This is a genomic window from Pedobacter sp. GR22-6 (assembly GCF_037402555.1).
GTDB lineage: Bacteria > Bacteroidota > Bacteroidia > Sphingobacteriales > Sphingobacteriaceae > Pedobacter.
The window spans coordinates 230,686-288,356 of sequence record NZ_JBBEUC010000003.1; the positions used below are offsets into that span (position 1 = coordinate 230,686).

A 57,671-nucleotide genomic window follows, 5' to 3' on the forward strand; every position below is an offset into this window, starting at 1 on the left:
TAAATATTGCGACAGGCAAGGCTGAACAACGGATCGACCTCGAGAAACAGTATTTCGGAGAAGGGGCTACACTGGTAGATGATAAAGTAGTGATGCTGACCTATAAGCACAACATGGGTTTTATATATGATGCCAAAAGCTTTAAACAGCTGGGCACTTTCCCTTATTCTACCACCCGGGACGGCTGGGGTCTGTGCTATGACGGGAAGCAGCTGATCATGAGTGATGGTACAAACCGGCTTTACTTCATGGATAAGAACACCTATAAAGATGAACATGCCATTGATGTATATGACAACAACGGCCCGGTAGATTCCATCAACGAGATGGAATACATTGACGGGAAAATCTATGCCAATGTGTATACTAAGAACTATATTGTGGTGATCGATCCACTGTCGGGAATTGTAGAGAAAAAGATAGACCTGAGTGGATTGTTGCCTGCCGGGTATTTTACCAATGATGTTGACATTGCAAATAACGTATTGAACGGCATCGCCTGGGATGCAGCGGGAAAACGCCTGTTCATCACCGGCAAGAAATGGCCACACTTGTTTGAAATCAGCCTGGTGCCGAAAAAATAGACATAAAAAAAGCCTCCCGGTCTTTCCGGGAGGCTTTTTTCGTTTATATTATTTTGCCTTTGCAGTAACTGCTGCAGGGTCACTGAGGTAACCGCTGAAAGAAATGGATTGTCTGTTGTTGTTGATGACATTGAGCATGGCATAACCCGTAGTACCGATATTGAGGGTAAGACGCTGTCCGTCTTTCACATCTTTAGGGTTAATGGTGATGATCCAGTTGCCTTTTTTCTTCTGCTCTACTTTATACGTAAAGTCCTTAGACTTGAACCTGATGCCGGCATCGTCCGGATTCATGGTCGCGGTATATGCCCTTCCGTAGTAAGGGAGGTAAGCAACCACACTGTCTTTGGTGACCTTAAGGTCGTACATGGAGCCGCTCAGCTGGATATTGCCTCCGCCCTGTCCGCCCGGCATTTTGCTCAGGATGGCATTGAGATCGGCATTGGCCAGTGGCTGCGCGCTTGTTGCATTAAAAGTGAAGGTCTTTGAATCGACCAGTTTGGTGGTCGTTTCTTTATCTGTTTGTGCAGATGCCTGAACCGCAGTAAAGACTGCTGCCAGCATTAAAAATCTTTTAAGCGTTTTCATATTGTTCCTTTTTATAGTTGATCATTCTAATATACGTAGAAATAAATATTTATACTACTGTTTTAGAACAAATTAACTCAGCAAAGGTTTAATATGAAAACGCTGGATTCTGTCATATTTTCGTTATCTCCAAGCCTTATATTGGTTGATCAGTCCGTTGGTAGAGCCATCGTGGGAAGAAACAGCTGCATCGCCTTCCAGTTCAGGAAGAATGCTTTTCGCCAGTTGCTTGCCCAGTTCCACACCCCATTGATCGAAACTGAAGATGTTCCAGATGATGCCCTGTACAAAGATTTTATGTTCGTAGAAGGCAATCAGGCTGCCCAGGCTGAAAGGTGTTACCTTTTTCAGGAGGATGGAGTTGGTAGGCCTGTTGCCCTCAAACACTTTGAAAGGTGCCAGTAATTCTATTTCTTCGTCGGTCTTGCCATCTTTTTTGAGTTCGGCAACTACCTGTTCTTTGGTCTTGCCGTTCATCAGGGCTTCCGTTTGTGCAAAGAAATTGGACAACAGGATCGGATGGTGTTCGCCGATCGGGTTCAGGCTCTGTGCAGGAGCAATGAAATCACAAGGGATCAATCTTGTGCCCTGGTGGATCAATTGGTAAAAGGCATGCTGGCCATTGGTGCCTGGCTCACCCCAGATGATCGGTCCGGTTTCGTAGCTGATGTCTTTCCCGTTTCTATCTACGTGCTTCCCGTTGCTTTCCATATCTCCCTGTTGGAAGTAAGCTGCAAAGCGGTGCATGTACTGGTCGTAAGGAAGGATGGCCTGTGTTTCTGCATCAAAGAAATTGATGTACCAAATGCCGATCAGTCCGAGGATGACCGGAATATTGATCTCAAATTCTGCGGTTTCGAAATGCTGGTCAGCAGCGTGCGCGCCTGCAAGTAACTGCTTGAAATTGTCGAAGCCTACGCTCAAGGCTATTGGTAGGCCAATGGCGCTCCACAGGGAGTAGCGGCCACCTACCCAGTCCCAGAACTCAAACATATTCTCGGTATCGATACCGAAGGCTGAGACATCTTTGGCATTGGTAGACAAGGCTGCGAAATGCTTCGCAATATCTTCTTTGGAAGCACCGCTATTCAAAAACCAGTCCCTTGCGGAATTGGCATTGGTCATGGTTTCCTGTGTAGTAAAGGTTTTGGAGGCCACAAGGAATAAAGTCGTCTCCGGATCCACTGTTTTCAGTGTCTCTGCAATGTGCGTTCCATCGATATTGGATACGAAGTGCATGTTCAGGTGGTTCTTGTAGGCTTTCAGGGCTTCGGTGACCATGACCGGGCCAAGGTCGGAGCCGCCGATACCAATATTTACCACATCAGTAATCGCTTTACCGGTATATCCCTTCCATTCCCCGGAGATCACAGCATTGCTGAATTTTTCCATCTTGGCCTGTACGGCATGTACGTCAGTCACCACGTTTTTGCCCTCTACCAGGATCTCTCCGTTGGCTGGTTCACGTAAAGCCACGTGCAGTACCTGGCGTCCTTCGGTCTGGTTGATCTTTTCTCCGCTGAACATGGCCTTGATGGCCTCATCCAGCTTGCATTCCCTGGCCAGCTGGATCAGCAGGGCTATGGTGGTATCGTCGATCCTGTTCTTGGAATAATCGACCAGGATGTCTTCAAATAAAAGGGAGAACTTCTCAAAACGGCCTTCATCTTCCAGGAATAATTGTTTCAGGTCTTTCTCATTGATGCTGATGAAATGGTCAGCGAGGTATTTATAAGCAGCGGTTTCTGTAAAATTTACTGTAGGTAACATATATCGAAGTATCTAAGTGTTTCGGTAAATGTAATGGTTTATTTTATTTGATGAAATTCAATTATAATATTTATCAAAAGCTTTTTTTCTCTAAGTTTGTCGTTATGACAAAAGAACAAATTCAGGATTTAAGGGACAGAGTAGCGTCGCTGAGGAGGTATCTTTGACGTCGAAAACCGACTGGAAGATATCCGCATAGAGCAGGAGATGACGTTGCAGCCTAATTTTTGGGACGATCCCAAAAAGGCTGAGCAGCACATCGCCGGCATCAATTCTAAAAAAGTGTGGACAGATGGCTGGCAACAGGCCAATGCACTGCTGGAAGATACACAGGTGCTGTTTGATTTTTGGCTGAGCGGTGATGCCAGTGAAGAAGAAATGCAGGAGCAGTATGACCTTTGCGTAACTGCTGTGGAAGCCCTGGAGCTAAAAAACATGCTCAAAACCAAGGAAGACCAATTGCCCGCAGTGATGCAGATCACCGCAGGTGCAGGTGGTACGGAAAGCTGCGACTGGGCCTATATGCTGATGCGTATGTACCTGATGTGGGCTGAAAAAAATGGATATAAAGTGACCGAGCAGGATTACCAGGAAGGAGAGGTGGCCGGGATCAAATCTGTGACGATAGAGATCTCCGGAGAATTTGCCTATGGCTACCTGAAGGGAGAAAATGGTGTACACCGGTTGGTGAGGATTTCCCCCTTTGATTCCAATGCCCGGAGACATACTTCATTCGCTTCTGTTTATGTATACCCCTTGGTGGATGATACCATAGAGATTGAAGTGAAAGATTCGGAGATTGAATTTGAAACCTTCCGTTCAGGCGGCGCGGGCGGACAGAACGTAAACAAAGTGGAGACGGCGGTACGTTTGTATCATAAACCTTCAGGGATCATCATCAAGAACCAGGAGTCGCGCTCCCAGTTGCAAAATAAGGAGAATGCAATCCGCTTGCTGAAATCACAATTGTATGAAGCTGAAATGCGTAAGCGTATGGAAGCAACTGCAGCAATTGAAGGCAACAAAAAGAAAATTGAATGGGGATCCCAGATCAGGAGTTATGTCCTGGACGACCGAAGGGTAAAAGATCACCGGACCAATTACCAGACCTCTAATCCGCAGGCTGTGCTGGACGGAGACATTAACGATTTTTTAAAAGCTTATTTAATGGAATTCTAAGATGAAAAACCTGACCACTTTGCTCATGATACTGTTAACTGTAAATGGCCTTCGTGGTCAGGAGATCATTAAATTATATCCGGGGACGATTCCCGGATCAAAGCCTGCCCCGGCAAGCTATGTAGAGGATGCCCCTGTGGGTAAAGACGGTGTAACCCGCGTGGCGAAGGTTTCTGTTCCCACAATGGAGGTATTTTACCCGGAAAAAGGTAAAGCAAATGGTACAGCAGTGATCATTTGTCCGGGTGGTGGCTATGGGATTCTGGCGATCAACCACGAAGGTTATGATGTGGCGAAGCGGTTTAATGCGATCGGCGTAACTGCTTTTGTGCTGAAATACCGCTTGCCAAGCGACGAGATCATGATGGATAAATCCTTTGGCCCGCTGATGGATGCAGAGCAGGCGATTTACCTGCTGAGGAGGGATGCCGCCAAATGGAAAATCAATAAAGACAAGATTGGCATCATGGGTTTCTCTGCAGGAGGGCACCTGGCCTCGACGCTTACTGTACATTATGGAGACCAGAAAATAGAAAATAAGGAGCAGCTGAGCCTGCGGCCTGATTTCTCCATGCTGATCTATCCTGTGATTTCCTTCATAGACTCCCCGCATACGGGCTCAGCAAAAAACCTGGCAGGTGCGGAAGCCACGCAGGCACAGAAGGAATATTTTTCAAATGACCGTCACGTAACGCCACAGACTCCACCAACATTTTTGGTACATGCCAATGACGACGGAGCAGTGCCGGTGCAAAACAGTATCCTTTTTAACCAGGCGCTGGTCAGGAACAAAGTCAAAGCAGAAATGCATTTATACCAGGGTGGCGGGCATGGGTTCGGACTTCGCAACAAGACGACTACTGACGACTGGTTTGAACGCCTGAGCAATTGGATGAAGGCCAATCAATTCTTATAGATCTGGATTGGCCAGGATTTCCTGCAGTTCTTTTAGTTCTTCTACTTTTTCTGTAGAACCCAGGTTTTCATAAGCAGAGATCAGGTTGCGGATGACGCGCCTGATGATTTCTACATTGCTGCAGGGAGCGTAGAACCCAGGCAGAGGGTCGAGGTTCAATTGACGCAGAAACTGGTCGACATCATGTTTGCCAAAGATGGCGCCTTTATTGAAGGCATTGATGTAAAACAAGACACCAAACTCCTGCTCATCGCGTTTACTTTCATCAATATATCCCAGGATAAAATGCTGTGGCAGGTTGACGCCATACACGGGGATGTCGAGCTTTTGGGCCAGTGTAGCATAAAGGATAGCCAGGGAAATCTGATTGCCTTTTTTGCTTTCGATCACCTGATTGATGTAAGAGTTTTGCGGATCGTGGTGGTTTTTGGTATTTCCGCTAAAGCCATAAATGTTGTAAAACACATGATTGATCAGCTTGATCTTCTCGATGGAGCTCATTTCATATTGAAGCCCCAGCCAGATCTCCCGCTTGATCTCTTCGATCTGTAAGATGATCTTTTCTTCGTCGAGATCGGGATATTGATAGCGGTTGACTACCAGTGCACCCTGTAGCAGATCGAAGGCGCCGCTCTGGTACCAGAGGTTCAGGTCTTCCTTTACATTGCTGAACTGGATTTTGTGGACAATGTTTTCTATGCGTTGCTGCAATAGGGAATCCAGGGATTGCTCCCAGGCATTTTCCAGGTAATCGATGACTTCGTTGCCATAGCCCAGAAGGCGTTCCTCCACATGATGAAAGACTTCCTGGTCAGGATCGTCCAGTAATTTTACTAAAGCGCTTATTTCTTTAATGTTTTCCATTAAACATACAACTTTGAATGCCTATTTTTGTGGGTATGATCTTTAACTTTATCAGTGATTATCTGAAGCATCGCTTGACCTCAAAAAGCAGACACGGTACACATTCCCCATTCGTTTACAAACTTACCGATGAGGTAATTTACGATTTTGGTGCCAAAAAAGAGTATAAAAGCATCGAGAATCAAAGAAAAAAACTTTTTAATGACGATTCGCTGATTACAGTAACTGATCTGGGAGCCGGGTCGCAGCTGAACAAAAACCGGACAAAAAAAGTAAGTCAGATCGCTAAGAATGCATTGAAAAATCCGAGACTGGCGCAACTGATCTACAGACTGGCCAAAGATAACCACCCGAAACACATTATTGAACTGGGCACTTGCCTGGGTATTACGACTTCCTATCTATCAAGGGCATGTCCGGAAGCCGATATCATCACGGTAGAAGGTTGCCCGGAGACGGCAAAAGTCGCTTATCGTAATTTCCGTGAACTGGATCTGGAAAATGTAGAACTCAGGGTCGGGAATTTTGATGTGCTGTTTCCGGAGATCATCGCCGAAGCAGAGCGATTGGATTTTGTGTATATAGATGGCAATCACCGTAAGCAGGCAACACTGGATTATTTTAACTGGTGCCTGGAGAAAGTTCATGAGGGAAGCCTGCTGATCTTTGACGACATCTACTGGAGCGGTGGGATGAAGGAGGCCTGGGAGGAGATTAAAAATCATCCCCGCGTAACCGTAACGGTTGATCTGTTCTGGATCGGCCTGGTCTATTTTAAAAAGGGGCAGGCGAAAGAACATTTTAAGATCAAGTATTAAAACATCCGATAGGATTGAGGTGACTAAAAGGCCTCAGCAAGACTGATGTAGAAGCCGGTCTGGCGTTTCTCATTCGCACGCTTTTCGCCAATGCCATAATCTACACGTACACTTAGTCCTTTTTCAGGATCGAAGAAATAGCGGCCACCGGCGCCATAAGAAGGCTTAAAGCGTTCCAGGGCAAGTTCGCCATTATCGAATACCTGTCCGCCGCCACCGAATACCGCCAGTCCGAAGCGGTTGTTATACCTGTAACGCAGTTCAGCTTGAGCAGCGAGCAGGTTGCGGTCCCGGAACCGGCCGGTATAGTATCCGCGCATCATTTCGTCGTTGCCCAGTTGCTGTAACAGGTAGAAAGGAGTATTGTGGCCTTGAACGGTATTGTAAATCCCATTGACACCCAGAACAAATTTTGGCGATAGGGACCAGAAATTGCGGATGCTGGCTTTGATGAGGCTGCCTGTGAAGTTGTCGCCCCCCCAGATGTCCGGCGCATACTGATAAGAGATCCTGGCCATCATGCCTTTGGTCGTGTAGTTATTGGAATTCCTGGTGTCGTAAGTCTGGGAGATGCCTGCGTAGAGTAAGGAACCGCCGATACGGTGGATGATGCCTGGGTCTGTACTGAATATGCCACCGTCTATCTTGTCGTTGAAATGATAGGTTTCGAAGCCGACGGAGAAGCCGGTGTACATTTTGGGCCAGAAGCGCTTCTCTACTTCAATTACTGCCTTTACCGAACCCTGTACCAGCCGGTCGGCATCTGCCTCAGCAGTTTCATTGCCAATGCCGTAAAAATCGAAGGGCATTTTTTTGAAGCGCAGTTCCGTTATGTAATGGTGTTTATTCTTTTTAGTCCAGATATCGCTTTTGAGCGAGATGTTGTACTGGCTCTTGGTAGAAACAGATACAATGCCTGAAAAATTTGAGCTCCTGTTGCCCAGATCTTTTCGGTCGAGGTAAGTAGAGTACAATATTCCGGCTCCAAATTCAAGACCTATTTCCTGTGAGTACCTTAAAATAGGCACCGGCATGAAACTCGCTCTGCGGGAAGAATCTGTTTTGTTGGATAGGTAGCGATCGATAAACTTGTTTTGTCCCAGCACATTCGCAGCTATCAAAACCAAAGTAGCGCACAGCGAAATTCTCTTCATAGGCCTAAAATAGTAGAAAGTTTTAATTATTCGTTCAGCTAAGCAAGTTTGAGGCCATTATTTTCCCCTTTGTATGGTCTACAGACTTAAAGGAGTCTTTACAAATGTGGAATGATGTAATTTTATGCTATTTTTGCCGCAACAAAATTTTAGAGCAAGATGAGTACAACAAGAGGACCTATATCTCAGTTTATGGAGCGTAATTACCTCCACTTTAATGCGGCAGCTATGATGGATGCGGCAAAAGGATACGAAACACATTTGGATGAAGGTGGAAAGATGATGATTACACTGGCCGGAGCGATGAGTACAGCTGAGCTGGGTATTTCATTGGCCGAGATGATCCGTCAGGATAAAGTAGCGATCATTTCATGTACCGGAGCCAATTTGGAAGAAGACATCATGAACCTTGTTGCGCACTCGCACTATAAAAGAGTTCCTAATTACCGTGATTTGAGTCCGCAGGACGAATGGGATTTGTTGGAAAACCACTATAACCGTGTTACGGATACCTGTATTCCCGAAGAAGAGGCATTCCGCAGGTTGCAAAAGCACATCCATAAGATCTGGAAAGATGCCGACAATGCAGGAGAACGCTATTTTCCGCATGAGTTCATGTACAAGATGTTACTGAGCGGCGATCTGGAGCAATATTATGAGATCGACCCTAAAAATTCATGGATGCTTGCTGCAGCTGAAAAGAACCTGCCGATCGTAGTACCTGGATGGGAAGATTCTACAATGGGCAATATCTTTGCTTCTTATGTCATGAAATCAGAGCTGAAAGCCACGACAATGAAAAGCGGAATAGAATATATGGGCTGGCTGGCCGACTGGTATATTGCCAACAGCGGAGGTAAAGGAATCGGTTTCTTCCAGATTGGTGGAGGGATTGCCGGAGATTTTCCGATCTGTGTGGTTCCGATGCTTTATCAGGATATGGAGATGGAAAACATTCCGTTCTGGAGTTATTTCTGTCAGATCTCTGATTCAACCACATCTTATGGATCTTACTCAGGGGCAGTTCCAAATGAGAAGATCACCTGGGGTAAACTGGACATTCATACCCCTAAATTCATTGTGGAATCTGACGCAACAATTGTAGCGCCATTGATGTTTGCATGGATATTAAAAATGTAATTTAAATAAACAAATCCCGACCGGGATTTAGTGACAAATGGAGATCAGCAGTTTTTAGAAAAATTGCTGATTTTCTTCGTTTAAAGCATAAAAAACGAACTATTTAGATTGATTATAAATTGTATTTACTGTCACATATTTGTCATTGGTACGTTAATAAATTTTACTTTTGTGGACGTTTTGGTGGAGGACCTAAGTTCAAACATCCATTACGGTTTATAAGTTTTTTAAAAAATAGCATAAAATACTCATTATGAGGGATATCTCATTGATCGTTAGAAGAGTTTGGAAGTCGGCATTCATGTTTACGGCTCTATCTGTTTTAATCGTTTCTGCAACACAGGCACAAGATGTAGCTGAGGGCCGAAAACTATTTAAGGACAATTGCGGTTCTTGTCACACATTAGACCGTAACAGTACAGGTCCTGCACTGACACCTAAGCTGACTGAGCTTGACGAAGCATTTGCCATCAAATGGATCAGGAACTGGAAAGCATTAGTTGCTTCCGGTGATCAGCAAGCTATTGAGGCTGCAAAGTTCTCTCCTGCGGAGATGACTACGTTCCCGCGCTTAACTGATGATCAGATCAAAAACATCATTGCTTATGCTAAAGCAGGTGAGCCTAAGAAAGAAGGTGCTGATCCGAAGAATGCTGGAGAATCAGCTTCAGAGGGTTTCTCTGACTTCTCTATAGCAGGTATCGCTGCGATCATCCTGATCTCTATCGTTGTATTGGTAGTGTTGGGTCGCGCGATCAAAATGCTGGAAGGCCTGATCCTGAAAAAACAAGGCGTTGAATTGCCTGAAGAGGTGCCTTTCAGTACCGGAATCAAACGCTTGTTCAAAAACAAGAAATTCGTTTTCTTCTTTATTCTTTGTATCATCATTACATTGGTAACCTATGGCTGGATGGGAATGTGGAATACAGGTGTGCATACAGGTTATCAACCGGTACAGCCGATCAAGTTTTCTCACGAACTGCATGCGGGCACCAATAAGATAGACTGTCAGTACTGCCATACCGGTGCATTCAAATCTAAAAACTCGACCATTCCTTCTATGAATGTTTGTATGAACTGTCACAAGTCGGTACAGGCTACAGAGAAATATGACGGAGAGATCTCTCCTGAGATCCAGAAGATCTATAACGCTGTTGGTTATGATCCTGCCACCATGAGTTATGATAAATCAAAAGAAAAACCAGTGGAGTGGGTACGTGTACACAACCTTCCTGATTTTGCTTACTTCAACCACTCTCAGCACGTAGTTGTTGGTGAGGCTGCAATCAGAAAAGAAAGAGGTCTGAAACCAGAAGAACCGGTATGTTTTGCATGTCATGGTCCGGTTGATACGATGGAAGAGATTTATCAATATTCTCCACTGACTATGAAATGGTGTATCAACTGTCACAAAAATGCTGAGCTGGATACTAAAGGCAATGCGTTCTACGACAAAGTGATCGAAGCCCATGAGAAGATCAAAAAAGGCGAGAAAATTACGCCGGCTGCATTGGGTGGTTTAGAGTGTGGTAAGTGCCACTATTAATTAGAGTTTAATAACAAGAACGTTCGATAAACAGTAATATAGCTTAAATGGAAAGCAATAAAAAATACTGGAAAGGCTTAGAAGAGTATAAAAACACTCCGGATTTTGTTGAAAACAACAAGAACGAATTTGCTGAGCCCCTTCCAATTGAAGATGTTTTAAATGAAGCAGGATTAAGTACAGTTACGCCACGTCGCGACTTTCTAAAAGCTTTGGGCTTTGGATTGGGCGCTGTGACCTTAGCTGCATGCCAGACAGCTCCTGTTCATAAATCAATTCCTTACCTGATCAAACCAGAGGAAGTAGTGCCGGGTATCCCTAACTACTATGTCTCGAGTTTCAATGGTCAGAGTATCCTGGTTAAAACAAGAGAAGGCCGTCCGATCAAAATTGAACCAAACCCAAATGCAGGTGTGTTCAATTGCGGTACAGACGCACAGGCTCAGGCTTCAGTTTTGGATTTATACGATGTTTCTAAACTGAAATCACCTGTATTGGACAAGGCAGAAGTAAGCTGGTCGAAGATCGACAGCTATGTGAAGGCTGAATTGAATAAGGTACAGGCTTCAGGTAAAAAGATCCGTATCGTTTCTTCTTCGATAAGCAGCCCTTCTACTAAAGCCGTAATTGCTGATTTTACAACAGCCTATCCAAACACGAAACATGTTCAGTATGATGCCATTTCTTATACCGGTATCATCAAAGCGAACGAGAACAGTTTCGGTAAGGCAGTTATTCCTAAATACAATTTTGATAAAGCAGACCTGATCGTAAGTTTTGGTGCTGACTTTTTGGGTACCTGGGTGAGCGGTGAAGAATTTACTGCTCAATATGTATCTAACAGGGATGCAAAATCACTGAAAGCAGGGAAAATGTCACGTCACTTCCAGTTCGAAGCTGGTATGAGTTTGACAGGTACCAATGCAGATACACGTGTACCAGTTAAGTTATCTGAAGAAGGACCGGCATTGATCACCTTATATAATGCCATTACAGGCAGTGCTTTGGCAGGTGGTACATTGCCAAACAATGTTACTGCAGATAAAGCTTTGAAACTGGTAGCTAAAGAACTGATCCAAAATAAAGGAAAAGGCTTAGTCGTTTCAGGCTCAAATGACGTGTCGACCCAGATCCTGGTGAATGCCATCAACTCTGCGATCGGAAGTTATGGTACAACGATTGACCTTGACAACCCGAATAAACGTTATTCAGGTAATGATGCAGAATTTGCTGAGTTCGTTAATGAAATGAACAGATCTGAAGTTGGCGCTGTTTTCTTCCTGAACAGTAATCCTGGTTACGACGCAGTGAACACCAAAGCATTTGCTGATGGACTGGCGAAAGTAGGATTAAAAGTTTCTTTCTCAGACAGAAATGATGAAACTGCTTCTGCTTGTAATGTAATTGCCATCAACCACAACTATTTGGAATCATGGGGTGATGCAAATGCTTACGAAGGATCTTATTCCATTGTCCAGCCAACGATCAATCCGGTATTCAACTCCCGTCAGGCAGAAGAAAGCTTGTTGATCTGGTCTGATGCACCAGTTAAAGAATACTACCAGTATGTGCGCAACAACTGGGAGAAAAATATCCTTCCTGCTTTAGGTAAAAGCTGGAAAGACTTGTTACAGACCGGAGTTTTTACAGCTGCTGCTAAACCAGCAGGTGCTTACACATTTGGTATGTCACTGGCTGCTGTAGTTCCTTCTATCTTGAACAACAGTAAAGCTCTGGCTAAAGACATTGAATTGCAGGTTTACGAAAGTATCCCAATGCGTGATGGCAGACATGCCAACAATGCCTTCCTTCAGGAGTTACCTGATCCGGTATCTAAAGTAACCTGGGATAACTACATTGCCCTTGGACCTAAATATGCTGAGCAATTGGGTTTCAAAGAATTTGATATTGTAACTGTAAAAGACGATAAGGGTTATAGCATCGACTTACCTGTGCTGATTCAGCCGGGTCAGGCTAAAGGTACTGCTTCTATCGCCTTGGGTTACGGACGTACAAAATCCGGTAAATGCGGTGACGGTGTTGGTCAGAATGCTTATCCATTTGTAAGCTTCAATAACGGGACCAGCAAATATGCCACTACGGTGAAATTATCCGGAACGGGCAGAAGAGAAGAGTTGGCGCAGACTCAAACTCACCACTCTTTCGAAGGCCGTAACATCATCCGTGAAGCTACTTTCGCTGAATATAAAAAGAATCCGGCAGCTGGTTCGGGCAACGACCACGCTAAACATAAGACTTACGATCTATGGGATAAATACGAAAAACCAGGTAACAACTGGGTAATGGCAATCGATCTGAATGCTTGTACCGGTTGTGGTTCTTGCGTAGTAGCCTGTAACGTAGAAAACAACATTCCTGTAGTAGGTAAAGAAGAAGTACGTAAGCGCAGAGAGATGCACTGGATTCGTATTGACCGTTATTATAGCTTCAATCAGGAGTCAGACGGTCATGATGAACATGCTGCACACGGTGCACATGGACACGGAAGTGCAATCAATGCAGTAACTAAAGAAAAAGAAATTGCTCACCTGAACGAAAATCAGATGGACAATGTATCTGTAGTTCACCAGCCAATGCTTTGTCAGCACTGCGACCACGCACCTTGTGAGACGGTATGTCCGGTATTGGCAACAGTACACTCTTCGGATGGTCTGAACCATATGGCTTATAACCGTTGCGTAGGTACACGTTACTGTGCGAACAACTGTCCATATAAAGTACGTCGTTTCAACTGGTTCAACTACTGGAACGATTCACGTTTCGATAACTACCTGAACAATGAGTTTACTCAGTTGGTACTGAACCCTGATGTAACCACACGTTCAAGAGGTGTTATGGAGAAATGTTCAATGTGTATCCAAAGGATCCAGGCAGGTAAGCTGCAGGCTAAAATTGAGAAACGCCCATTGAAAGATGGCGACATCAAAATGGCATGTCAGGAAGTTTGTTCTGCAAATGCAATCATCTTTGGTGATGGCAACGATCCTAACTCAGAAGTATCAAAAGCATTGCGTAGTGAGCGTATCTACTATGTTTTGGAAGAGATCAACGTACAACCGGGTATAGGTTATATGACAAAAATTAGAAATACAGATACAACAGTACAAGCGTAAGCTGATATTAAAGAAAATAAATTATGTCAGGACATAACGAATCAATATTAAGAGAACCACTAATCACCGGCACAGATATCACGTATGCAAAGATTACGGATGATATTTTGATGCCAGTAGAGAACAAGCCGAACAGGGCGTGGTGGATTGGATTTATACTTTCACTTTGCGGTGCCTCGCTTTGGGTAGTAGCAGTAGGCTACACCTTCTGGTTTGGTATCGGGGCCTGGGGTCTGAACAAAACTGTAGGCTGGGCCTGGGATATCACCGGTTTCGTATGGTGGGTAGGTATCGGTCACGCAGGAACGCTAATTTCTGCAGTACTATTACTCTTCCGTCAGAACTGGCGGAATTCCATTAACCGCTCCGCAGAGGCGATGACAATCTTCGCCGTTATTTGTGCGGCCACCTACGTAGTATCCCACATGGGAAGGCCTTGGCTGGCTTACTGGGTACTTCCATTGCCGAATCAGTTCGGATCACTTTGGGTGAACTTTAACTCTCCACTTGTTTGGGATATGTTTGCGATCTCCACTTACTTCTCTGTATCACTGTTGTTTTGGTATACAGGTCTTTTACCTGATATCGCAACCATCCGTGACCGTGCAACCGGTTTGAGACGAAGAATCTATTCTATCTTCTCTTTCGGCTGGAATGGTAACGTAAAAACATGGCAGAGATTTGAGGCAGTATCATTGATCCTTGCCGGTATCTCTACGCCATTGGTACTATCTGTACACACGATTGTATCCATGGACTTTGCTACCTCGGTAATTCCGGGATGGCATACCACGATCTTCCCTCCATATTTCGTTGCGGGGGCGATCTTCTCAGGATTTGCGATGGTATTGACACTATTGCTGGTAGCACGTAAGGTGCTGGGGCTGGAAAACTACATCACGATGTTCCACATTGAATCGATGAACAAAATCATCATTCTTACCGGATCTATTGTGGGTGTGGCATACATCACAGAGTTTTTCATTGCCTGGTACTCAGGTTCCGAATATGAGCAGTATGCATTCATTAACCGTTCGACCGGTCCTTACTGGTGGGCATACTGGATGATGATGACTTGTAACGTAATCTCTCCACAGTTGTTGTGGTTCAAGAAAATTCGTTTGAGCATTCCTGCTACCTGGATCCTGTCTATCGTGGTGAACATCGGTATGTGGTTTGAGCGTTTTGTAATTATCGTGACTTCATTGCACCGTGATTACATCCCTTCAAGCTGGACTATGTTTACGCCAACATGGGTTGACGTGAGCGTCTTTGTAGGATCAATTGGCGTATTCTTTACGCTGTTCCTATTGTTCCTAAGGGTATTGCCTTCTATCGCAATTGCAGAGGTGAAAATCATCCTGAAGAGTGCGAGTGAGCAAGCTAAATTGAAGCAGATTAAAGAAGGTCATTTAGACAAAGAACACGTAAAAGAATACGTAGAGTCTTTGGAAAAATTTGATAGTGTTAAACAAGAAGAATACGCAAAAATATAACAATGAGTAATATCAAATATATTTTAGGCAGTTTTGGTGACCCTGATGAATTGATGCACGGCATCGAGACATTGCAGGAAAATAACATTAAAATCTATGATGTTTATACACCAATGCCTATTCACGGCATCGAAGCTAAATTAGGGATTAAGAGATCCAGATTAGATATACTTGCATTCTTTTGCGGTATCACGGGAACTGCATCTGCGTTTGCGCTGATCTATCTGACTTCAGTTGTTGACTGGAGAAATAACATCGGTGGTAAACCAGCATTGGCCTTACCGGATTTCATTCCGATTATGTTTGAGCTGACGATCTTGTTCACAGCATTTAGTTTGGTAGGTGCTTATTATGCCTCTACACATTTGTTCCCGGGAAGAGCGCCTAGAGTGATGGACCTGAGGGCAACTGATGACAGGTTTATTATAGCTATCGACGCACAGCAGCATGTTGAGCACACAAAAATTGATGGTTTATTAAAAGATGCAGGTGCTTTGGAAGTGAAGCACAATGAAAGGAAGTATGTTAGCTATGAATAAGAATAGAGTAGTTGTAGCCTCGTTTTGTATCCTTGCCAGTGCTGTGGTATTCTCAGCATGCAAAGATAAACAGAGTACAGGCCTGGAGTATGCAAGGAACATGTATGATCCCCTTGCCCTTAATCCTGATCAGCCAGTTTCTACTACAAATGAGCTTTTGAAAAGTTTTAACGGACATACAGCTCAGACACCTCCTAAGAATACTGCCCCGGTAGGGTTTATTGAAGAGGATATTTATCCGAATACGAAAGAGGGATATGAAGCAGCAGGTGTGAATCTGGTCAATCCAATGGAAATGACAGAGGCCAATTTGAAAAAAGGTCAGCACTTATACAAAGTAATGTGCGCGATCTGTCACGGAGAAAAAGGAGATGGACAAGGTCACCTGGTAAAAATTGAAAAATTCAGTGGTGTACCTTCATTTCATGATCCGGAGAAAACTTCATCCAGAGGTGGTCTGATGAAAGATTTATCGGCAGGAAAGATTTATCACACCATCAAATACGGCGTAAACATGATGGGATCTTATGCCTCTCAGTTGTCACCGGACGAAAGATGGAAAGTGGTATTGTACGTACAGGAATTACAAAAAGCAAAATAGTAAAGAAGAAATGGGAACTCATAATTATAATTTAACTGAGCAGTTTGAGTTTACAGGTAAGGCAAAAACTTTAAGCATTATCGGTATTGTTATCGGTCTTGTGGCTATAGGTTTTGGCTTTTCTCAGGAGGCGCTTCATGAGCGTACTTTTGCGAACCTGTTATTAATGGCTTATTACTTCGCTTGTGTTTGCATGTCGGGCGCATTCTTTTTAGCTGTTCAATTTGTAGCTCAAGCAGGATGGTCTGCTTCAATACTACGTGTACCTCAGGCAATGGCCAAAACCCTGCCTATCGCAGTGGTGATCCTGATCCTGGTGATTGGCGCTGGTTTATACACACATAACTTATATCATCACTGGAATGCTCCCGGCCTTACTAATCCGGAAGATCCAAACTATGATAAACTGATCGACGGTAAGTCGGCTTTCCTGAACGTACCCTTTTTCATGGCACGTCAGGTAATTTTCCTGGGTGTCTATTCAATGTTTGCTTTATTATTGGCAAGGTTGTCTAACAACGAAGATTTAGAAGGAGGATTAGATTCTTACAGAAAAAGTTTCAAATACTCTTGTATATTCCTGGTGATTTATGGTTTTACAACGCCAATATTTGCGTTTGATACCGTAATGTCTCTGGAAGCACACTGGTTCTCTACGATGTTTGGCTGGTACAATTTCGCAGCAATGTGGGTGAGCAGTCTGGCTACAATTGCTATCATCATCATTTTGTTGAGAAAAGCAGGATACATGAGCTGGGTAAACAACAGTCACCTGCACAACCTTGGACAGTTTATCTTTGGATTCTCTATTTTCTGGACTTATGTTTGGTTCGCTCAGTTTATGCTGATCTACTATGCAAACATTCCGGAAGAGACCGTATACTTCTATAAAAGATGGGAAAATTACGAGTTCTGGTGGTACCTGAACCTTGTGTTGAACTTCTTATCTCCAGTATTGCTGTTGATGGACAGGGACAACAAAAGACAAGAAAACATATTATTAACCGTATCTATTGTTGTATTGTGCGGACACTGGGTAGATTACTACCAGATGATCATGCCAGGTACAGTGGATGAGCACAACGGATTTGGAATTATTGAGATCGGTACTGCTTTAGGTTTTGTAGGATTGTTTACCTTTACCGTGTTGAGCGCACTGAGCAAGAAACCGTTAATTGCGAAGAACCATCCGTTCTTACAGGAAAGTTTAAACCACCATTTGTAATTGGTGGACAGCATAAAATAAATAATAGTATAGTAGAAGTACAGTGTTACTACTTTTAAGGAAATGAGTTTAAGAAAATTTATAAGTAATAAAACAATAGCGGCACTAGCAGTGGGTGTATCTGCATTTGCAAGTACAAGAGCATTTGCGCAAGAAGCTGCCGCTGCGACCGCTGAGAAACCTGTGGACATGGGACCGGTTTATAAAACCGTTATTTTTTACACCATGGCCTTCCTGCTGCTTTGCTTGTTCGTAGCAATCATCGGTAAAGCGTTGAAGGTATATGAACTGACCCGTGAGGCTCAGGATAAACCTAAAGGAATCAATTGGAATACCATCAACGGTGTTTTATTTGCCTTGTTCCTGATCGTGGGATTATATGGTGTCTATTGGGAATATACAGTCCATGGAAAGATGATCCTTCCTGAAGCAGCTTCTGAGCATGGTAAGAAGATCGATCAGATGTTCAATATTACATTGATCATTACGACAATTGTATTTATCCTTACTCACATTGTTTTATTTACTTTTGCTTATATCTATAAGTATACTGGAAAGAGAAAAGCATATTACTATCCTCACAACAATGCGCTGGAGCGTATCTGGACTATTATTCCGGCTTTAGTTTTAACTGTATTGGTATTGATGGGATTCCTGACCTGGAGGTCTATCTTCTATAAGATCCCTGATCCTAAAAACCCTCCGCTTAGCATTGAGATCACATCTTCTCAGTTTGCCTGGGCAATCCGCTACGCCGGTGCAGATGGAGTTGTGGGTTTGAAAAACTATAAACTGATCACTTCTGATAATGCCTTGGGTATTGACTTCAATGATAAAAATACCTTGGACGACCAATTGGCAGAAGAGATGGTGATTCCGGTAAATAAGCCAGTTCGCCTGATCCTGACCAGTAAAGATGTATTGCACAGTTTTTATATGCCGCACTTTAGGGTACAGTTGAATACAGTGCCGGGTATGACCTCTTACTTTGAGTTCACACCGACCATCACTACTGAAGAGATGAAGGTAAAGACCAATGATCCTAAATTCGAGTACCTGTTCCTTTGTGCAAAAATTTGTGGTGAAGGTCACTACAAAATGCAGAGAAAAGTAAGGGTTGTTTCGCAGAGCGAGTACGATACCTGGGTAAAAGCACTGCCGACTTATTTAACTGACGATTTGAGAAAGCAATTTAACATGCCTGTAACTGCTCCTGCTACGGCAGCACCTGCCGATACAGCAGCAAAAGATACTTCTGCAGTTAAGACCAATCAAATAGCTTTAAAAAAATAATAATACTGGAATAGCACATTATGTCAACTATATCATTACACGATACACATAACCACGATAGCCATGATGATCATGGACATCACAAAGAGACTTTTTTCACGAAGTACATCTTTAGCCAGGATCACAAAATGATCGCTAAGCAGTTCCTGATAACTGGTATTATCATGGCTGTAATCGCAATGGGCCTATCCATATTGTTCCGTTTGCAACTGGCATGGCCAGATAAGAGCTTCCCATTTCTGGAGACATTTTTAGGTAAATGGGCAGAAGGAGGAAGGATTAAACCTGATTTCTACCTGGCTTTGGTAACTATACACGGTACCATCATGGTATTCTTTGTACTGACAGCTGGATTAAGTGGTACTTTTAGTAATTTACTGATTCCACTTCAGATTGGTGCGAGGGATATGGCTTCTCCTTTTCTGAACATGCTTTCTTACTGGTTCTTCTTTTCTGCCTGTGTGATCATGATGTGTTCATTCTTCATTCAGACAGGTCCTGCAAGTGCTGGATGGACCGTATATCCTCCATTGTCCGCTTTACCTACAGCGATTAGCGGTTCAGGTCTGGGTATGACGATGTGGTTGATCAGTATGGTACTTTTCGTAGCATCTTCATTGATGGGCGGTATTAACTATGTGAGCACAGTATTGAATATGCGTACAAAAGGAATGGATCTTTGGAAAATGCCTTTGACAATCTGGGCGTTTTTCCTGACTGCAATCCTTGGTATTTTATCATTCCCGGTATTGGTAGCGGGTGTGGTACTATTGGTATTTGACCGTAGTTTTGGAACAAGTTTCTATTTATCTGATATCGTAATGGGTACACAGGTATTGCCAAATCAAGGTGGATCGCCAATTCTGTGGCAACACTTGTTCTGGTTCCTTGGTCACCCAGAGGTATATATTGTAATCATGCCTGCATTAGGTATTTCATCTGAGGTTATTTCAGTAAACTCAAGAAAACCTATCTTCGGTTACCATGCGATGATCTATTCATTGATTGGTATCACGATACTTTCATTTATCGTGTGGGGTCACCACATGTTTGTTACGGGTATGAACCCTTTATTAGGAGGTGTGTTTATGATCACTACATTGATCATTGCGGTACCTTCAGCAGTAAAGACTTTCAACTATCTGGCTACCTTATGGAGAGGTAACATTAAGTTCACTCCTGCCATGTTGTTTGCAATAGGTTTGGTTTCCTTCTTTATTTCTGGTGGTTTGACCGGTATCTTTTTGGGTAACGCATCTTTAGATATCAACTTGCACGACACTTATTTCGTGGTAGCCCACTTCCACCTGGTAATGGGATCTGCTGCGATTTTTGGTATGCTTGCCGGGGTTTATCACTGGTTCCCTAAAATGTTTGGAAGGATGATGAGCAGTAAGTTGGGCTATTTGCACTTTTGGTTAACTTTCATTGGTGCTTACCTCGTATTTTTCCCACTTCACTTCCTGGGCCTTGATGGTGTTCCGCGTAGGTACTATGCTTTCACAGAGTTTGAATTTATGCAAAAATGGCTTACGGTAAACGTATTTGTAACATGGGCTGCAATTTTCGCAGCACTTGCACAAGTTGCTTTCCTTTGGAACTTCTTTTATTCGATATTCAGAGGTAAAAAAGCCCCTCAGAATCCATGGGGAGCAAATACTTTGGAATGGACTACACCAGTAGAGCATTTGCATGGAAACTGGCCAGGGGAAATTCCAACAGTATACCGTTGGCCATATGATTACAGCAAGCCAGGCGCAGAAGAAGATTTTATTCCGCAAACTGTACCTTTCTCTCAAACTATGAGCTCAAACATGCCGCATGATTTTGAGGGCGATGCTGAGGCGGAACGCATACAGAGAGAATGGGATGAGCAGGAAGCTGCTGACAAAAAAAGTAAATTAGACTAGCTTATAGTTTATTATATCATGGGGTATCTGCAGTAGGTAAATACTTACAACAGATACCTCATTTTTTTTAAATCAAGACACGATATGGTTCCTAAATCTGAACAAAGATTTATCAGGCTAAACCTCATTACGATCATAGTTACCTTATTGCTGATCCTGGCAGGGGGAATTGTTCGTAGTACAGGTTCTGGTATGGGATGTCCGGATTGGCCTAAATGTTTTGATCAATATATACCTCCTACACACGCTTCACAGCTTCCTGCGGATTATAAGGAAAAATATGTAGCACAGCGTGTAGCAAAAAACGAGCGGTTCGCTAAGACGCTGGACAGGATGGGTAAGGCTCATCTGGCAGATAGCATCAGACACGATCAGTCGATTTTACTTCCGGAAACTTTTAATGTAGCGAAGACCTGGACTGAATATATCAACAGGTTGATGGGGGCTATAACCGGGTTCCTGCTGTTGGGGCTTACGGTTTATTCCTTTACTTACCGAAGATCTGCAATACGAATTGTCATTTTGAGTTTTATTAACCTATTTGTTGTAGCCTTTCAGGCCTGGTTGGGTTCTATTGTTGTATCTACCAATCTGATGCCCTGGATTGTAACGGTTCATATGCTTCTGGCGCTGGTGATCCTTGCAATTTTGGTGTATACCTATAATTACGCTAAGCAATTGAATGCATCAAGTACGGTAATCATGTCGAAATTGAGCGGGCTGAAAGTATTGATTTTACTGGCAGTATTAGGAAGCATTGTGCAGATCACGCTCGGAACAGAGGTAAGAGAAGCGATAGATGCAATTGCTAAAAACATGCAGTATACTGGTAGGGGGACCTGGGTTGATCATGTAGGTGAAAATTTCAGTTACCACCGGGACCTGGCCATTTTTATATTGGTATTGAATGTGATCATTTATAAACTTGTAAAAGATCGCTTCAATGGTAAGGCAACTGCCCTTCTTGTAGCCAATGGCATTGCCATCACTTTGTTAATTCAACTTGCCAGCGGTGTATTATTATCTAACTTTGCACTACCGCCTTACGCTCAGGCATTACATATTTTATTTTCGACACTGCTGTTTAGTTTGCAATATTACCTCTATCTACTGGTTTATAGAACGGACACTTATCAGCAAAGTCATTAACAATATTCAATTTGAAACAGTTTTTAGCAGATTTCTCTAAACTTATAAAATTCAGACTCACCTTCCTGGTGGTGTTTTCGGCATCGATTACTTTTTTAATCGGTTCGAAAGTCTCTATCGAAGGTGGGCCTGCCCCAGATATCAACTGGACAAATTGGTTGATCCTTATTGTGGGTGGTTTTCTGGTAACATCAGCAGCCAATTGCTTTAATGAAGTAATAGAAGTGGATCTGGATAAATTGATGAGCAGAACCAAAGACCGTCCGATGCCTGCTGGTCACATGACAACTGGTCAGGGTCTGGTTTCGGGTTTAGTGATGGGGATATTAGGCACCTGGTTATTGGGCAGGCTCAACATCGAAACGGGATTGCTTTCCGTTTTCTCGATCTTTCTGTACGCATTTGCTTATACACCTTTGAAGAGGAAATCGCCGATTGCAGTTTTTGTTGGCGCGATCCCCGGAGCATTACCCCCTTTAATTGGCTACGTAGCAGCTCATGGTCGTATTGATGGCATTGCGGTTATTCTTTTCCTTGTTCAGTTTGTCTGGCAGTTTCCGCATTTCTGGTCGATCGCATGGGTGCTGGATGATGATTATAAAAAAGCGGGGTTCAGGTTGCTGCCTACCACAAAACGAGATAAGATCAGTGCTTTTATTACTTTCCTGAGTACACTGGTCTTAGTTCCGGTCAGTCTATTGCCGACGTTTTATGGTTTTGGTGGTTATTATATTGCTGGTGTTTCCCTGGCGGCGGGACTGGTATTTGCCTGGCTGGCCTTTAAAATGTGGATGAATATGGATTTGGCGAGCGCAAGGAAGGTAATGTTCTGTTCCTTCTTTTATCTGCCGCTCGTTCAATTGGTTTTATTATTTGATTTTATAGCAAAATAAATTATGGTACATACTTTAAATAAAGAAGAATTGAATTTTGGCGCAGAGCCAGATACCAAACCGAAGAAGTTTATCATGTGGTTGTTTGTGGTCTCCTCTACGATCATGTTTGGTGGCTGGACGAGTTTTTATATCGTGTTTGCGGCTTCAAAAGGTAAAGGTCACGGCTTAGTATTGCCCGATGCTTTTATGTACAGTACAGCAATATTACTTGCGAGCAGTATCTGTCTTTTCCTGGCATCCAGAGCTTCAAAATCGGGTGAGATCAGCCTATCAAGAGCTTTGCTGTTTGGTACGTTGGCGCTGGGACTGGCATTTGGATATATGCAGTTTGATGCATGGTCTGCAATGGTGAATACAGGAGCTGTACTGACCAATAACAATGCGGCGATATCACTGATTTATATTGTATCAGGATTTCACTTATTGCACATTTTTGCAGGTCTATGCATCGTTACCAATGCCCTTTTGGGCACTTATAAAGATATGTCTGTAGAGAAGCGTAAATACCGGATGGATATTGCTTCTATATTTTGGCATTTTATAGATATATTATGGATATATCTGTATGTTTTTTTACTTTTGAACAGTTAGATTTTTTAACAAACTATTACTATTTACAAAATGAGTTCATTATCACAATTAGATCAGGTAAAAACTACTCCATGGAGTGGAGGCCGCTCGCCGTGGTCAGTAGAGTACGGTAAAATAATGATGTGGTTTTTCCTGCTTTCTGATGCATTTACTTTTTCATCTTTATTGGTCTACTATGGGGCACAGCGTTTCAGTAAAATGACATGGCCTGATCCTGATTTGGTATTTCAATCCATCCCAGGTATAGCCGATGGGGGGTATCCACTCGTATTTGTGGGTATTATGACCTTTATCCTGATCATGAGTTCTGTAACAATGGTATTGGCTGTTGAGGCTGGTCACAGACGTTCTAAAAGAGAAGTGATCTGGTGGATGGTAGCTACAATCATAGGCGGTTTTATGTTCCTGGGTTGTCAGGCAGCAGAGTGGACCCATTTGTTCCATGAAGGATTTGGTTGGGGTAAGATTCCTAATATGGAAACACTTCACCATTTATTTGATGGGGATGTATCTACGGTATCGGCATTGCAGTTTTCTAACTTGTTCTTTACCATCACAGGTTTCCACGGTTTTCACGTATTCAGTGGTGTGATCATCAATATCATTATTTTATGCATGACGATCAACGGAACATTTGAAAAACGCGGTCACTACTTAATGATAGAAAAAGTAGGTCTTTACTGGCACTTTGTTGATTTGGTGTGGGTATTTGTATTTACCTTCTTCTACCTGGTTTAATCATTATAAAAAAGAAATATTATGTCAGAAATACATACAGAACACGGACACGAAGCGCATGGCGAACATGCTGGCTTAGATAAGAAAAAGATTTGGCAGGTATTCGGTATCCTGTTGCTAATTACTGTAATCGAGTTTATCATCGCTTTATGGGTAATTCCGGGAAAACATATGTCTCAGCATATCGGTAACTATGTTTACATCGTTTTAACATTATTGAAAGCTTATTACATTGTTGCATACTTTATGCACCTGAAATATGAGAAGTTGGGACTGCAGCTATCTCTAACCGTTTCATTCGTCTTCATCATTTACTTTATTGTGTTGATGCTGATTGAAGGTGGATATTTACATTTACACATGCCTTTGGTTTAATGAAGGGCACTTCAATAAAAAAAGTTTTAATCCTGGTCACCATATTAGCGGTACCAGGATTTTTATATTATTTACTACAGGACCAGGGTAAAAACCGCTATAAACCTTTGCCTTTTTTCGGTAAGAAAGAAGTAGGCAGGACCTTTCATTCTGTGCGTGGTAAACTCATCCCTGACACCATATACCACAAAGTGAGCGATTTTCAGCTCGTTAATCAAATTGGGGATACTGTAAGTTGGGAGAACTATAAAGGTAAGATCATTGTCCTGAACGTATTTTATACCAGAAGTAATGATACGCTGGTTAGTTTCGCGAATAAAGCAATGCGGGTTTTTGATGCTACTTATGCGAAAAATAAGGCAGTTGGCTTTATTGGAATTACCATTGATCCAGTAAACGACACACAGGAAGTGCTGGCCAAATATGCAGGTAAACTGGTTGCAGAGCCGGGTAAGTGGGATTTACTGACCGGAGACAGTACAAAATTATACGATTTGCTGAACAATGGTTTGATCATAGATGCGCGTCGGGAGCCTATAAATGGTCAACTTAAATTTGTCTATAGCAATATGTTTGTGTTGATCGATACTCAGCGTCGCATCAGAGGTTACTATGAGGCCACCAGTCAGGAAGCCTTATCTAAACTTGATGATGAGATCAAGGTGTTGCTTGCTGAGGAATTGAGAAATACCAAAGACGGAAGGTAAACTTCCATAATGATTTGAATTATGAATGATAAGTTCTTTTTACGTTTAATCTGGATTGTTACAGCAGTTGTTTTGCTTGTTGTGATTGCACTTAAATTGGTGCCACCACCGCAAAACAAACCCTCATTTATTTATTTACTGCCACATTTGATCGGAGGAATCAATGCGGTTTGTTCCGTTTTACTCATCGTTTCTTTGATCTTTATCAGGAAGAAGAACATACAGGCGCACAAAGTTACCAATGTGATCACTTTTATCTTGTCTGCGATATTTTTGGTGTTTTACATTCTCTTTCATCTATATGAGAAGGATACCAAGTTCGGCGATTTAGATCATAACGGAATGCTGGACGTAGCAGAACTTGCAGCTGTTGGTGCCACGAGGTATATATACTTCTTTATTCTAGCAACACATATTATTCTTGCTGTTGTTGTATTGCCTTTAATCCTGATTAGCTTCTTGAGGGGATTCAGTATGGAAGTAGAGCGACATAGGAAGATTGTCCGCTGGGCTTATCCCGTCTGGCTATATGTAGCTGTAACTGGTGTGATTGTATATCTGATGATTTCCCCTTACTATAATTTCTAGGAGATTGCTTTGTTCGTTGCCGAAATGATGTCAAATTGATTTGTTGAAATCAGTGGCAAATGTTATTTTGAATTTGGGATAGATAAAATCAAAATAATTAGACATTTAATGTTAATTTAGTAATATATACTTATTGCTAACTCAAGCGTTCAGCTTCCCACAAAGAATGATGAGTCCCAAAAATTCTATAGAATCAATCATTACCGGACAAGATTTGTTGCTGCTCATAGAGCAGGGGGATAAGGATATATTCACAGATTTTTACTCCTCAAATTTTAGAAAATTAATCCTGGTATCTGACCGCTATGTCAGGGATATCGCCGCTGCTGAAGAAATTGTACAGGATATATTTCTGAAAATATGGGAAGATAAAGCCGTACTTGAAACAATCAAATCCATAAAGGCCTATTTATATCGTAGTGTGGTGAACTCTTCCATAAATTACATCAACCGCCAGAAGAGTTTGGAAAGACATCATTTGCATATTGCGGAGCAGTTGTCTGACGAATTAATTGATTCAGAAGATGAACGTAATAAGTTGATTGTGCTTTTATACCAGGAGATCGAGTTTTTGCCTGAGAAATGCCAATTGGTTTTTAAATTGAGCAGGCTTGAGGGGTTAAAATATCGGGATATAGCGGCAAAACTTGATCTTTCGGAAAAAACCGTGGAGAATCACATGGGAAATGCACTTAGAATTTTACGGTCACGCGTTTTAAAACGGATCGAGGACAAATCTTCCTCACAAAAGACTACATATTTGTATATGTTAAGCGCATTTCTGTACTAGAGAATGCCTTTTTGCGAAATAAAGACATTTATATTATTTTTTTTGAAATTAGACTAGGGGTTTTTTCTTTTCTATTTGTCGTCTAACAAAACCAAGCCAATTGCAAGACGATTTACTATTCCAAAAAATCATCCTAAGGCATCTGAATGCTCCTGAGGATAAAACATTAGTTCAAGAAGTAGAAGCCATGAGGGCTGTATCTGGGGACCATGAAAAGCTCTTTCAGGATACCAAACGCATCTGGGAAGCTGCTGCAGAAACCAAGCGTTTACGCGGTCTGGACCTTGATCGTGCTATCGGAAAATTTAAGAATCAACTTGGTTCAGATGACCAATATAAGGTACGTAAATGGTTTAGCTGGCCTCGTCTGGCAGCGGCAGCGGTAATTCTTTGCGCCTTCGGTATCTGGGCTTATCAGGAAAACTCCGAGATCCGCTATCTGGTCAAAGAAACAAACGCAAAGATAGACTCTGTTGTATTGAATGACGGCACCAAAATCATGCTTGCTGAAAATACCACAATCAATTATCCAGAGCGCTTTGAAGACGATGGACGAAAGGTTACCCTTGTTAAAGGAAAGGCCTTCTTCTCGGTGGCCAGAGATACCAGTCGTCCTTTTGCGATTGCCATCAGGCAGTCGTTAGTAACCGTGCTGGGTACTTCTTTTAATATCAATTACTCAGATACGACGATTGAACTGAGTGTGAAGAGCGGCAAGGTCATGTTTACTCCGAATGAGAAAAGCAAGCCAGCTATTTTGGTCGCGAATGAAGGAATCAACTACAATTATACCGCGAATACTTTAAAAGCTGGGGACGGCTACAATGCGAATTCCTGGATCACAAAGGAACTGCATTTTATAGATATGCCTCTTGACGAAGTCTGTAGAGAGTTAAGTGGCTACTACGGTGTGCAGATAATTTTAGAAGATAAAGTGCACAGTCAGAAAAAATTCAACGCAAACTTCAGAGATGTAACGCTGAAGGAGGCATTAAATGTACTGAAGCAAACGTACTCAGTTAAAATACAACAAGAAAACCAAATTATCATTATCAAGAGCTTATAATAAACCTAAACCAACACTAATTATTATTTATGGAGAAAAACTACAAAAAGCACGTACGGAGACTTAAATATTGCCTTAAGGCAGTGTTTCTCGTTACGATTTTTTCTGTCTCCCTGTTAAGAGCAGAAGGTGTGCAGCCGCTTACATTTAAGGAAGAGAGACTGGAAAGTTACCTTAAGAAAATAGAGCTTGCTTACCAGGTAAGCTTTGTTTATGACGCTACTCAAATTAATAAATCGATGACCATCGATGCACCACAGCGATTGGTTTCGATCAACTCGGACCTTGCTCCTTTGAAAGAGAAAGGAATCAACTACAACATTGTTGGTAAACAAGTGATTTTGAAAAAGGCTGAGATTCAGTTGCCTGTAGTACGCGACATCACTGTGAAGGGACAAATAACCTTTGCAGTTGATAAATTACCCTTTCCGGGAGTAAACGTAAGGGAAAAAGGTGTAAACAGCAATGGGGTGACTTCAAGTTCCAATGGAGAGTACCAGATTAGGGTAAAAGACGGAGCTACCTTAATCTTTGCCTACATCGGGTATAAAACCCAGGAGATTCCTGTAAGTGGCCGTAACGTGATCAACCTGGCGATGGAAGAAGATGAAAGTCAGTTGAAAGAAGTAAATATTGTATCGACAGGATTCCAGAATATTCAAAAGAAGTTGTTTACCGGAGCAGCAACAAGTATTAGTGGTACTGATGTAAAGCAGGACGGTGTGATTGACATTAGCCGTATGCTGGAAGGTAGGGTAGCAGGTGTTTCTGTACAGAACGTGTCAGGTACATTTGGAACTGCCCCTAAAATTCGTGTAAGGGGAGCAACATCCATTTCAGGCGAGAATAAACCATTATGGGTAGTAGATGGGGTGGTATTGGAGGATGTCGTAAACATTTCAAATGATCAGCTATCCAGCGGCGATGCGACCACAATCCTCGGATCCTCTGTTGCCGGAATCAACGCTGATGATATCGAAAGTTTCAATATCTTAAAAGATGCTTCCGCTACAGCTTTATATGGCGCTCGGGCGATGAATGGTGTAGTAGTAATTACTACTAAGAAAGGCCGTGCAGGAAATACTAATGTCAGCTATAGCGGCAACTTCTCTACCTTTTTGAAGCCTACATATAGCACGTTTAATATCATGAATTCGGCAGACCAAATGTCTCTTTATGCAGAGGTATACCGCAAAGGTGGATTGTCTCCGAATATTGTGAATGGTCCAACGGGTGGGGTATTTGCAAAAATGTACGACCAAATCAACAGTTTTGATGCAACTAGCGGACAGTTTGGTGTGGCAAATACACCGGAAGGCCGTGCCGCATTTCTGAAACAATATGCAACCGCTAATACAGATTGGTTTGACGTATTATTCAGAAACTCATTTGTGCAGGAACATTCTGTGAGTATTACTTCTGGTTCAGATAAATCGCAACACTATTTTTCTGTAGGCTACTATAATGATAATGGATGGACTGTTGCAGACAATGCCAAACGTTATACTATGAACCTTAGAGGTGATTATAAACTCTCCGAAAAGTTATCTCTAGGAATTTTGGGCACAGGCGCACTGAGAAAACAGCGAGTCCCGGGAACCCTTGGTCGTACCAGTAATGTGGTTGAGGGCAAGTATACGCGCGATTTTGATATCAATCCATTCAGCTATGCTTTGAATACAAGCCGTACGATGCGGGCTTACGATGAAAATGGCAATTATGAATATTTTAAACGCAACTATGCACCATTCAATATTCTTGAAGAACTGGAAAATAACTATATAGACCTAGATATGGCTGATCTGAAGCTTCAGGGAGAGTTAAATTATAAATTCCTGAAGAATTTTGAATTTAGGTCTGTCGGAGCGTTACGGTATGTAAAGACCACAAGAGAACACAAAATCACCGAATACTCTAATATGGCAAATGCCTACCGTTTTGCGCCAAACTCAACCATTGCCGACTTGAATGAGTATTTATACAATGACCCAGACCGTCCGGAAATCATCGACAAGGAAATTGTACTGCCTCAAGGAGGATTTTATAACCGTAACGATGATAATCTGATGAGTTACGATGTAAGGGCTCAGATAAATTATAAACAGACTTTTGGGAAGCATGATGTGAGCGGTATCATCGGTCATCAAACTAAATTTGCTGATCGCCAGAATAGCTTTAGCAACGGATATGGTTATCAGTATGATAAAGGTGGCAGACCATTTACTGATTACCGCATCATTAAGATGTTGCTTGAAGGAAATTATAATTACTTCGGCATGAATCAATTTTATGACCGTTTCTCAGCTTTCTTTGCCAATGGTACCTATGCGTACGATTCAAAATACATCATTAACGGTACTGTAAGGTATGATGGCAGTAACCGCATGGGCAGTTCCGCTACTGCAAGATGGCTGCCTACCTGGACCATCAGTGGAGCCTGGAATGCAGATGAGGAAGATTTTATTAGAGAAATCAAGGAAATCAGCTTCCTTAAAATTCGTGGTACTTATGGCTTGACAGCAAGTATGGGTAGTGCGACTAACTCGGCGATTGTGTTATCCAACAGCACCACACTTCGCCCGAGGTTATCAGAAGTAGAGCCCAGAATTGTGTTGACCAGTTTACAGAATTCGGAACTTACCTGGGAAAAGCAATACGAAACCAATCTGGGTTTTGACCTGGGATTACTGCAGAGCCGCTTGACCCTTTCAGCAGACTTTTACAGAAGAAATGGTTTTGATCTGATCGGTCCTGTTCGTACTTCCGGAATTGGGGGGGAAGCAACGAAAGATGCTAACTATGCGGACATGAGGTCTGAAGGTGTCGATTTCACACTCGGAGCTACGCCCTGGAAAACTGCCAACTTCAGCTGGACAACCAATTTTGTCTTTGGTTATAATAAAAACAGAATCTTGAACCTGAAGAACCTGCCCAGAATATACGATCTTATTATTCCTGAAGGGGGACCATATCAAGGAGGTGCACAGCGTGGACTTTATTCTATTGACTTCAGAGGCTTAAATGCATTAGGTATACCAACCTTTATCGACGAATCCGGCAAAGAAGCCAATAGTGTGTATGTACAAAGTACCTCTCCTATGTATCTTAAATATGAAGGACCGGTAGACCCTCCTTACAATGGTGGTTTTAATAATACCTTTAAATACAAAGACCTGACGGTGTACATAGGTATTTCTTATCAGGCAGGGAATAAAATAAGGTTAAATAATGCCTATTCTGTAAGATACTATGACAGTGATGCTATGCCGAGAGAATTCTTGGATCGATGGACACTTCCAGGCGACGAAAGCAATACGAATGTTCCATCTGTGGCCGATTACTTAGTCCGTAGTAAAGACTTGAATGGAATCTACCCATATACAGCATACAACTTTTCTACCGATCGGGTTGCCGACGGTTCATTTGTGAGGTTGAAGCAAATTTCAATGATGTATAATCTACCAGCCAAATTTGGTAAATCTATGGGCGTGAAAAATGTTTCATTGAAATTGCAGGCCAACAACGTATGGTTGATCTATGCTGATAAAAAACTAAAAGGTCAGGATCCTGAATTTTTTGGTTCCGGGGGTGTAGCATTGCCAGTACCGAGACAGATTACCATGGCCCTTAAAGTTGGATTTTAATTAGAAATAGACATGAAAAAATATACACTATACCTTTTTGTACTGCTTGCATCAGTGAATGCAGGTTGCAATAAATATTTAAATCAGTCTCCGGATCAAAGGACCACCCTGAACACTCCTCAGAAAGTGTCGGAGTTGTTGGTCACGGCTTATCCAAGGGGAAATTATTATTTGCTTAGCGAATCAATGTCCGATATCGCAAGCTTTACAAGTTTGTCTGGTATTGATTTTCCGGTGAACCAAAACGGATATTTCTGGACAGACGTTCAGGATATACAGCAAGATAGTCCTACTTATTATTGGAATGCCTGCTACACCGCCATCGCCGCAGCTAATCAAGCGCTGGATGCTATTGCAAAAGCGGATGATCCTCAGCGATACGTTGGACAGAAGGGTGAAGCGCTGTTAGCACGGGCCTATGCACATTTTATGCTGGTAACCTTCTATTCAAGGGCCTATGATCCGGCCACTGCGGAAACCGATCCGGGAATACCCTATGTGACAGAACCCGAAACTGTCGTGTTTAAAAATTACGATCGTAAAACTGTCGCCTACGTTTACCAGCAAATAGAGAAAGATTTTCTGGATGGAATTCCACTGATCAACGACAGTTACTCAGTTCCGGCTTTTCATTTTACACGCAAAGCAGCTTATGCATTTGCAACCCGCTTCTATTTGTTTAGAAAAGATGCAGCGAAGACGATCGAATTTGCTAACCTTGCCTTTCCGGCCAATAATTTTGCTGCCAATGTGAGGCCTTGGAAATCCTATGCAAATTTCAATGTAGAGCAATTGGAGACTGCTTATTCCAATGCAGCGAATCCTGGGAACCTGCTCATTGCTGAAACGGTTTCCCGTGTAGGTAGAAACTATAAAAGACCAATCTATTCTGTGAATCAGACCAGGTTAAATGGTATCCTCACACCGGTTGGAGTAAACTTAAGCGCCTATAAAATTTATTCCAACTCTTCTACCTTCTATTATGTATTGAAGTTTGTAGAGCACTTTGTGCGTACCAGTATCAATGCAACTACAGGAACAGGATATACTATGGTGCCATTGCTCACCACAGAAGAAGTGTGGCTTAACCGTGCAGAAGCTTATATTATGCAAGGTAAATATGCAGAGGCGCTTACTGATATGAACGGTTTCATCAGCACAAGAGTTACTGCCTATGTACCAGCTACACACAATCTTACAGAGACCAGGATAAAAACCTTCTATGAGGAGATGACAACGGATACCAAACAGGCATATATCTATGCATTACTTGCGCTAAAAAAAGCAGAATTTGTACATGAAGGCATGCGCTGGATGGATATAGTACGGCATAAGCTTCCTGTTGTGCATGAAGATGCACAGGGCAAGACTTATACTCTGGAGCCAGATGATAAACGCAAGTTATGGCAATTGCCTGCAGAAGTGGCCCTGTCCGGTGTTCCACAAAACCCTCGTTAACCTTAACTGAAAGAAAGATGAAAAATATATATATCCTAACATTTGCAGTGTTGCTCTTCGCTGGGTTAAGCTGCAAAAAGTCAGAGAACCTCAACCGGGAAATTGTAGGCTTAGGGGGTGATACCTGGGAGCAGGGTACGCTCGATCAATGGTTGAACGTCAATTTTACTCAACCCTACAATATCAGTGTGAAATACCGGTGGGACGGTACAGAGTATGATAATGCAAAAACATTGATACCACCCAGAATCGAAAGGGTTCAACCTCTTATGGAAATGGTTCGTGCTGCATGGATTGATCCATATGCAGCACAGGTAGGTGAGAATTTCATAAAGAAATATGCACCCAAAAATTATGTGTTGGTGGGTAGTCTTCAGTACAATCCAGGTGGAAGTGTTACACTGGGAGAGGCAGAGGGTGGCATTAAAGTGACGCTATTTAATGTAAATAACTTCTCAAAGACCGACAGAGCGATTGCTAAACGTGTACTTAAAACCATTCATCATGAATTTACTCACATCCTTCATCAGACCATAAGTTACCAGAAAGAGTTTCCTCAGGTTACGCCTGCTGGTTACACTGCAGATTGGAACAATACGACATTGGCCACCGCGTACGCAGGAGGTTTTATTTCCCAGTATGCACAGGCAGCACCAAATGAAGATTTTGCTGAGATGACTTCCATCATGCTTACTGAAGGTAAGGCTGGCTATGAAGCAATTGTCAAAGGAATGACTGCTACTGCCCAAACCTCTATCCGTATGAAGGAAGATATGGTAGTTACCTATTTTAAACAAACGTATGGCATCGATTTCTATACCTTGCAGAACCGTGTGCAAGCAGCGTTGAATCAAAGTTCTCCATCGCAGCCCAACACGTATCTTGGATTCGGCACTACTTTACCATATACAGCGCTACATGGTATTTCCGGTGACGTAGCTGGACAGTCTGCGGACTTCGTTACGGTGTTTAATGCTGCAAAAACCGGCTTAGCGGCCTTAAATCCAAGTCCGGGAAGAGTCCTGTTGAATTTTTCATTGTTGTATACTGCTGCCAATCAGGTTACACTTCGGATCAATTACAACAATGCTGCAGGCGCTTCAGTTGTAGCAAACTTCACGTATAACCTTTCTACTGATGCAAATGGTGCTGTCAGTTTTGTGCTTTCAGCGAGTGATGCCAACGCAGTGGTGATCGCGCCAAGCATAACGGCATTGACCAACTATCTGACACAGAATAAGTTTGTGTACAAGTGGTATTATAGTTCGGATTTTAAATCTGAATATATTGGCTTGCAGAAGTCGACAGATGCTAATTCATACTTCTTTGGTGTTTATGGAAATTAATTATTAAGATGATGAAGAAATTATTATATATAGCACTGGTGATAACAGGTTTTGTTTCCAGCTGCAAAAAAGATACTGACCCCATTTTTGATGATCCTGACAGCCGGCTATCAGCTGAATTGGCAAAAGATCAGGCTATACTTCTATCCGCTGCAGATGGGTGGAAAGCCACTATTTATCCTAAAGGGGGGAAAGGTTTTTCTTATTATTTCAAGTTTACTGCGGAGGGCAAAGTGACCATGATGTCTGATTTTAACAGTACTACGGCTTCTGCAACAGCGGAGAGCACCTACCGTTTGAAGGCTTTGCAACGTCCTACCTTGATTTTCGACACCTATAATTATGTGCATCTTGCTGCAGATCCAGACGCTTCTATCAGTGGGGGAGGTGCCAGTACAGCTACAGGACTTGCATCAGATTTTGAATTCGCTTTTACGGAAGTTGTAGGGGATACTGTCAAATTTCTGGGTACGTTTAATAAGAACGTGATGAAGATGGTCAAACTATCTGCTGCCGAATCCCAAAGCATCTTAGCTGGCGGATTAAAAACCATGATCGATGCAAATGCACTCTATCTGACCAATAATAAATATCCTTATATTCCATTTTCAGATGGTGTAAAAGGCGCAATAGCTATTGATGCTAATGCAAAAACTGTCAAGCTAAACTATGTGGATAGCAAAGAAGTAAGTCAGACTCAATCCACTACATTTGCTTTTGGTATTAATAAAATTTATCTCAATACATTTTTAACTTATGGAAATCTTTCATTTAATGAAATGACCTGGGATGCTGTTGCCAAAACCTATTATGTAATGTCCGGCGCTACCAGAATTAATCTGTTGAATTCGCCCACACCGATTACTCCGCTTTCACTAATGTTTGGTTTTCCTTCTACTTTTACTTACAGAAAGATAACCATACCTTCAACCGGCTTGCCTGCAGGAGTCACCTCCGGGTTTAATGCGGTATACGCTTCGATGGTGAGTTTGTTTTCGGGTACGGGAAGAACAATCACCTCTACAAGTTTGACTTTAAATAGTAACAATACACTTACCGTTGATGTGGTTTATGCCACTACATCATCTTTTACTGCGAGTGCATCCTTTACTTACAGCAGGGTTGGAGATACCTTTACATTAAGTGCTCCGGTTTACAATGGGAACTGGAATACAAGGGCAACTCAGGTGGCTCCGTTGCAAAATTATTTGTTATCAGGACCATTTAGAGTTGATTGGGTCAGCTCTTCCAATCCATCTAATACCAGTACAATGGGAGGCTTTTATCGTACGGCAGACGCCTCATCATTCTTTTACGGAACCATGTAGTTCAGCTAGATATTCATTTTGTAAGCCCCGCTTTTTACAGCGGGGCTTCATCATTTCTGAAAATCATCCATCTCATAATTGATACTTCATCATTCCCAAGCTTTCCGTATATTTGCTGCATGAAAAAGATAGCATATATCTTCCTATTCACGCTCTTGTTGTCAGTAACTACTGTACAGTCTTCCAATGCGCAATGTGCCATGTGCACTGTTAGTGCAGAACAAAGTGTAAAGAATGGCAATACTCAGGGTAAAGGACTCAATGCCGGCATCCTGTATTTATTGGCTATTCCTTATCTTCTTATATCTGGTATGGGGATCTTGTGGTATGTCAAGTACCGTAAAAAATCAACTGGATATGCCGAAAACTTCTAAGCTTTATGCCATTGTAAAGGGCAAATGCCCACAATGTCGCAGGGGCGATATCTTTACGGGAAGCCTCTACGGATTCAACATCCAGCGAACCAATGAAATCTGCCCGCATTGCGGACAGCGGTTCGAAATCGAACCGGGTTATTTCTATGCGGCCATGTATGTGAGTTATGCAATGAACTGTGCAGAGATGATTGCGCTGGGAATTGCAACTTATGTATTATCCGGCGGAAATCTGGAATTTGAGTCCCTCTGGCTTTACCTGACCGTGATTTTTACGGGCTGTTTACTTTTGGCACCCATCAACTATCGTTATTCCCGTGTGATTTTATTACATTGGCTCTCACCTAAAATAAAATATAAAGCCGAATACGATCGATCATGATTCAGTCAGACACGCTTACCTTCATCAAAGACGTAGCGGAACACAATAACCGCGAATGGTTTGCAGATAATAAAGACCGTTACGAAACTGCAAAAACCGATGTTCTTGCCCTGGTCGAACAGCTGATCCCTAAGCTGGCAGCGATTGACCCTGAATTTTCTATAGATACCCCTGCCAAAAAATGCCTGATGCGCATTTACAGGGATGTACGTTTCAGTAAGAACAAAGATCCCTATAAAAACAACTACGGCATTTCCTTTAATACAAAATCAAAAGGAATACCCGATCCGGGATATTACCTGCACATCCAGCCAGGGGAAAGTTTCTTTGCGGCCGGCTTCTGGATGCCGGAAGCACCTGTGTTAAAAAAAGTGAGGGAAGAGATCGATTACAATACTTCCGAATTTCTGGACATCATTCAGGCTAAAAGCTTCCAGGGGTTATTCGAGTTAGAGCAAACGGACAAACTGAAGAATGCGCCTAAGGGCTATGATGTAGGTCATCCGCAGATTGAATTGCTCAAGTTAAAAAGCTTTATCGCGGTTACGCCGTTGAAGGACCAGGATTTCCTGAAGCCAGCTATTGTCAGCCAGTTGAGCAAGGCTTTTGAAAGTGTATATCCCTTTGTTCAATTTTTGCGCAATGCCGTTGTGCAGTAACCAGCAACCACAAAACCATACATACAAATGAAGAGAATCAGTTTATTTTTATCTATCGGATTATTGGCAAGTGCTTTCAGCTCCTGCGTGATCCTGTCGCCAAAAAAATATAAAGGACTCCTGGCTACTCAGGATTCACTGAACCGCGGATGGAACGAGTCTCAGATGATGAACGGCAACCTGGAAAGCCTGATCGCCAAACTTCGTAAAGATACCACAGGACTGAGCAGTGCCCTGAACGACCTCCGAAACCAGTACTCAGATATGAACAGCAATTATGAAAAGTTGCGCAGCAACAGTTCATCTGAGATTAAAAAGTTATCCGGCGATCTCCAGAAACGTGAGCAGCGCTTAAAAGAAGTAGAGGAAATCCTGCGCAAACGTGACGAAGCGACCAACCAGTTGAAAGAAAAACTACAACAGGCCCTACTGGGCTTCACGAAAAATGGCCTCACCGTAGAGATCAGAAATGGGAAGGTATACGTTTCCCTGATGGACAAATTATTGTTTCCTTCCGGAAGTATCGTCATTGATGAGAAAGGTAAGCAGGCACTTAGCCAACTGGCAGAGGTGCTGAAACAACAACCTGAAATCAACATTGCGGTAGAGGGACATACCGATTCGCAGAAGATCAACAACCTCGGACAGATTAAAGACAACTGGGACCTGAGTGTACTGAGGTCAACTTCAGTAGTTCGCTACCTTACCGAAGTCAGTAAAGTGGAAGCCGTACGCATGACGGCCACTGGTAAAGGTGAATTCCAGCCATTGGCTCCTAATACCAATGCGGAGAGCAGAAGTAAAAACCGCAGGATTGAAATTGTACTTTCTCCTAAACTGGACGAACTATATGACCTGATCAAGCAGTAAGCGATCTGACATTATTCTAAAAATGCCCTGCTCATTTTCATGAGCAGGGCATTTTTTATTGAGGCCATTAGGCTACATATTCCATTAGGGTTCGAAACGATACCACCTGGTTTTCAAAGTTTGCACCTACATCAGATCTTAGGGCAGGGGCAAAGTTCTCCAGGTAATTGTTGTAATTGTCCAGGTTTTCTGAAACGTACTGTGCACAATAAGTTACACCTTCGTTAGGCGAATCCAAAACCTTCAGCAGGCGGTAAGAAACAAACATCTCTGTGGCCATCACCTGTGGGATGTGGACATCCAGCATCCATTGCAGCCAGCGTTCAGCGGCAGCATCTTCTATGATTGAGGTTACATTGTATAATAACATGTTGCAAAGATAGGAACTTATGTGCCAATATTATCGCCGCGAAGTTTCCTGAAGCGTTTTCTTGCTTCTGTGGTAAACATGCTGCCAGGGTGTTCATTGATCAGCTTTTGATAAAGTATCTTAGCCTGTTCAGTATCTTTCAGGTTGTTTTCCAGGAGATCAGCCAGGGTAAATAAGGCATCGTCGGCCCAGATGCTGCTGCTTTGCTGCTCAGTAAGTTCCTTCAACATCTTCACCGCATTGGGAATGTCGCCATTCTTTACATAGATTCTCGATTTGGCCATTAAAATATCATCCAGCAAACTGTTATTGGGAAAGGCAATAGCAATGCTGTCCAGTTTGTTCAGTGCCTGTGGAAAACGGTTTCTGAACTGCAGCATCTCTGCATCAGCGTACATCTTCAGGGCATTGCTGTCGAGCGTCGATTGCAGATTGTCTGAGATCAACAGGCTCAGGTTCAATGCATCGTTGGCGATGAGTTGGGATGTAGAGGCCTTCAATACATCCGCCTGCGATTTTGCATAGGCAAAGTTTCCCTGGTAAAAGGAAAGACGTGCCGCACGGTAGTGTGCTTCGTTCGCCACAGGTTGTCCTTCAAATTGTTTGGCTACCTGCTCGTATACCAGGAAGGCTTCCCAGGGCTGTTGAGTGAGGATATAAATATCTCCCAGATCCAGTTTCATTTCACCCAGGTCGGCATTACTGATGCCAGAAATGCTTAAAGCTGATTCCAGGGATTGTTCGGCCTGGCCCAGCTCGTTGAGGTAATAAGCCTGTAACTTAGCCAGCTTTTTCAAGGCAAAGACTGTCTGCGCGGTTTTGCCGTATTCATTGAGGATAGATTGATAGCTGGCTGCCAACCCTGCTATCGCTTGTTTATCGTATTGCCCGGAAATCACCAGTTGGTATTGGGCATCGATCATTTCCACCTTCGCAGGCAGAAACCAGGGGTTTTCTTTTCCCTTAATGATGAGGTATTCAAAGGCCTTGATCGCAGTGCTATAGGCCTTATTTGCGATGAATGTGTTGGCTGTGTTGAACAGGATTGCTCCGTCATCTTTGATGCGTTTGTCCTGGGCAATCAACTGCCTGAGTGCCATCTCATACTCTTGTTGCTGAAGGTATTGCCAGATCAATAGCCGGGTATAGATTTCCATCTGGGGTTCCTTCTGGATCTTTTTCAACAGTGCAGTTTGTAAAAGCAGGTAATCAGATTTGTCTTCAAATACGGTAGAGAGCACACTTTCTGCCTGTGGCAATAGCTCCGGGCTCTCCCCCAGGGCATTGATGTACTCCTGGATCAGCATGTTTTTGTCTTTTTTAAACCGATAGATGCTCAGGAGCTCATAAGTAAAAAGCTTCTCGTTGTTCATGATTTTCCTCCCCTGCAGAAAGGTGGCTATTGCCATATCATAAGCCTGGAAACCATAAAACTGATTGGCCACTTCCCTGATCTTAAACTCATCTGCCGGCAGCTTGTTCAGGGACTCTGCATAAAGTTTGTTGGCCTGTTCGGTCTGCCCTTTTTCCTGGTATACCCTGGCCAGTGCAAGCGGGTATTGCAGACTTTTGGGAGCGGCCTTTATCTGTTTTTTGATGTTCTTCTCTAGTTCTTCATACTTTTTGAGTTTGATCATTGAAAGTACATAGAGTTCAAAATGGCTATCATTCTTCGAAGTACTGAACAATTGCTCAAAAAGTTCTGCTGCTTCCTGAAATTTGCCCTGTTGGTAATATTGGAAGGCCAGTGCCTCGTTTATATTGTCCTGAGCGGCGCAAAATATAGGAGGCAGACAGCACAACAGGATCAGGATTATTTTTCTCATGGCAGGCTCATTCTCTCTTTGTTCCTAAAATAGCAAATTGAAATGCGTATTCTAAATGTTACTCGCAAATTGTTTTCATATTTGCGAAATTATCTATTTTAAGCCTAAACGAGGGCAAATCGATAAAGTAACAATATTGGTGTATAGCCTGCTTACACTAATGGGGTTGCGTAGCTTTGTAGCGGAGAATGATATGACTGAATATAAAAGATACTTCCTGTTGTTGCTGTGTACTTTTGCCTTTGCCTGCAAGCAAAATAATGTGCTGCGCATCATGCCTGTCCAAGATTTCTTCAAATCTCAGGACAAGGTAGGTTACAGGGTCTCTCCTGACGGGAAAAACCTTTCTTACCTTAAGCTTGAAGGAAAGAACCAGAATTTATATATAGAAGACATCGTTACCGGTAAGGACAAAAAGATCACGCGGCTGAAAGAAAAAAACATCAGTTTCTATTTTTGGGTAAGCAACAACGATCTGATCTATTACAAGGATATCGAGGCCTCACCGAGCGAGTCAGATATTTTTATCATCAACAAAGAAGGTAAAAACGAACGTCAGCTGACCAATAATGAGAAAAGTAAGATCAGGGTACTGGACGATCAATTGATTGATGACAAATACCTCCTGGTATCTTCCAACAAGCGTGATTCTACCGTATTCGATGTATACCGCCTGAACGTCCGCAATGGCGCAATGGAAATGGCTGCCCGCAATCCTGGCAACATTACCAACTGGATGACAGATGCAGAAGGAAAGTTGCGTCTGGCGACCAGCAGCGACGGGGTCAATGAAACCGTGTTGTACCGGGAAAATGAGGGACAGTCTTTCCGTCCGCTGATCACGAACAATTTCAAGACGACTTTCCGACCGGTGGCCTTCGCCCATAACCAGCCCAATATCATTTATGCAATATCCGATGTAAACCGCGATAAAAGTGCCCTGGTCGAAGTAGATTGCAATACAGGCAGGGAACTGAAAGTTCTTTATGGCAATGACAGTATCAACATTACAGATGCACAGTATTCGAGAAAAAAGCAACGCCTGTCTTTTGTGGTTTTTGAGACCTGGAAAAAAGAAAAGCACTACCTGGATGATTCTGCAAAAGCTTTATATACCAAACTGGATCAGTTGCTGCCAAAGACAGAAACCAGGATCATGGACCGGGATAAAGCAGAAACTACTTTTCTGGTCAGGACTTTTACCGACCGCAATCCTGGGTCTTATTACCTGTATTTCTCGGAAACCGGGAAACTCAGGAAGCTGAGTGATTTTAACTCTGCGATTAATGAAGAGGAAATGTGTGAAATGAAACCCATTTCCTTTCAGTCGAGGGATGGATTAACAATTCATGGCTACCTGACCTTGCCGCTGAACATTAAAGCAGAAAACCTGCCTGTAGTGGTATTGCCGCATGATGGTCCTGTGGGCCGGAATTTGTGGGGCTATAATCCTGAAGTGCAGTTCCTCGCCAATAGGGGATATGCTGTATTCCAGGTCAATTACCGGGGTTCTACCGGATATGGCAAGAATTTTATGGCCGCTGGCTTCAAGCAATGGGGCTGTAAGATTCAGGGGGATATCAACGATGGGGTAAAGTGGCTGATCAGCAAAAAAATTGCAGATCCGAAACGTATCGCGATCTACGGTACCGGTTTTGGCGGGCAGATCGCATTGACCGGATTGTATTCATCGAAAACGACCTATGCCTGTGCAGCATCCAATTCGGGAGTGATCAATCTCTTTACCTACCTGAAGTCCGTTCCTCCATACCTCAAGCCGAGTTTGCAGATGTTCTATGAGATCATCGGCAATCCCCTGACTGATGTCGATAAGATGCGCCAGTCTTCACCGCTGTTCCAGGTCGACAAGATCAATGCACCGGTATTCATCACCCAGAACATCAAAGACCCTAATATCAATTCAGGAGAGACAATCCAATTTGTGAAAAATCTGCAAAAACGAAATATTAACGTAACTTACCTTGAAGTGGAGGGTGACACCTTCCGCGGTAAGAACGAGGAAAACAGACAGCAGTATTATACTGCCCTGGAGCAGTTCTTGGAAGCGAACCTGAAAAAGAAATAATTCATGCCTTCAGAGAAGAAAAGCGGATACCGTAAGAATTTTTCGTTGATCATGACCTTCATCCTTATGATGCTGGTGCTTTTTGCGTTTTCACTGATCCTTGCCTACCGCTTCAGTACCAAATTTATCGAAAATGAATTTGTATCTGAAAAGGTCAATGTGCTGGAACAGAGCATTAAACCATATAACGATTTCTTTCAGAAGAAGCTGCCTGAGGTTTCGTACTACAACGGTTACCTGGACTCTGCCACTGCTTCGAGCTTTGTGGATACGGTGCTGTTGGAATATCCTTTTGTCTCCCGGGTGATCTTTTACGATTCGGAAGTGAGAAATACCCCCGTAAGTGACGGATTGAATACTGGTAAGTTTTCCTTTGGCCCCAAAAGTATTTACCAGTTCGGAACACTGATTCCTTCAGATTCGATCGAGCTATTTACCCAGGAAAATACGCATAATTTTATCGTGGGGGATGATTTCAATGCACTGGCCCTTAAGTTGGCCTCCTACATCGAAAGTCTGGATACGGCACATGTACCCAGTCAGGAAGAGTTGTTCAGCAATTTCAGTAATGTGCGGGCCAATAAGATTACCTACCTGAACATTCCAAGGATCGAAGATTTGAAGATCTACAAGGCGATGATGCGCCGGAAACTCAATCCACAGCCCGTTTATCAGCAAGACATGTTGTCTTTTCATCTGGACCCCTATAAGCTCAGGATCATCAATTCAAGGCCACTCCTGTATCAGTATATCAAGATAGAACCGCTCACTTACGATCCGCTGGATACTTCGTCAGATGGGTACATGACCACAGAGATTACCCTGCCGGGTCCTTTTTCAGATTACAAACTGTACTTTATTTCTGCAAAGTCTTTCATTGATAAGGAAATCCTGAATTATTTCCTGCCAATCGCTCTCGGAATTCTGCTTTTCTACAGCATCGTGGTGCTGGTGGCGGTGCTTATCTATAGAAACCTCAACATCAATCAGAAGATGTTCAAACTTCAGTATGATTTCATGAACAACCTCACGCATGAGTTCAAAACACCGGTCAGCGTGATCAAGATTGCAGGCAACAACATTAAAAGCGCAGCCAGCCTTACAGAACGGGAATTGAAAATGTATGGGAAAATCCTGGATGAGGAAGCTGATAAACTCAATGGTTTGATGAATAAACTGCTGGCTTTTACCCAGATTGAGAATAAAGCGATAGAACTGAACCAGGACAAGATCAATATGGTTGATTTCATAGAAAGTACAGTGGAGTCGCACCGCCTGAAACATCCGGACTTTGATTTTACTTTCGAGGTGACGGGCTTCAGGGCCTTTGTTACGGATCCGGTGCTATTGGGCAGTCTGTTTGATAACCTGGCAGAGAATGCTTATAAATATTCACCCCCGGAACGTAAGAAGCTGCACATCAGTGCCCGGCTGATTAAAGGACGTGTGGTCTTCCGTTTTACCGATCAGGGCATCGGTATCCCTGCTTCAGAAATTAATAATATATTTAAGAAATTTTTCCGTATCCAGAACCAATACAACCAGAATGGCAGCGTGGGACTGGGTTTGGCGTTCTGTAAGGAGCTCGTTAATTTTATGGGCGGTGAGATCAGTGTGAGGAGTAAAGTAAATAAAGGAACTGAATTTAAGATTGTACTACCATATAATGAATAAAAGTTATGTCTAAGGGAATTAAAATATTAATAGTTGAAGACGATGAGAATTTGCGTTTTCTAGTGGTACATCGCCTGAAGGCGGAAGGGTATGAGGTGTCGGAAGTAGGGGACGGGGAAACTGCGGAACAGACGATCATGACAGATAAACCCGATATCGTGTTATTGGATTGGATGCTTCCCGGAAAACAGGGAGCAGACGTCTGCGAATCTGTGCGCAAACACGGCTTTGAAAACCTGATCATCATGATGACCGCTAAAGCCCAGGATGTAGACAAGATAGATGCCTATAATTTCGGCGTTTCTGATTACGTAACCAAACCTTTCAATATGGATGTGCTGGTCGCTATGCTGGACAGTAAAGTGAAATTCCTGCTCAACAATGACCGATCGGAAATCCACCGTTTTGGAAATATGGAGCACCATCCGAATATCCACACCTTGTTCCGTGATGGTAAGAAAATAGAATTAACGATTCTCGAAAACAGGATTTTGTTGTATTTCCTGAGAAACCCCAACAAGGTGATCAATCGCGATGAACTGATGTTGGTGGTTTGGGGTTACAATTCTGATGTGAATACCCGTACCCTGGATATGCACATCGTTCGCCTCCGTAAAAAGATCGAGCTGAATCCTGACAATCCGCAATTACTACAAACCGTAAGGGGAGTAGGATACCGTTTCAATCCTGCTTAGAACAATAAAGAAATCCATCCGAAAAGGAGGAGCATCAGGTACTGCAGCAACATAGTCCCATCCAGAAAGAAGAAGTAATAATACTCATTTTTCTGGATGTTGGATTTAAAGATCAACCATCCTGTCAGCGCCAGCGTCAAAGTGGTTGCCGTTACATCGGCATAAGTAGCCTGCCTAAATACCAACAGCAAGCCGAGGTATCCGATCAGCAGGAACTGACAAAAGATATAGGCTTTCTTCTCTCCCAACATTACCGGAATTGTTTTTAAGGCGTAGAGCTTATCCTGGAAAAGGTCTCTGATGTCGAAAGGGACAGTAATTGCCGCAACAAATAGGAACCGCTTAGCCACCAGCAGCAAGGTTTCTGCGGACGAAACATTGATTTGATAACTGCGTTCCAGTTCTACAATGGGCAGAAGGACACAGCTGACCGACCAGACCAGGGCAATCAAAAATAACTTGATGCCGGGAATGTTTCGCAGTCCAATCTTTTGCTGATTCAGGGTCAGGAAGGGTACGTTATAGCCCACTGCCAACAGTCCTGTAAAGATCATCAGTACCTTTGACTCTATGCTCAGGTACCACAGTCCCAAAGGGATCAGACAAAGTATGGAGATCAGGGTGATGGAAATGATGAGCCTGTGATGTCCAAAGATCCAGCGGACCCGGAGGTAGGGCGACTTTTCCGGATTTACGGGTTTCGACAGCAACATGCTGAAGTTGTAAAGACCAATAGTAGCGAAAAACAGGAAGGCAAGAATATAAGGATCCGGGTTGACCTGCAACAGGTGGTAAGTCACCAATCCCTGTGCAACCGCACAGATCGCAATAAATACATTGCTGAAAAGCAGAAAATCAAGTATGGAAAGGAGTATCCTTTTAAGCATTTGCAGCAGCGGCTTTTGATCAGGCCCGCCTCAATTCAAATATCGTGATTTCCGGTAAAATTCCAACCCTCCCCGGATAGCCTAAAAATCCATAGCCTACGTTCACGTAGAGTTGCTGGTTTTGCTCCTGATAAAGTCCTGCCCATTCCTTATAAATGTACTGTACAGGGCTCCACTGAAAATTGTCCAGTCTAACGCCAAACTGCATGCCATGGGTATGTCCGCTGAACATAGCGTCGATCTGAGGATATTCCTGAAGTACCTGACCACGCCAGTGTGACGGATCGTGCGAAAGCAATAGTTTCACCGGAAGATCATCGGTATTTTTTACGGCTTCTTCCATGCGTCCATATCTTGGGAAACGGCCCATACCCCAGTTTTCAATTCCCAGAATGCCAATTTCTTCCCCGCTTACCTTTAGTCTGCGGTTTTCGTTCATGAGCAGGTCCCAGCCCATCAGCTTGTGGGTTTTGATCACATCTTGTAGGTTCTTCGCTTTCGCTGCGGAGGGTTCGCGTCCATAAAAATAATCTCCGTAGTCGTGGTTCCCCAGCACTGAATACACACCCAAAGGTGCTTTCACTTTACTGAAAATATCCTGATAATCCCGCATTTCGGTGGCTACGTTATTCACGATATCACCGGTAAAGAAGATCAGGTCAGGCTTTTCTGCCAGGAGCATCTCCACTCCGCCAAGCACAGCCTTCTTGTTGTAAAAGCTACCTGAATGTACATCGGAAATTTGTCCCAGGGTCATCCCTTCAAATGCCTTTGGCAGGTTAGGCAGGATCAGTTTGCGCCTTCTCACCTGGTAATCGTAAGCACCTGAAGTGATACCCCAGGTCAGTGAAGTGAGGGGAATCGCAGCTGTGATCAGCCCGGCCTTTACAATGAAAGATGAGCGGCTGATGGGTTCGCCCATTGGAGCATTGCTTAAAGCAGTTGCTGGACTGGAAGGCCTCGCATCATCCCTGTTCCTGCTGATCCGGCTTAGTTTAATGATGCCCCTACGTAGGTCGTCGATCAATAGAAAAGGCAACATTACCAGTTTGCAGGCTACAGTAAGGAAGAATGCAACCAGGATGATAGAACGAAGTGTAAGGTACAAAGGCGCATAGATAGAGGCGAATACAGCAATTACCAGGAACGCAGTGTAGCTCCACCAGGCAATACTGAACCATTTTTTAGTGCCTGGTTTCCAATTCTTAAATACGGAAAGGATTGCTTTAAAACAATAGTAGTCGAAAGCAAGTAGAAAAACGGAAAGGAATATCAATAAGGGTAAACGGCCCATGTAAGATGCTTTTTAAATTATAGGGTTATCTGAAATCAATATCGTCCTCGTCTTCGAAATCGCCGCTAAACAGACTGTCAAACATATCGGAGAAGCCAAAGCCGCCGTCCAGGTATTTTTTGTTCAATTGCGAATGTTCTGCCAGGCCGTGCAGTACAAACTCCATGAGTAGCAAAGTCTGATTTTCGCTCAGTTTGGAATGGAATTTCTTAATCAGGTCATACAGTCCGGGTACTTCCATCAGGGCCTTCTTGTATTTTACGGCGGTCAGTGCATCTGAGAGGTCAAGGGTGTTGCCTTCGGTAAACCACTCAGTGACGGCGGTATAAGGATTGGCCGTTTTGCTTTTCTTCGCCTTCTCAGGATCCGGGAAATAACGAGCGAACAAGCTCTTGATCGCTTTCCCGATGAGGATGTTGGCTACTTTCGCCGGCCCCTCCAGTTCACCTTCATACACCAGTTCGATTTTGCCTGTTACTGCCGGGATGATTCCCGTCAGGTCAGATAAACGTACGAATGTGTTTTTCTCTTTATTGATGAGCATCCGGCGTTCTGCGGTGCTGATGAGGTTTTCATAGGCAGATATGGTCAGCCTTGCGGAAACCCCGGATTTTTGATCGATAAACTCACTTTTCCTTGCTTCGAAAGCGACTTGCTCTACCAGGTCTTTCAGCAGACCATCAGCTTCTATAAGCCTTTGTTCCTCTGTCAATCTGGCCTCCTGGAAAGTAATTTTACGGGAGATCTTTATGCTCTTTGGATAGTGGGTGAGGATCTGACTTTCTATTCGGTCTTTCAATGGGGTTACAATGGAGCCCCTATTGGTATAATCTTCCGGATTGGCGGTAAATACAAACTGGATATCGAGGGGCAGGCGTAATTTGAAACCCCTGATCTGGATGTCCTTTTCCTGGAGCATGTTGAATAAAGCCACCTGGATGCGTGCCTGCAGATCGGGCAGCTCATTGATCACAAATATGCTGCGGTGTGCTCTGGGTATCAGTCCGAAGTGGATCACCCGCTCATCATTGTAAGTGAGTTTTAATGTGGCAGCCTTAATCGGGTCTACATCACCGATGAGGTCAGCTACGGTTACATCCGGCGTTGCCAGTTTTTCCGTATACCTTTCCGATCGGTGCTGCCAGCTGATGGGTGTATTGTCGCCGTGGATCCTGATCTCGTGTTGTGCATACCAGGAGATCGGGTTTAGTGGATCATCGAAGATCTCGCTGCCGGATACGTAAGGGATGTATTCATCCAGCAGGTTGACCATCAGTCTGGCAATCCTGGTTTTTGCCTGTCCGCGCAGGCCCAGTAACAGAATGTTGTGTCTGGACAGGATCGCTGTTTGCAGTTCGGGGATGACAGTTTCATCATACCCAAGAATGCCTTCAAAACCCGCTTCCTTGTTTTGAAGCTGTTTGATGAGGTTTTTGCGGAGTTCTTCCTTTACGGATAACGAGGTATAATTGCTGGCTTTTAATTCGCCTAATGTTTTTATATTGATGTGGTCCATGTAGCTATTGAGGTTATCGTACCGTCTTTCTTCTGTTCTTAATATAGTCTTCAAATATATATTCACCCAGGCCGCTGAGAGAGCTATAAAACGCCCTGCCCCCATTGATCTGGGTAAATTCCCGCACAAATTGCTGCAGGTAGGGGTCTTGTGCAATCATGAAAGTGGTGATCGGGATGTTGAGCCTTTTGCACTGCGCCGCCATATTCAGTGTCTTGTTGATCACTTTCCTGTCCAGCCCCATGCTGTTCTTGTAATAGCGGCCATTTTCCTTCAGGCAGGTGGGTTTGCCATCCGTGATCATAAAGATTTGCTTATTGTGGGTTTTTCTGCGCCTCAGGAGGTCTGTCGCAAGTTCCAGTCCGGCAAAGGTATTAGTATGGTAAGGTCCAACCTGTAAATAGGGTAAATCCTTGATGCTGATGGGCCAGGCATCGTTCCCAAATACTACGATGTCCAGGGTATCTTTTGGATACCTTGTCTTGATGAGTTCAGCTAGTGCCATCGCGACCTTTTTCGCTGGTGTGATGCGGTCTTCTCCGTAAAGAATCATAGAATGGGAAATGTCGATCATCAGCACCGTAGAAGTTAATGTCTTATAATCCTTTTCTTCTACTTCGAGGTCGCGTTCGGTAAGTGTAAAATTACCGATTCCATGATTGATTTGTGCATTCTGTATCGAAGCAGTCATATCAATCTGATCCAGGCTGTCGCCAAAGGAAAACTCTCTTCTATCAGCATTTTTTTCTTCACCCAGGCCCGAAATATTGGTATTGTGATTGCCCCGACCAGCTTTTTTCAGCTTGCCAAAAATTTCTTCCAGTGCAGATTTTCGGATGGTCTGTTCTGTTTTTGCAGTAATCTGCTGGTTACCTTTATCATCTTCTTTGATATAACCTTTTTCTTTGAGCTCGTCTATAAAATCGCCCATCCCGTAATCGTTGTTGGTGAATTTATATTGCTTGTCGAGCTCGTTCATCCATGCCAGTGCTTCCCCGGCATCGCCTGCAGTATAGTTCAGCAATTGGGTGAACAATTTCAGCAACTCATCAAATCCTCCTTTTGGCAGATCATCTGGTTGAAAACTGGAAAAATGGAAACCTCTCATATGTTTAAGATAAACGACTGATCGAAGGTAAAAGTTTGAAGTGCCAGTAATGTTATCCGCTTGTCAAAATACTGGCTATTTGGGGTTTCCTTTTGCCAGGGCACGTTCTGCACGTTTTACAGCCAATCGTTCCCGCCATTGTGCATAAGGTGCTTTGAAGGCCATTTTCAGGACACTGTCCACGCCGCCTTTGATGGCCAGGTTAAATACGCTCTGAGCTTTACGCGTCAGTGAAGCATCCCATGCCCTCAAACTGAGCGAGAAGGAACCGTCCAGGTATTTCATCCAATGCCACATTCCGGTAGGCATGAACAGCGTGTCGCCATGTTCCAGAAATACTTCGTAGCCTTCAACACCTTTCAGCGCAGGGAATTTTTCAAAATCCGGATTGGCTACATCATAATCTTCCAGTGCATAGGTCGCATTTGGGATGCAGTACAGCCGTTCTTTCCATTTATTGTCGAACAGGATGATGTGTTTTCTCCCGCCAAAATGCGTATGGAATAAATGGGGCAGATCGATATCATAATGTAAGAAGGTCACTGAATTTGATCCGCCAAAAAACATGGCCGGCATGCTTTCTATGAAGCCACCCATCAGGTCTTTAGGGATCACAATGTCATTAATGAGGTCCGGATGATGCTTGAAAAGGTTAAAAAAGAAAATGCGCAGTTCTGTCGGTTCCCTTTTGATCAGGTCGAGGTAATCCCCAAACTTCATTTCGGCAACCGAAGCATTGATCGGTTTAGAGGGATCAGCTTTCGAGTTGTCCATCAGGCTCACTTTAAGCTCTCCGCCAATTTGCTTCAGGTAATCCGTAGTCCATTTTTCTCTTGCCGGCCATGACTTCGTCAGGCCTTTGATGATCAGCGGACGCCGGGCATCCAGGTAATTTTTCTTAAAATCAGCAGGGCTAATGTGTTCAACGGTATCTACCGGCTTTAAAATAAAGCTCATAATTGTCTTGATAAAGTACCCGTAAATAACTTTAATGCCAATTACCGACCTTATTTAAAACAAATGTAAATTAAAAAGTAGCCAGTCGCAAATGCGGGGAAGAGTATTAGTATGGCTTCCCGTTTGCCAATGCTTTATTTGCCCTATTTATAGCCAGCTTTTCTTTCCAGCTCATGTACGTCTCCCTGAAATTTCCTTTCATGAAATCGTCAAACTTACGCTGCAGTGTCAGGTTGTATAAACTCCTGGCCTTCACTCCCCAGGATGTGTCCCAGGCCCTCAAACTGATGGAAAATGAGCCGTCCAGGTATTTCATCCAGTGCCAGTATCCAGTTGGCATGAACAGGGTATCGCCATGCTCCAGGAAGGCCTCTACGCCTTTTACACCCTTCAGTGCGGGAAACTGGTCAAAATCCGGATCTTCTACGTCATAGTCCTCCAGGGCGTAGGTGGCATAGGGAATTTGGTATAGCCGCTCTTTCCATTTGTTTTCAAATAGGATCACGTGTTTACGGCCGTTGAAATGGGTATGGAAAATATGAGCAAGGTCAATGTCGTAATGTAGGAAGGTAACGGAGCCTTTTCCACCAAAAAACATGTTGGGATAGCTGTCGAGGAAACCTCCCATGAGTTCTTTGGGCGCACGGTAGTCTTCCAGTAATTTAGGGGCATGCTTAATCGGGTCAAATAAGAAGATCCTCAGGTCAGTTGGTGTATTTCTGATGAGTTCAATGTAATCTTCAAACTTCATCTCAGCGGCGGAGGCGTTAATGGGTTTGGAAGGGTCAGCTTTAGCACTATCGTACAGCGGCACAGTCTTATCACCCACCGCTGATTTCATATAATCCAGATCCCATTTGCCATACGCGGGCCAGTTTTTAGCCATGTTTCTAATGATCAGTGGCTTGCGCGTCTTCAGATAATTCTTTTCAAAATCTGCTTTCGTAATGTCATCAACGATGTCAATTGGAGATAAGTCAAATTTCCTCATGTTAATACAGTGTTAATCAGAGGCAAAATTATAGAAAACAAAAAACCGGAGCTAGTGCTCCGGTTAAAAATTAAAAAAGGCTGACAAAAGTGTGGAAATAGTCAGTTTTTTCAATTCCCTTTCATTACTGGTATGTTTAATTAGGCATTAAAACCGTGTCAATTACATGGATTACTCCATTTTTTTGCATTACATTGGCGATGGTGACTGTAGCCGTTCCACCCTTTTCATCTTTGATCATGAGCTTTTTGCCTTCCATCCAGGCCCATAATTTACCGCCTTGTACGGTAGTCAGTTCTGCTTTTCCTTTACCTGCTTTGATGGCCGCTGCTATTGATTTTGCATCCATCTTACCCGCCACTACGTGATAGGTCAGGATTTTGGTCAATGTCGCTTTGTTCTCAGGTTTAACCAGTGTTTCTACCGTTCCGGAAGGTAGCTTGGCAAAGGCAGCATTCGTAGGGGCAAATACAGTGAAGGGACCCGCAGATTTTAAGGTTTCTACCAATCCGGCAGCCTTTACCGCCGCAACCAATGTGGTGTGGTCTTTCGAGTTTACTGCATTATCTACAATGTCCTTTGTAGGATACATGGCTGCTCCTCCAACCATAGGATTTTTTTGAGCAAAGGCTGCTGGGCTAAATGCCATACCCACCAGTGTAAGGCAGGATAAAATGATGTTTTTCATAGATAGATGTATTTTATTTGTTTTTCAAAAGGCACTTACGGGAAAAAAATAAGGCTGGTTTGAAAATTTGTAAATAAGTTTTAAAATGAGTTAAATACCTGAATTCTTGTAATTACTACGCTATTTGGAATGTTCATCACTATGGGGCATAGCCTTTGAGTTTTCAGCAGTATACCTAAAACATCTACCCATGAAAAACGCCATTGAATTCAACCAGGAAATTTGCAGCTTCAAAGACAACCTCAGAAATTTTGCTTTGTCATTTACCAAGGACGCTGACGATGCAGATGACCTCGTCCAGGAAACCTTTCTAAAAGCGATCCGTTATGCTTCAAAATTTCAGGAAGGTACCAATCTGAAAGCCTGGCTTTATATGATCCTGAAAAACACATTCATCAACAACTATCGCCGCAATGCCAAAGTAAGGTCTGTGTTCACAGAAAATCTTGACAACAGTCCGAATAAACTGCTTGGACAGCCAACGACCAACCGTGGCGTCCATAAATTTGTTCAGGAAGACATCAATGGTGCGCTGAGCAGACTTCCCAGAGAAAACGCTGTTCCTTTTCTCCGGTATTTTGAAGGCTACAAATATTATGAGATCGCTACTGAACTGAATATTCCGATCGGTACAGTAAAAACAAGGATCCATGTGGCCAGGAAGATGCTGAAACGTGATCTGAAGATGTATCATGACCAGTTTAGCAGCGCGCTTTAGCAGCGCCAAGATTACCGTATTTATACGCCTCTTTTGATGGTTCAAATGGGTTATATTTGTATAGACCGAAACTTCCTAATAAGAATCGGAATCCATTATGAGCAGACCAAATGCTGATTTGTTGAATGAAAGATTAAAATTCTTTAATCTTGGCAAATCGGTAAGAGCTTGTCCAAAAACTACTTGATCTGCACGTGTAAATACGTGTTTTGCTCCTGTGAGTAAACCTTGGACCGTGCTGACCTGTTGCATAACGATTTATTTAAATAAATTTACAGAGATGAAACCATGGTGTTTCTTCGTAGAAAGGATTCAAATATATTATGCTGAATATAGTGATTGCTGATGATCATTCGATCGTACGTGATGGGCTGAGAACATTATTGGAGAAACAAGGAAATCTCAATATCGTGGCAGAGTGCTTAAATGGAATGGAAGTTATTGAACTTGCGGAAAGCGGGCTGAAAATTGATGTCGTGCTTTCAGATCTCAATATGCCTGTCCTTAGTGGAATGGAACTCATTACAGCACTTCAGGAGCGGTTTCCCGAAATTAAGATTGTTATCCTTTCTATGATCGACGACCTGAAAACGGTAAAGGAGACATTCAGAAAAGGTGCTTCAGCGTATATTCTTAAAACGGTGGATATCAATGAACTGATCTTTACCCTGAACCGGGTGCAATTGGGCCTGAACTATGTTTGTACCGGGCTGATCCAAAAGTTGATCGAAGAAACTGGAAATTCTTCTGAATTAGCCGCTTCGGTGCAAAATGGCTTTAGTTCCCGCGAATTGGAGATACTCAGATTGATAGCAGAAGGTTTTACAAACAATGAAATTTCCGACAAGCTATTTTTGAGTAAAAGGACTGTAGAGGGGCACCGTCAGAGTTTACTGGAAAAGACTGGCTCCAGGAATACTGCGACGCTCATCCGATATGCAGTCACAGCAGGATTATTATGAAAACCGTTTAGGGAGCATTATATAGAAAGTGCTGCCGGAATTGGCCTGACTTTCAAACCAGATCTGCCCTTCATGTAGATCTACTATTTTTTTGATGATGGACATCCCCAAGCCTACTGTTTCTTCTCCTTTTAATCCTTCGCGCCTTGCCCGCGTATATTTTTCAAAAACGTAGGGTTTTAGTTCTTCAGGGATTCCTATTCCTGTGTCGCTCACTACAATACGCACCTGTTCAGTTTGATCTTCTACCTGTACCGATATTGTCCCATAGTCGGGAGTAAATTTAATGGCGTTGGAAATGAGGTTGTTCACTACCTGTATCAGTTTCAAGGTATCTGCTACCATAAAAATCCGCTTCTCATTACTTAAAAATGTAACCTGCTTCTTGATGAGATCTGAGGCATTTTGGTAATTCTCAACGACCTGCCGGATTTCCCGGATCACATCAAATCTTTCTTTCCTCAATTCCAGTTCCGCCGACTCGCTGAACTCCTCTGTCACTACACTGCGTATAAAATCTACATTACGCTTACAGATGTTCTTTATGGAGTCTATGATTTTTTGTTGATTCGTCAGAGGTGATCCGGCATGAATAGCCGAGGTCAGCATGGCGATCATGCCTATGGAGCCTTTCAGGTCATGGGTAAGAATTTCCAGACTCGAGTTTTTCTTGGCGTTGATGCGTTCCGCATAAAGGATATTCTTTCTGTTGGTGGTTACATCGCAGGCAATCCCGGCAATCTCGCTTGCAGAGATGGAGTACATTTTCAATTGTATGTACCTTAGTGATTGCCCGGGAGCTCGCATTCTGAATTCAAAACCTGAAACTTGTCCTTCCCGCAGCAATTCCTGGTAGGCTTCATGTACATAGTGCCTGTCATCAGGATGGATGCTGTCGAACAATAATTTAGTGTTATACAGCCCCGGCGAAAGACCGGTAACCTTTTCTGCTGCTGCCCCTACATAAATAAAACTCCTGTCAATATGGTCAAAAATAAAATACAGGTCCTCGGCCAGTTCGCCGATCCTTTGAAATGTATCGGTTGTAACGTTGCGTTTCATCATACAATACAACACCAGAATACCAAAAATGTTCTTCTGAGTTTATATTTAGTGGCCCCTCAGTTAACTACAACTGGAGATTTAAGGCCTGGTTAAACCCGGGTTCCGTCAATGCTTCTGGCCTTTGTTGATTTTAAACAAATGCAAAACCTGTGGAAAGAGGGCCTGAAAACTTTCTTCGACACCACTTTTAGATCCTGGAAAGGTTAGCACCAGCGTTGATCCGATAAATCCGGCAACTCCCCTGGATAACATCGCGTAAGGCATGCGTTCCTGACCATACCGCCTTGCAGTCTCCATGATGCCCTCGATAGGACGTTCGATCAAGGGGCCAATAGCCTCCGGGGTAACATCGCGGGGCGAAAGACCTGTACCTCCGGTAAATATCAGGAGCTGATGTTCCGCTGAACACAACTGCAGCGCCTTTTCGCGTATTGCAGAGATCTCATCAGGTAATACTTCATAAGTCTGGGTCTCTATGCCAAACTGCTCGAGTAGGGCAATCAGGGTCCTGCCCGAGGTATCCGCAGCATTACCTTCGAATATGGAATCTGAACAGACCACAACTGCTGCTTTGAGTTCTGGGAAAGCAGTATTTTTAAGATCGGATTTACCGCCTGTTTTTTTCACTAGCCTGATCTGCTGAATTTCTACCGCCTTATCAATTGGCTTTAGCATATCATACATAGTCAGTGCCGTAATGGATGCACCATGCATGGCCTCCACTTCCACCCCGGTTTTATAGATGGTATGGACCTCCACGCTGATGATGATATTAAGTCCCTCGATCTCATAGCTGATTGAGGTATACTCAATCGGAAGGGGATGGCAGTCGGGGATCAGGTCACTGGTTTTTTTGACCCCCAATAAGCCCGCCGCCCGGGCAAATTCAAACACATCTCCTTTAGGGATTTTTCTTTGCTGGATCGCTGCTATGGTTTCCGGTCTGGAAACTTTTACAACAGCTGTTGCGATTGCGATCCTCAGACTGCTCGATTTTTGTGTGATGTTTACCATGTCACTTGTTTTCCTTCCATTGATGGCTCTGGTCTTCAAATATTTCTTTGCCCCATATTGGAAGCTCTGCTTTTATCCTTTCCACAATTTCAGTACAGGCCGCTATTGCCGCTTCGCGATGTGAAGAAGAACTGAATACAAAGAGGCAGATTTCTCCAGCCCCTACCATGCCTAGACTGTGGTGCACATGCATGCAGTGGAGCGGATACTTTTCAAAAATATCTTCCCTGATTTGCTGCATCTTTTCCAGGGCCAGTTCTTCAAAAGCAATGTAGCTGATGGCTTCAACAAACTTGTCTCCAACCTCGTCTCTCCTGACCTGGCCCATAAAAATGCTGTGGCCACCGATAGCTGTTTTTGTGCTGTGCCTGGAAATGCTTTCCGCTATAAACGCCGGACTTATCGGGCCTTGTACAAATATGTTCTTTACTTTTTTATCGCTCATAGGATACCATTCAATTGATTCCTCCATTTTACAATTCCGCCTTTGAGGCTATATATTTTCTTGGTTGCCCCATATTTTTGCTGCAATGCTTCAGCAGCGGCAACGCTCCGGATACCATGCTGACAAATAAGTACAATGTTTTCAGCTTCCACATTGCTGTCTAGAAAGTCTGCAAATCCGGACATAGGGATTTTGCTAAAAACTCCATCATCCAGCGCGGGCATTTCGTAGTTTTCCCGTACATCAATCAACAAAACTGAACTGTTACCTTGCATCGCATTTAATTGCTGGGCGTCAATTTCCAGGTAATCCTGTGGTAGTTCACAGCTGCTGCTGTCGTTATTTTGATTCAAAAAGTCTTTTTCAGTTGCTGGCATTTCGTAATCGGAATTAGGACTGAGGCTGATGATATATTGTGCCTGATTGAGTAAGTTGTAGTGAAGCAATTGGTTTAGGAGGGCTTCTCCAATGCCACTAATCAACTTAATGGTTTCTGAAGCGGCCATTGTGCCAAGAATACCCGGCAGGACACCCAGGACACCGCTTTCGGCACAATTCGGTATCTCTCCTGGCAGAGGAGGAATAGGGAAGATGTCCCTGTAATTCGTGCGCTGCTCTTTTGGGCCTGCGTTAAATATGGCCAATTGTCCTTCATATCCGGAAACTGCCGCAAAAACTAAAGGCTTAGCCAGCAAGGCACAGGCATCATTGATCAGGTATCTTGACTCAAAATTATCTGTGCCGTCAAGAATGATGTCATATTTTTTTAGGAGCTCCAGTATATTGTCTCGGCGAATCCGGAATGGGTGCGTTGCAATGCTGATCTCCGGATTCATTGCTTTCAGTTTCCTGCCGGCGACATCTGCTTTCAGTTCACCTACATCCTCAGTGCTGTATAAGATCTGGCGGTGGAGGTTAGACAGTGCAATGGTGTCATCATCTGCAATGCCGACATGCCCTATTCCCGCGGCAACCAGGTATTGCAGGGCCGGACATCCTAAGCCTCCTGCTCCAATGACCAGCACTTTAGCCTGAGATAGGCGCTGTTGCCCGCCCTCACCAAAACCATCCAGTATGGTTTGTCTATTGTATCTTTCTGACATCTTTTATCCTCCTGAAAATGGCGGCATGATTGCTATCTGATCGGAATTCGATAGATCTGGATTTCCCTGCACCATCTGCTTGTTCAGGGCCAGCTTATATTTTATCGTTCCCAGTAAGGGAAAGGTAGTTTCAAGGTGATGTTTCAGTTGTTCGATATTACTGATGTCCTTAAGCTCCAAATGTTGGTTTTCAATGAATTCAGAAATCTTTCCGAAGCTGATGATCTCAATTTTCATATGCTAATTTACCCTTAAAATGCTGATTTTATGCAATCCCTTTACAAATCTTCTGCCTGTCGCTTTGTCGGCAGGCACGAGCAGTGCGATATTGCCCTTTTCCGCTTTTTGGGGTTCCGTATCGAAGCTCTTCAATACCAGTATGTTGTTGTCGCTGCTGGAATTGAATACCTCATTCCACGACAAGACCACTTTGTAGCCATCCGTAGCCGTACAGACCAAATAATATTCACTGAGTGATTTTGGACTATCTGAGGTGGTCTCCAGTCCTGATAACAGTTCTTTTAAGGGTACTGCGGTAATATTTTTGATGCTGC

General features: G+C 43.3%; 54 protein-coding genes (2 of these 54 only partly in view). 35 read left to right on the forward strand and 19 right to left on the reverse strand.

Annotated elements, in window-relative coordinates; genetic code table 11:
• Positions 1-584, forward strand: the 3' portion of a protein-coding gene (locus tag WAE59_RS14800; RefSeq protein WP_337856756.1) for a glutaminyl-peptide cyclotransferase. Its footprint begins 508 nt before the window's first position; 584 of the gene's 1,092 nt are visible here — the last part of the coding sequence; its start codon lies beyond the left edge, outside the window; it ends in the stop codon at positions 582-584.
• A 48-nt stretch (positions 585-632) separates the two neighbouring features.
• Here the strand turns inward: WAE59_RS14800 and WAE59_RS14805 are convergent, their stop codons facing one another.
• Together WAE59_RS14805 and pgi are read right to left on the reverse strand one after the other, a co-directional pair.
• Complete coding sequence (locus tag WAE59_RS14805) at positions 633-1,172, reverse strand: DUF4251 domain-containing protein (protein WP_337856757.1); 540 nt, start codon at positions 1,170-1,172, stop codon at positions 633-635.
• Positions 1,173-1,295: 123 nt separating this feature from the next.
• Entirely contained in the window at positions 1,296-2,942 is a 1,647-nt protein-coding gene (gene pgi, locus WAE59_RS14810) for a glucose-6-phosphate isomerase (protein ID WP_337856758.1), read from the reverse strand.
• Positions 2,943-3,046: 104 nt separating this feature from the next.
• Between pgi and prfB the strand changes: the two genes are divergently transcribed.
• Both prfB and WAE59_RS14820 read left to right on the forward strand, forming a co-directional pair.
• Positions 3,047-4,121 (forward strand): peptide chain release factor 2 gene (gene prfB / locus WAE59_RS14815; protein WP_337856759.1). Its coding sequence is split into 2 segments (ribosomal slippage): positions 3,047-3,106 and positions 3,108-4,121, totalling 1,074 coding nucleotides; the frame shifts between segments, so codons are not numbered across the junction.
• A 1-nt stretch (position 4,122) separates the two neighbouring features.
• Positions 4,123-5,037, forward strand: a complete 915-nt coding sequence (locus WAE59_RS14820; protein ID WP_337856760.1) for an alpha/beta hydrolase — start codon at positions 4,123-4,125, stop codon at positions 5,035-5,037.
• Here WAE59_RS14820 and WAE59_RS14825 read toward each other — a convergent pair.
• Positions 5,032-5,901: a transglutaminase-like domain-containing protein gene (locus WAE59_RS14825; RefSeq protein ID WP_337856761.1), complete on the reverse strand. Its 870-nt coding sequence runs from the start codon at positions 5,899-5,901 to the stop codon at positions 5,032-5,034. The genes WAE59_RS14820 and WAE59_RS14825 overlap by 6 nt on opposite strands.
• Before the next feature lie 17 nt (positions 5,902-5,918).
• Here WAE59_RS14825 and WAE59_RS14830 point away from each other — a divergent pair, with 17 nt between their 5' ends.
• Positions 5,919-6,719, forward strand: a complete 801-nt coding sequence (locus WAE59_RS14830; RefSeq protein ID WP_337856762.1) for an O-methyltransferase — start codon at positions 5,919-5,921, stop codon at positions 6,717-6,719.
• Positions 6,720-6,742: 23 nt separating this feature from the next.
• On the opposite strand, the gene WAE59_RS14835 is transcribed toward WAE59_RS14830, so the two are convergent.
• Positions 6,743-7,873 carry a BamA/TamA family outer membrane protein gene (locus WAE59_RS14835; protein ID WP_337856763.1) on the reverse strand — a complete coding sequence of 377 codons (1,131 nt, stop codon included), beginning with the start codon at positions 7,871-7,873 and terminating at the stop codon, positions 6,743-6,745.
• A 159-nt stretch (positions 7,874-8,032) separates the two neighbouring features.
• Between WAE59_RS14835 and WAE59_RS14840 the strand changes: the two genes are divergently transcribed.
• The 26 genes from WAE59_RS14840 to WAE59_RS14965 all read left to right on the forward strand — a co-directional run bounded on the left by WAE59_RS14840 (position 8,033) and on the right by WAE59_RS14965 (position 37,718).
• The gene (locus tag WAE59_RS14840; RefSeq protein ID WP_337856764.1) at positions 8,033-9,013 is read left to right on the forward strand and encodes a deoxyhypusine synthase family protein; all 981 of its coding nucleotides are present in this window, start codon (positions 8,033-8,035) and stop codon (positions 9,011-9,013) included.
• Positions 9,014-9,266: 253 nt separating this feature from the next.
• On the forward strand, positions 9,267-10,559 hold the full coding sequence (locus tag WAE59_RS14845; protein ID WP_337856765.1) for a c-type cytochrome: 1,293 nt from the start codon (positions 9,267-9,269) through the stop codon (positions 10,557-10,559).
• Positions 10,560-10,606: 47 nt separating this feature from the next.
• Positions 10,607-13,693, forward strand: coding sequence for a TAT-variant-translocated molybdopterin oxidoreductase (locus tag WAE59_RS14850; protein WP_337856766.1), 3,087 nt, complete (start codon positions 10,607-10,609; stop codon positions 13,691-13,693).
• A gap of 23 nt (positions 13,694-13,716) precedes the next feature.
• Entirely contained in the window at positions 13,717-15,189 is a 1,473-nt protein-coding gene (gene nrfD, locus WAE59_RS14855) for an NrfD/PsrC family molybdoenzyme membrane anchor subunit (protein WP_337856767.1), read from the forward strand.
• A gap of 2 nt (positions 15,190-15,191) precedes the next feature.
• Positions 15,192-15,728, forward strand: coding sequence for a DUF3341 domain-containing protein (locus WAE59_RS14860; protein WP_337856768.1), 537 nt, complete (start codon positions 15,192-15,194; stop codon positions 15,726-15,728).
• Positions 15,721-16,329 carry a c-type cytochrome gene (locus tag WAE59_RS14865; protein ID WP_337856769.1) on the forward strand — a complete coding sequence of 203 codons (609 nt, stop codon included), beginning with the start codon at positions 15,721-15,723 and terminating at the stop codon, positions 16,327-16,329. Before WAE59_RS14860 ends, WAE59_RS14865 begins: the two co-directional genes overlap by 8 nt.
• A gap of 10 nt (positions 16,330-16,339) precedes the next feature.
• The gene (locus WAE59_RS14870) at positions 16,340-17,554 is read left to right on the forward strand and encodes a quinol:cytochrome C oxidoreductase (protein ID WP_337856770.1); all 1,215 of its coding nucleotides are present in this window, start codon (positions 16,340-16,342) and stop codon (positions 17,552-17,554) included.
• A gap of 63 nt (positions 17,555-17,617) precedes the next feature.
• On the forward strand, positions 17,618-18,847 hold the full coding sequence (locus tag WAE59_RS14875; protein ID WP_337856771.1) for a cytochrome c oxidase subunit II: 1,230 nt from the start codon (positions 17,618-17,620) through the stop codon (positions 18,845-18,847).
• A 20-nt stretch (positions 18,848-18,867) separates the two neighbouring features.
• Positions 18,868-20,757, forward strand: coding sequence for a cytochrome c oxidase subunit I (locus WAE59_RS14880; protein ID WP_337856772.1), 1,890 nt, complete (start codon positions 18,868-18,870; stop codon positions 20,755-20,757).
• 84 nt (positions 20,758-20,841) lie between these two features.
• The gene (locus WAE59_RS14885) at positions 20,842-21,906 is read left to right on the forward strand and encodes a COX15/CtaA family protein (protein WP_337856773.1); all 1,065 of its coding nucleotides are present in this window, start codon (positions 20,842-20,844) and stop codon (positions 21,904-21,906) included.
• Positions 21,907-21,917: 11 nt separating this feature from the next.
• Positions 21,918-22,799, forward strand: coding sequence for a heme o synthase (cyoE, locus tag WAE59_RS14890; RefSeq protein WP_337856774.1), 882 nt, complete (start codon positions 21,918-21,920; stop codon positions 22,797-22,799).
• Positions 22,800-22,802: 3 nt separating this feature from the next.
• Positions 22,803-23,393: a cytochrome c oxidase subunit 3 gene (locus WAE59_RS14895; protein ID WP_337856775.1), complete on the forward strand. Its 591-nt coding sequence runs from the start codon at positions 22,803-22,805 to the stop codon at positions 23,391-23,393.
• A gap of 30 nt (positions 23,394-23,423) precedes the next feature.
• Positions 23,424-24,131 (forward strand): cytochrome c oxidase subunit 3, encoded by a 708-nt coding sequence (locus WAE59_RS14900; RefSeq protein WP_337856776.1) that lies wholly within the window; start codon positions 23,424-23,426, stop codon positions 24,129-24,131.
• Between the two features lie 21 nt (positions 24,132-24,152).
• Complete coding sequence (locus WAE59_RS14905) at positions 24,153-24,506, forward strand: cytochrome C oxidase subunit IV family protein (RefSeq protein WP_337856777.1); 354 nt, start codon at positions 24,153-24,155, stop codon at positions 24,504-24,506.
• Positions 24,506-25,213 carry an SCO family protein gene (locus tag WAE59_RS14910; RefSeq protein WP_337856778.1) on the forward strand — a complete coding sequence of 236 codons (708 nt, stop codon included), beginning with the start codon at positions 24,506-24,508 and terminating at the stop codon, positions 25,211-25,213. The genes WAE59_RS14905 and WAE59_RS14910 overlap by 1 nt, the downstream gene beginning before the upstream one ends.
• Before the next feature lie 21 nt (positions 25,214-25,234).
• A complete protein-coding gene (locus WAE59_RS14915) occupies positions 25,235-25,801 on the forward strand; it encodes a DUF420 domain-containing protein (RefSeq protein ID WP_337856779.1) in 567 nt (188 codons plus the stop codon).
• 166 nt (positions 25,802-25,967) lie between these two features.
• Complete coding sequence (locus WAE59_RS14920; protein WP_337856780.1) at positions 25,968-26,591, forward strand: RNA polymerase sigma-70 factor; 624 nt, start codon at positions 25,968-25,970, stop codon at positions 26,589-26,591.
• A 100-nt stretch (positions 26,592-26,691) separates the two neighbouring features.
• Complete coding sequence (locus WAE59_RS14925) at positions 26,692-27,657, forward strand: FecR family protein (RefSeq protein ID WP_337856781.1); 966 nt, start codon at positions 26,692-26,694, stop codon at positions 27,655-27,657.
• Between the two features lie 29 nt (positions 27,658-27,686).
• Positions 27,687-31,301: a SusC/RagA family TonB-linked outer membrane protein gene (locus tag WAE59_RS14930; RefSeq protein WP_337856782.1), complete on the forward strand. Its 3,615-nt coding sequence runs from the start codon at positions 27,687-27,689 to the stop codon at positions 31,299-31,301.
• A gap of 12 nt (positions 31,302-31,313) precedes the next feature.
• The gene (locus WAE59_RS14935) at positions 31,314-32,759 is read left to right on the forward strand and encodes a RagB/SusD family nutrient uptake outer membrane protein (RefSeq protein WP_337856783.1); all 1,446 of its coding nucleotides are present in this window, start codon (positions 31,314-31,316) and stop codon (positions 32,757-32,759) included.
• 17 nt (positions 32,760-32,776) lie between these two features.
• Positions 32,777-34,105 (forward strand): zinc-binding metallopeptidase, encoded by a 1,329-nt coding sequence (locus tag WAE59_RS14940; protein WP_337856784.1) that lies wholly within the window; start codon positions 32,777-32,779, stop codon positions 34,103-34,105.
• A gap of 8 nt (positions 34,106-34,113) precedes the next feature.
• Positions 34,114-35,433 carry a DUF4302 domain-containing protein gene (locus tag WAE59_RS14945; protein WP_337856785.1) on the forward strand — a complete coding sequence of 440 codons (1,320 nt, stop codon included), beginning with the start codon at positions 34,114-34,116 and terminating at the stop codon, positions 35,431-35,433.
• 119 nt (positions 35,434-35,552) lie between these two features.
• Positions 35,553-35,807 (forward strand): hypothetical protein, encoded by a 255-nt coding sequence (locus WAE59_RS14950; protein WP_337856786.1) that lies wholly within the window; start codon positions 35,553-35,555, stop codon positions 35,805-35,807.
• Positions 35,791-36,189, forward strand: coding sequence for a DUF983 domain-containing protein (locus WAE59_RS14955; protein ID WP_337856787.1), 399 nt, complete (start codon positions 35,791-35,793; stop codon positions 36,187-36,189). The genes WAE59_RS14950 and WAE59_RS14955 overlap by 17 nt, the downstream gene beginning before the upstream one ends.
• On the forward strand, positions 36,186-36,848 hold the full coding sequence (locus WAE59_RS14960; protein WP_337856788.1) for a DUF2461 domain-containing protein: 663 nt from the start codon (positions 36,186-36,188) through the stop codon (positions 36,846-36,848). Before WAE59_RS14955 ends, WAE59_RS14960 begins: the two co-directional genes overlap by 4 nt.
• Positions 36,849-36,875: 27 nt before the next feature.
• Entirely contained in the window at positions 36,876-37,718 is an 843-nt protein-coding gene (locus WAE59_RS14965) for an OmpA/MotB family protein (protein ID WP_337856789.1), read from the forward strand.
• A gap of 67 nt (positions 37,719-37,785) precedes the next feature.
• On the opposite strand, the gene WAE59_RS14970 is transcribed toward WAE59_RS14965, so the two are convergent.
• Complete coding sequence (locus tag WAE59_RS14970; protein WP_337856790.1) at positions 37,786-38,088, reverse strand: DUF4286 family protein; 303 nt, start codon at positions 38,086-38,088, stop codon at positions 37,786-37,788.
• A gap of 17 nt (positions 38,089-38,105) precedes the next feature.
• On the reverse strand, positions 38,106-39,914 hold the full coding sequence (locus WAE59_RS14975; RefSeq protein WP_337856791.1) for a tetratricopeptide repeat protein: 1,809 nt from the start codon (positions 39,912-39,914) through the stop codon (positions 38,106-38,108).
• Between the two features lie 193 nt (positions 39,915-40,107).
• Here WAE59_RS14975 and WAE59_RS14980 point away from each other — a divergent pair, with 193 nt between their 5' ends.
• The 3 genes from WAE59_RS14980 to WAE59_RS14990 are packed head-to-tail and all read left to right on the forward strand — an operon-like array spanning position 40,108 to position 44,369.
• Complete coding sequence (locus tag WAE59_RS14980; protein WP_337856792.1) at positions 40,108-42,000, forward strand: S9 family peptidase; 1,893 nt, start codon at positions 40,108-40,110, stop codon at positions 41,998-42,000.
• 3 nt (positions 42,001-42,003) lie between these two features.
• On the forward strand, positions 42,004-43,674 hold the full coding sequence (locus WAE59_RS14985) for a sensor histidine kinase (RefSeq protein WP_337856793.1): 1,671 nt from the start codon (positions 42,004-42,006) through the stop codon (positions 43,672-43,674).
• A 5-nt stretch (positions 43,675-43,679) separates the two neighbouring features.
• Positions 43,680-44,369, forward strand: a complete 690-nt coding sequence (locus tag WAE59_RS14990) for a response regulator transcription factor (protein WP_337856794.1) — start codon at positions 43,680-43,682, stop codon at positions 44,367-44,369.
• On the opposite strand, the gene WAE59_RS14995 is transcribed toward WAE59_RS14990, so the two are convergent.
• The 7 genes from WAE59_RS14995 to WAE59_RS15025 all read right to left on the reverse strand — a co-directional run bounded on the left by WAE59_RS14995 (position 44,366) and on the right by WAE59_RS15025 (position 51,810).
• Positions 44,366-45,256, reverse strand: a complete 891-nt coding sequence (locus tag WAE59_RS14995; RefSeq protein WP_337856795.1) for a hypothetical protein — start codon at positions 45,254-45,256, stop codon at positions 44,366-44,368. The genes WAE59_RS14990 and WAE59_RS14995 overlap by 4 nt on opposite strands.
• A gap of 19 nt (positions 45,257-45,275) precedes the next feature.
• The gene (locus tag WAE59_RS15000) at positions 45,276-46,550 is read right to left on the reverse strand and encodes a metallophosphoesterase (RefSeq protein ID WP_337856796.1); all 1,275 of its coding nucleotides are present in this window, start codon (positions 46,548-46,550) and stop codon (positions 45,276-45,278) included.
• A 25-nt stretch (positions 46,551-46,575) separates the two neighbouring features.
• Positions 46,576-48,066, reverse strand: coding sequence for a magnesium chelatase (locus WAE59_RS15005; protein ID WP_337857424.1), 1,491 nt, complete (start codon positions 48,064-48,066; stop codon positions 46,576-46,578).
• A gap of 13 nt (positions 48,067-48,079) precedes the next feature.
• Positions 48,080-49,174: a vWA domain-containing protein gene (locus tag WAE59_RS15010; protein ID WP_337856797.1), complete on the reverse strand. Its 1,095-nt coding sequence runs from the start codon at positions 49,172-49,174 to the stop codon at positions 48,080-48,082.
• A gap of 75 nt (positions 49,175-49,249) precedes the next feature.
• Positions 49,250-50,131 carry a cupin-like domain-containing protein gene (locus WAE59_RS15015; protein WP_337856798.1) on the reverse strand — a complete coding sequence of 294 codons (882 nt, stop codon included), beginning with the start codon at positions 50,129-50,131 and terminating at the stop codon, positions 49,250-49,252.
• 106 nt (positions 50,132-50,237) lie between these two features.
• Complete coding sequence (locus WAE59_RS15020) at positions 50,238-51,122, reverse strand: cupin-like domain-containing protein (RefSeq protein ID WP_337856799.1); 885 nt, start codon at positions 51,120-51,122, stop codon at positions 50,238-50,240.
• A gap of 136 nt (positions 51,123-51,258) precedes the next feature.
• Positions 51,259-51,810 carry a fasciclin domain-containing protein gene (locus WAE59_RS15025; RefSeq protein ID WP_337856800.1) on the reverse strand — a complete coding sequence of 184 codons (552 nt, stop codon included), beginning with the start codon at positions 51,808-51,810 and terminating at the stop codon, positions 51,259-51,261.
• 190 nt (positions 51,811-52,000) lie between these two features.
• Between WAE59_RS15025 and WAE59_RS15030 the strand changes: the two genes are divergently transcribed.
• Positions 52,001-52,528 (forward strand): RNA polymerase sigma factor, encoded by a 528-nt coding sequence (locus WAE59_RS15030; protein ID WP_337856801.1) that lies wholly within the window; start codon positions 52,001-52,003, stop codon positions 52,526-52,528.
• Between the two features lie 323 nt (positions 52,529-52,851).
• Positions 52,852-53,490, forward strand: coding sequence for a response regulator transcription factor (locus tag WAE59_RS15035; protein ID WP_337856802.1), 639 nt, complete (start codon positions 52,852-52,854; stop codon positions 53,488-53,490).
• Here WAE59_RS15035 and WAE59_RS15040 read toward each other — a convergent pair.
• The 6 genes from WAE59_RS15040 to WAE59_RS15065 form a co-directional block, all read right to left on the reverse strand.
• Positions 53,485-54,555: a PAS domain-containing sensor histidine kinase gene (locus WAE59_RS15040; RefSeq protein WP_337856803.1), complete on the reverse strand. Its 1,071-nt coding sequence runs from the start codon at positions 54,553-54,555 to the stop codon at positions 53,485-53,487. The two genes, WAE59_RS15035 and WAE59_RS15040, sit on opposite strands and share 6 nt — an antisense overlap.
• A gap of 105 nt (positions 54,556-54,660) precedes the next feature.
• The gene (gene moaCB / locus WAE59_RS15045) at positions 54,661-55,569 is read right to left on the reverse strand and encodes a bifunctional molybdenum cofactor biosynthesis protein MoaC/MoaB (protein WP_337856804.1); all 909 of its coding nucleotides are present in this window, start codon (positions 55,567-55,569) and stop codon (positions 54,661-54,663) included.
• A gap of 1 nt (position 55,570) precedes the next feature.
• Complete coding sequence (locus WAE59_RS15050; protein WP_337856805.1) at positions 55,571-56,014, reverse strand: molybdenum cofactor biosynthesis protein MoaE; 444 nt, start codon at positions 56,012-56,014, stop codon at positions 55,571-55,573.
• Positions 56,011-57,117, reverse strand: coding sequence for a ThiF family adenylyltransferase (locus WAE59_RS15055; protein ID WP_337856806.1), 1,107 nt, complete (start codon positions 57,115-57,117; stop codon positions 56,011-56,013). The genes WAE59_RS15050 and WAE59_RS15055 overlap by 4 nt, the downstream gene beginning before the upstream one ends.
• A gap of 3 nt (positions 57,118-57,120) precedes the next feature.
• Positions 57,121-57,354, reverse strand: coding sequence for a MoaD/ThiS family protein (locus tag WAE59_RS15060; RefSeq protein WP_337856807.1), 234 nt, complete (start codon positions 57,352-57,354; stop codon positions 57,121-57,123).
• 3 nt (positions 57,355-57,357) lie between these two features.
• Positions 57,358-57,671, reverse strand: the 3' portion of a protein-coding gene (locus WAE59_RS15065; RefSeq protein ID WP_337856808.1) for a molybdopterin-binding protein. It continues 193 nt past the right edge of the window; only the last 314 of its 507 coding nucleotides appear in the window; the start codon falls outside the window, past its right edge; the stop codon is at positions 57,358-57,360.

What these genes read in the sequence shown, in the direction of transcription:
- WAE59_RS14990 (WP_337856794.1), top strand. Translation starts at nt 43,680, where the DNA reads ATGTCTAAGGGAATTAAAATATTAATAGTTGAAGACGATGAGAATTTG.
- WAE59_RS14850 (WP_337856766.1), top strand. Translation starts at nt 10,607, where the DNA reads ATGGAAAGCAATAAAAAATACTGGAAAGGCTTAGAAGAGTATAAAAAC.
- WAE59_RS14915 (WP_337856779.1), top strand. Translation starts at nt 25,235, where the DNA reads ATGAATGATAAGTTCTTTTTACGTTTAATCTGGATTGTTACAGCAGTT.
- WAE59_RS15025 (WP_337856800.1), bottom strand. Translation starts at nt 51,810, where the DNA reads ATGAAAAACATCATTTTATCCTGCCTTACACTGGTGGGTATGGCATTT.
- WAE59_RS14980 (WP_337856792.1), top strand. Translation starts at nt 40,108, where the DNA reads ATGACTGAATATAAAAGATACTTCCTGTTGTTGCTGTGTACTTTTGCC.
- WAE59_RS14805 (WP_337856757.1), bottom strand. Translation starts at nt 1,172, where the DNA reads ATGAAAACGCTTAAAAGATTTTTAATGCTGGCAGCAGTCTTTACTGCG.
- WAE59_RS14970 (WP_337856790.1), bottom strand. Translation starts at nt 38,088, where the DNA reads ATGTTATTATACAATGTAACCTCAATCATAGAAGATGCTGCCGCTGAA.
- WAE59_RS15005 (WP_337857424.1), bottom strand. Translation starts at nt 48,066, where the DNA reads ATGGACCACATCAATATAAAAACATTAGGCGAATTAAAAGCCAGCAAT.
- WAE59_RS15060 (WP_337856807.1), bottom strand. Translation starts at nt 57,354, where the DNA reads ATGAAAATTGAGATCATCAGCTTCGGAAAGATTTCTGAATTCATTGAA.
- WAE59_RS14845 (WP_337856765.1), top strand. Translation starts at nt 9,267, where the DNA reads ATGAGGGATATCTCATTGATCGTTAGAAGAGTTTGGAAGTCGGCATTC.
- WAE59_RS14820 (WP_337856760.1), top strand. Translation starts at nt 4,123, where the DNA reads ATGAAAAACCTGACCACTTTGCTCATGATACTGTTAACTGTAAATGGC.
- WAE59_RS14835 (WP_337856763.1), bottom strand. Translation starts at nt 7,873, where the DNA reads ATGAAGAGAATTTCGCTGTGCGCTACTTTGGTTTTGATAGCTGCGAAT.
- WAE59_RS15035 (WP_337856802.1), top strand. Translation starts at nt 52,852, where the DNA reads ATGCTGAATATAGTGATTGCTGATGATCATTCGATCGTACGTGATGGG.
- WAE59_RS14885 (WP_337856773.1), top strand. Translation starts at nt 20,842, where the DNA reads ATGGTTCCTAAATCTGAACAAAGATTTATCAGGCTAAACCTCATTACG.
- WAE59_RS14830 (WP_337856762.1), top strand. Translation starts at nt 5,919, where the DNA reads ATGCCTATTTTTGTGGGTATGATCTTTAACTTTATCAGTGATTATCTG.
- WAE59_RS15030 (WP_337856801.1), top strand. Translation starts at nt 52,001, where the DNA reads ATGAAAAACGCCATTGAATTCAACCAGGAAATTTGCAGCTTCAAAGAC.
- WAE59_RS14840 (WP_337856764.1), top strand. Translation starts at nt 8,033, where the DNA reads ATGAGTACAACAAGAGGACCTATATCTCAGTTTATGGAGCGTAATTAC.
- WAE59_RS15020 (WP_337856799.1), bottom strand. Translation starts at nt 51,122, where the DNA reads ATGAGGAAATTTGACTTATCTCCAATTGACATCGTTGATGACATTACG.
- WAE59_RS14960 (WP_337856788.1), top strand. Translation starts at nt 36,186, where the DNA reads ATGATTCAGTCAGACACGCTTACCTTCATCAAAGACGTAGCGGAACAC.
- WAE59_RS15040 (WP_337856803.1), bottom strand. Translation starts at nt 54,555, where the DNA reads ATGATGAAACGCAACGTTACAACCGATACATTTCAAAGGATCGGCGAA.
- nrfD (WP_337856767.1), top strand. Translation starts at nt 13,717, where the DNA reads ATGTCAGGACATAACGAATCAATATTAAGAGAACCACTAATCACCGGC.
- WAE59_RS14945 (WP_337856785.1), top strand. Translation starts at nt 34,114, where the DNA reads ATGATGAAGAAATTATTATATATAGCACTGGTGATAACAGGTTTTGTT.
- WAE59_RS14955 (WP_337856787.1), top strand. Translation starts at nt 35,791, where the DNA reads ATGCCGAAAACTTCTAAGCTTTATGCCATTGTAAAGGGCAAATGCCCA.
- WAE59_RS14865 (WP_337856769.1), top strand. Translation starts at nt 15,721, where the DNA reads ATGAATAAGAATAGAGTAGTTGTAGCCTCGTTTTGTATCCTTGCCAGT.
- pgi (WP_337856758.1), bottom strand. Translation starts at nt 2,942, where the DNA reads ATGTTACCTACAGTAAATTTTACAGAAACCGCTGCTTATAAATACCTC.
- WAE59_RS15055 (WP_337856806.1), bottom strand. Translation starts at nt 57,117, where the DNA reads ATGTCAGAAAGATACAATAGACAAACCATACTGGATGGTTTTGGTGAG.
- WAE59_RS14975 (WP_337856791.1), bottom strand. Translation starts at nt 39,914, where the DNA reads ATGAGAAAAATAATCCTGATCCTGTTGTGCTGTCTGCCTCCTATATTT.
- WAE59_RS15015 (WP_337856798.1), bottom strand. Translation starts at nt 50,131, where the DNA reads ATGAGCTTTATTTTAAAGCCGGTAGATACCGTTGAACACATTAGCCCT.
- WAE59_RS14825 (WP_337856761.1), bottom strand. Translation starts at nt 5,901, where the DNA reads ATGGAAAACATTAAAGAAATAAGCGCTTTAGTAAAATTACTGGACGAT.
- WAE59_RS14860 (WP_337856768.1), top strand. Translation starts at nt 15,192, where the DNA reads ATGAGTAATATCAAATATATTTTAGGCAGTTTTGGTGACCCTGATGAA.
- WAE59_RS14985 (WP_337856793.1), top strand. Translation starts at nt 42,004, where the DNA reads ATGCCTTCAGAGAAGAAAAGCGGATACCGTAAGAATTTTTCGTTGATC.
- WAE59_RS14875 (WP_337856771.1), top strand. Translation starts at nt 17,618, where the DNA reads ATGAGTTTAAGAAAATTTATAAGTAATAAAACAATAGCGGCACTAGCA.
- WAE59_RS14930 (WP_337856782.1), top strand. Translation starts at nt 27,687, where the DNA reads ATGGAGAAAAACTACAAAAAGCACGTACGGAGACTTAAATATTGCCTT.
- WAE59_RS15050 (WP_337856805.1), bottom strand. Translation starts at nt 56,014, where the DNA reads ATGAGCGATAAAAAAGTAAAGAACATATTTGTACAAGGCCCGATAAGT.
- WAE59_RS14940 (WP_337856784.1), top strand. Translation starts at nt 32,777, where the DNA reads ATGAAAAATATATATATCCTAACATTTGCAGTGTTGCTCTTCGCTGGG.
- WAE59_RS14880 (WP_337856772.1), top strand. Translation starts at nt 18,868, where the DNA reads ATGTCAACTATATCATTACACGATACACATAACCACGATAGCCATGAT.
- WAE59_RS14995 (WP_337856795.1), bottom strand. Translation starts at nt 45,256, where the DNA reads ATGCTTAAAAGGATACTCCTTTCCATACTTGATTTTCTGCTTTTCAGC.
- WAE59_RS14950 (WP_337856786.1), top strand. Translation starts at nt 35,553, where the DNA reads ATGAAAAAGATAGCATATATCTTCCTATTCACGCTCTTGTTGTCAGTA.
- WAE59_RS14965 (WP_337856789.1), top strand. Translation starts at nt 36,876, where the DNA reads ATGAAGAGAATCAGTTTATTTTTATCTATCGGATTATTGGCAAGTGCT.
- WAE59_RS14920 (WP_337856780.1), top strand. Translation starts at nt 25,968, where the DNA reads ATGATGAGTCCCAAAAATTCTATAGAATCAATCATTACCGGACAAGAT.
- WAE59_RS15000 (WP_337856796.1), bottom strand. Translation starts at nt 46,550, where the DNA reads ATGGGCCGTTTACCCTTATTGATATTCCTTTCCGTTTTTCTACTTGCT.
- WAE59_RS14935 (WP_337856783.1), top strand. Translation starts at nt 31,314, where the DNA reads ATGAAAAAATATACACTATACCTTTTTGTACTGCTTGCATCAGTGAAT.
- WAE59_RS14870 (WP_337856770.1), top strand. Translation starts at nt 16,340, where the DNA reads ATGGGAACTCATAATTATAATTTAACTGAGCAGTTTGAGTTTACAGGT.
- WAE59_RS14905 (WP_337856777.1), top strand. Translation starts at nt 24,153, where the DNA reads ATGTCAGAAATACATACAGAACACGGACACGAAGCGCATGGCGAACAT.
- WAE59_RS14895 (WP_337856775.1), top strand. Translation starts at nt 22,803, where the DNA reads ATGGTACATACTTTAAATAAAGAAGAATTGAATTTTGGCGCAGAGCCA.
- WAE59_RS14910 (WP_337856778.1), top strand. Translation starts at nt 24,506, where the DNA reads ATGAAGGGCACTTCAATAAAAAAAGTTTTAATCCTGGTCACCATATTA.
- WAE59_RS14900 (WP_337856776.1), top strand. Translation starts at nt 23,424, where the DNA reads ATGAGTTCATTATCACAATTAGATCAGGTAAAAACTACTCCATGGAGT.
- moaCB (WP_337856804.1), bottom strand. Translation starts at nt 55,569, where the DNA reads ATGGTAAACATCACACAAAAATCGAGCAGTCTGAGGATCGCAATCGCA.
- WAE59_RS15010 (WP_337856797.1), bottom strand. Translation starts at nt 49,174, where the DNA reads ATGAGAGGTTTCCATTTTTCCAGTTTTCAACCAGATGATCTGCCAAAA.